The sequence below is a fragment of the Deltaproteobacteria bacterium genome, from assembly GCA_020848745.1.
Taxonomy (GTDB): domain Bacteria; phylum Desulfobacterota; class Binatia; order UTPRO1; family UTPRO1; genus UTPRO1.
Window position 1 is genome coordinate 1 of record JADLHM010000102.1, and the last position, 57,671, is coordinate 57,671.

General features: G+C 70.7%; 49 protein-coding genes. 31 read left to right on the plus strand and 18 right to left on the minus strand.

Going from position 1 to position 57,671, the window contains the following annotated elements:
* Nucleotides 1-204: 204 nt before the first annotated feature.
* A complete protein-coding gene (locus tag IT293_15365) occupies nucleotides 205-342 on the minus strand; it encodes a hypothetical protein (GenBank protein MCC6766035.1) in 138 nt (45 codons plus the stop codon).
* A gap of 62 nt (nucleotides 343-404) precedes the next feature.
* Nucleotides 405-845 carry a cupin gene (locus IT293_15370; GenBank protein ID MCC6766036.1) on the minus strand — a complete coding sequence of 147 codons (441 nt, stop codon included), beginning with the start codon at nucleotides 843-845 and terminating at the stop codon, nucleotides 405-407.
* 93 nt (nucleotides 846-938) lie between these two features.
* On the opposite strand from IT293_15370, the gene valS reads away from it, so the two are divergent.
* The 7 genes from valS to IT293_15405 are packed head-to-tail and all read left to right on the plus strand — an operon-like array spanning nucleotide 939 to nucleotide 10,534.
* Complete coding sequence (gene valS / locus IT293_15375; protein MCC6766037.1) at nucleotides 939-3,575, plus strand: valine--tRNA ligase; 2,637 nt, start codon at nucleotides 939-941, stop codon at nucleotides 3,573-3,575.
* Between the two features lie 14 nt (nucleotides 3,576-3,589).
* The gene (gene nadC, locus IT293_15380; GenBank protein MCC6766038.1) at nucleotides 3,590-4,456 is read left to right on the plus strand and encodes a carboxylating nicotinate-nucleotide diphosphorylase; all 867 of its coding nucleotides are present in this window, start codon (nucleotides 3,590-3,592) and stop codon (nucleotides 4,454-4,456) included.
* Nucleotides 4,457-4,464: 8 nt separating this feature from the next.
* Nucleotides 4,465-5,484 carry a biotin--[acetyl-CoA-carboxylase] ligase gene (locus IT293_15385; GenBank protein MCC6766039.1) on the plus strand — a complete coding sequence of 340 codons (1,020 nt, stop codon included), beginning with the start codon at nucleotides 4,465-4,467 and terminating at the stop codon, nucleotides 5,482-5,484.
* 5 nt (nucleotides 5,485-5,489) lie between these two features.
* On the plus strand, nucleotides 5,490-6,254 hold the full coding sequence (locus IT293_15390) for a type III pantothenate kinase (GenBank protein ID MCC6766040.1): 765 nt from the start codon (nucleotides 5,490-5,492) through the stop codon (nucleotides 6,252-6,254).
* A gap of 27 nt (nucleotides 6,255-6,281) precedes the next feature.
* Complete coding sequence (gene fusA / locus IT293_15395; GenBank protein ID MCC6766041.1) at nucleotides 6,282-8,378, plus strand: elongation factor G; 2,097 nt, start codon at nucleotides 6,282-6,284, stop codon at nucleotides 8,376-8,378.
* Nucleotides 8,379-8,387: 9 nt separating this feature from the next.
* Nucleotides 8,388-8,909 carry a hypothetical protein gene (locus IT293_15400; protein ID MCC6766042.1) on the plus strand — a complete coding sequence of 174 codons (522 nt, stop codon included), beginning with the start codon at nucleotides 8,388-8,390 and terminating at the stop codon, nucleotides 8,907-8,909.
* Nucleotides 8,910-8,929: 20 nt separating this feature from the next.
* Nucleotides 8,930-10,534 carry a glycosyltransferase gene (locus tag IT293_15405; protein MCC6766043.1) on the plus strand — a complete coding sequence of 535 codons (1,605 nt, stop codon included), beginning with the start codon at nucleotides 8,930-8,932 and terminating at the stop codon, nucleotides 10,532-10,534.
* Nucleotides 10,535-10,564: 30 nt separating this feature from the next.
* Here the strand turns inward: IT293_15405 and IT293_15410 are convergent, their stop codons facing one another.
* Nucleotides 10,565-10,771 (minus strand): hypothetical protein, encoded by a 207-nt coding sequence (locus tag IT293_15410; GenBank protein MCC6766044.1) that lies wholly within the window; start codon nucleotides 10,769-10,771, stop codon nucleotides 10,565-10,567.
* A gap of 223 nt (nucleotides 10,772-10,994) precedes the next feature.
* Here IT293_15410 and icd point away from each other — a divergent pair, with 223 nt between their 5' ends.
* The 8 genes from icd (at nucleotide 10,995) to IT293_15450 (ending at nucleotide 20,291) form a co-directional block, all read left to right on the plus strand.
* Entirely contained in the window at nucleotides 10,995-12,245 is a 1,251-nt protein-coding gene (gene icd / locus IT293_15415) for an isocitrate dehydrogenase (NADP(+)) (GenBank protein MCC6766045.1), read from the plus strand.
* Nucleotides 12,246-12,247: 2 nt separating this feature from the next.
* A complete protein-coding gene (gene mdh, locus IT293_15420; protein MCC6766046.1) occupies nucleotides 12,248-13,189 on the plus strand; it encodes a malate dehydrogenase in 942 nt (313 codons plus the stop codon).
* A 6-nt stretch (nucleotides 13,190-13,195) separates the two neighbouring features.
* On the plus strand, nucleotides 13,196-14,365 hold the full coding sequence (gene sucC / locus IT293_15425; protein MCC6766047.1) for an ADP-forming succinate--CoA ligase subunit beta: 1,170 nt from the start codon (nucleotides 13,196-13,198) through the stop codon (nucleotides 14,363-14,365).
* Nucleotides 14,362-15,234, plus strand: a complete 873-nt coding sequence (sucD, locus tag IT293_15430) for a succinate--CoA ligase subunit alpha (GenBank protein MCC6766048.1) — start codon at nucleotides 14,362-14,364, stop codon at nucleotides 15,232-15,234. The genes sucC and sucD overlap by 4 nt, the downstream gene beginning before the upstream one ends.
* Nucleotides 15,235-15,268: 34 nt before the next feature.
* Nucleotides 15,269-15,697 carry a nucleoside-diphosphate kinase gene (ndk, locus tag IT293_15435; GenBank protein MCC6766049.1) on the plus strand — a complete coding sequence of 143 codons (429 nt, stop codon included), beginning with the start codon at nucleotides 15,269-15,271 and terminating at the stop codon, nucleotides 15,695-15,697.
* Entirely contained in the window at nucleotides 15,694-17,181 is a 1,488-nt protein-coding gene (locus tag IT293_15440; protein ID MCC6766050.1) for a hypothetical protein, read from the plus strand. The genes ndk and IT293_15440 overlap by 4 nt, the downstream gene beginning before the upstream one ends.
* A 16-nt stretch (nucleotides 17,182-17,197) precedes the next feature.
* The gene (locus IT293_15445) at nucleotides 17,198-18,085 is read left to right on the plus strand and encodes a class I SAM-dependent methyltransferase (GenBank protein MCC6766051.1); all 888 of its coding nucleotides are present in this window, start codon (nucleotides 17,198-17,200) and stop codon (nucleotides 18,083-18,085) included.
* 61 nt (nucleotides 18,086-18,146) lie between these two features.
* The gene (locus IT293_15450) at nucleotides 18,147-20,291 is read left to right on the plus strand and encodes a hypothetical protein (protein ID MCC6766052.1); all 2,145 of its coding nucleotides are present in this window, start codon (nucleotides 18,147-18,149) and stop codon (nucleotides 20,289-20,291) included.
* A 9-nt stretch (nucleotides 20,292-20,300) separates the two neighbouring features.
* Here IT293_15450 and IT293_15455 read toward each other — a convergent pair whose 3' ends face one another.
* Complete coding sequence (locus tag IT293_15455; GenBank protein MCC6766053.1) at nucleotides 20,301-22,382, minus strand: hypothetical protein; 2,082 nt, start codon at nucleotides 22,380-22,382, stop codon at nucleotides 20,301-20,303.
* A 130-nt stretch (nucleotides 22,383-22,512) separates the two neighbouring features.
* Between IT293_15455 and IT293_15460 the strand changes: the two genes are divergently transcribed.
* The 9 genes from IT293_15460 to IT293_15500 all read left to right on the plus strand — a co-directional run bounded on the left by IT293_15460 (nucleotide 22,513) and on the right by IT293_15500 (nucleotide 31,952).
* Nucleotides 22,513-23,766, plus strand: coding sequence for a glycosyltransferase family 9 protein (locus IT293_15460; protein MCC6766054.1), 1,254 nt, complete (start codon nucleotides 22,513-22,515; stop codon nucleotides 23,764-23,766).
* A complete protein-coding gene (gene rlmN / locus IT293_15465; protein ID MCC6766055.1) occupies nucleotides 23,763-24,926 on the plus strand; it encodes a 23S rRNA (adenine(2503)-C(2))-methyltransferase RlmN in 1,164 nt (387 codons plus the stop codon). The genes IT293_15460 and rlmN overlap by 4 nt, the downstream gene beginning before the upstream one ends.
* On the plus strand, nucleotides 24,827-25,858 hold the full coding sequence (locus IT293_15470) for a hypothetical protein (protein MCC6766056.1): 1,032 nt from the start codon (nucleotides 24,827-24,829) through the stop codon (nucleotides 25,856-25,858). Before rlmN ends, IT293_15470 begins: the two co-directional genes overlap by 100 nt.
* Before the next feature lie 16 nt (nucleotides 25,859-25,874).
* Nucleotides 25,875-26,750, plus strand: a complete 876-nt coding sequence (gene mtnP, locus IT293_15475; GenBank protein MCC6766057.1) for an S-methyl-5'-thioadenosine phosphorylase — start codon at nucleotides 25,875-25,877, stop codon at nucleotides 26,748-26,750.
* Between the two features lie 38 nt (nucleotides 26,751-26,788).
* Nucleotides 26,789-27,691, plus strand: a complete 903-nt coding sequence (locus IT293_15480) for a sugar kinase (protein MCC6766058.1) — start codon at nucleotides 26,789-26,791, stop codon at nucleotides 27,689-27,691.
* A 14-nt stretch (nucleotides 27,692-27,705) separates the two neighbouring features.
* Nucleotides 27,706-28,656 (plus strand): glycosyltransferase family 2 protein, encoded by a 951-nt coding sequence (locus IT293_15485; GenBank protein ID MCC6766059.1) that lies wholly within the window; start codon nucleotides 27,706-27,708, stop codon nucleotides 28,654-28,656.
* A gap of 102 nt (nucleotides 28,657-28,758) precedes the next feature.
* Nucleotides 28,759-30,078, plus strand: a complete 1,320-nt coding sequence (locus IT293_15490) for a UDP-glucose/GDP-mannose dehydrogenase family protein (GenBank protein MCC6766060.1) — start codon at nucleotides 28,759-28,761, stop codon at nucleotides 30,076-30,078.
* Nucleotides 30,079-31,026: an SDR family oxidoreductase gene (locus IT293_15495; GenBank protein MCC6766061.1), complete on the plus strand. Its 948-nt coding sequence runs from the start codon at nucleotides 30,079-30,081 to the stop codon at nucleotides 31,024-31,026.
* Nucleotides 31,023-31,952 (plus strand): NAD-dependent epimerase/dehydratase family protein, encoded by a 930-nt coding sequence (locus IT293_15500; GenBank protein ID MCC6766062.1) that lies wholly within the window; start codon nucleotides 31,023-31,025, stop codon nucleotides 31,950-31,952. The genes IT293_15495 and IT293_15500 overlap by 4 nt, the downstream gene beginning before the upstream one ends.
* Before the next feature lie 551 nt (nucleotides 31,953-32,503).
* Here the strand turns inward: IT293_15500 and IT293_15505 are convergent.
* Nucleotides 32,504-34,819 (minus strand): GAF domain-containing protein, encoded by a 2,316-nt coding sequence (locus tag IT293_15505; GenBank protein MCC6766063.1) that lies wholly within the window; start codon nucleotides 34,817-34,819, stop codon nucleotides 32,504-32,506.
* A 120-nt stretch (nucleotides 34,820-34,939) separates the two neighbouring features.
* On the opposite strand from IT293_15505, the gene lepA reads away from it, so the two are divergent.
* The 4 genes from lepA to IT293_15525 all read left to right on the plus strand — a co-directional run bounded on the left by lepA (nucleotide 34,940) and on the right by IT293_15525 (nucleotide 40,383).
* Complete coding sequence (gene lepA, locus IT293_15510) at nucleotides 34,940-36,742, plus strand: elongation factor 4 (GenBank protein ID MCC6766064.1); 1,803 nt, start codon at nucleotides 34,940-34,942, stop codon at nucleotides 36,740-36,742.
* 41 nt (nucleotides 36,743-36,783) lie between these two features.
* Nucleotides 36,784-37,473 carry a signal peptidase I gene (gene lepB / locus IT293_15515; protein ID MCC6766065.1) on the plus strand — a complete coding sequence of 230 codons (690 nt, stop codon included), beginning with the start codon at nucleotides 36,784-36,786 and terminating at the stop codon, nucleotides 37,471-37,473.
* A gap of 22 nt (nucleotides 37,474-37,495) precedes the next feature.
* Complete coding sequence (locus IT293_15520) at nucleotides 37,496-38,992, plus strand: hypothetical protein (GenBank protein MCC6766066.1); 1,497 nt, start codon at nucleotides 37,496-37,498, stop codon at nucleotides 38,990-38,992.
* 125 nt (nucleotides 38,993-39,117) lie between these two features.
* Entirely contained in the window at nucleotides 39,118-40,383 is a 1,266-nt protein-coding gene (locus IT293_15525) for a DUF1329 domain-containing protein (GenBank protein MCC6766067.1), read from the plus strand.
* A 61-nt stretch (nucleotides 40,384-40,444) separates the two neighbouring features.
* Here the strand turns inward: IT293_15525 and gspN are convergent, their stop codons facing one another.
* The 13 genes from gspN to gspC form a co-directional block, all read right to left on the minus strand.
* Complete coding sequence (gspN, locus tag IT293_15530) at nucleotides 40,445-41,398, minus strand: type II secretion system protein GspN (GenBank protein ID MCC6766068.1); 954 nt, start codon at nucleotides 41,396-41,398, stop codon at nucleotides 40,445-40,447.
* Nucleotides 41,395-41,976: a hypothetical protein gene (locus IT293_15535; protein MCC6766069.1), complete on the minus strand. Its 582-nt coding sequence runs from the start codon at nucleotides 41,974-41,976 to the stop codon at nucleotides 41,395-41,397. The genes gspN and IT293_15535 overlap by 4 nt, the downstream gene beginning before the upstream one ends.
* Entirely contained in the window at nucleotides 41,973-43,415 is a 1,443-nt protein-coding gene (pilM, locus tag IT293_15540; protein ID MCC6766070.1) for a pilus assembly protein PilM, read from the minus strand. Before pilM ends, IT293_15535 begins: the two co-directional genes overlap by 4 nt.
* Before the next feature lie 3 nt (nucleotides 43,416-43,418).
* On the minus strand, nucleotides 43,419-44,447 hold the full coding sequence (gspK, locus tag IT293_15545; protein ID MCC6766071.1) for a type II secretion system minor pseudopilin GspK: 1,029 nt from the start codon (nucleotides 44,445-44,447) through the stop codon (nucleotides 43,419-43,421).
* On the minus strand, nucleotides 44,444-45,328 hold the full coding sequence (locus IT293_15550) for a prepilin-type N-terminal cleavage/methylation domain-containing protein (GenBank protein MCC6766072.1): 885 nt from the start codon (nucleotides 45,326-45,328) through the stop codon (nucleotides 44,444-44,446). The genes gspK and IT293_15550 overlap by 4 nt, the downstream gene beginning before the upstream one ends.
* Nucleotides 45,325-45,771 (minus strand): prepilin-type N-terminal cleavage/methylation domain-containing protein, encoded by a 447-nt coding sequence (locus IT293_15555; GenBank protein ID MCC6766073.1) that lies wholly within the window; start codon nucleotides 45,769-45,771, stop codon nucleotides 45,325-45,327. Before IT293_15555 ends, IT293_15550 begins: the two co-directional genes overlap by 4 nt.
* Nucleotides 45,716-46,381: a prepilin-type N-terminal cleavage/methylation domain-containing protein gene (locus IT293_15560; protein MCC6766074.1), complete on the minus strand. Its 666-nt coding sequence runs from the start codon at nucleotides 46,379-46,381 to the stop codon at nucleotides 45,716-45,718. Before IT293_15560 ends, IT293_15555 begins: the two co-directional genes overlap by 56 nt.
* Nucleotides 46,350-46,784, minus strand: a complete 435-nt coding sequence (gspG, locus tag IT293_15565; protein MCC6766075.1) for a type II secretion system major pseudopilin GspG — start codon at nucleotides 46,782-46,784, stop codon at nucleotides 46,350-46,352. The genes IT293_15560 and gspG overlap by 32 nt, the downstream gene beginning before the upstream one ends.
* A 606-nt stretch (nucleotides 46,785-47,390) precedes the next feature.
* On the minus strand, nucleotides 47,391-47,603 hold the full coding sequence (locus IT293_15570; GenBank protein ID MCC6766076.1) for a hypothetical protein: 213 nt from the start codon (nucleotides 47,601-47,603) through the stop codon (nucleotides 47,391-47,393).
* 73 nt (nucleotides 47,604-47,676) lie between these two features.
* Entirely contained in the window at nucleotides 47,677-48,891 is a 1,215-nt protein-coding gene (gene gspF, locus IT293_15575) for a type II secretion system inner membrane protein GspF (GenBank protein ID MCC6766077.1), read from the minus strand.
* Between the two features lie 22 nt (nucleotides 48,892-48,913).
* Nucleotides 48,914-50,548, minus strand: a complete 1,635-nt coding sequence (gene gspE, locus IT293_15580; protein MCC6766078.1) for a type II secretion system ATPase GspE — start codon at nucleotides 50,546-50,548, stop codon at nucleotides 48,914-48,916.
* A gap of 5 nt (nucleotides 50,549-50,553) precedes the next feature.
* Nucleotides 50,554-53,130 carry a type II secretion system secretin GspD gene (gspD, locus tag IT293_15585; protein ID MCC6766079.1) on the minus strand — a complete coding sequence of 859 codons (2,577 nt, stop codon included), beginning with the start codon at nucleotides 53,128-53,130 and terminating at the stop codon, nucleotides 50,554-50,556.
* Between the two features lie 57 nt (nucleotides 53,131-53,187).
* Entirely contained in the window at nucleotides 53,188-54,072 is an 885-nt protein-coding gene (gene gspC / locus IT293_15590; protein ID MCC6766080.1) for a type II secretion system protein GspC, read from the minus strand.
* A 118-nt stretch (nucleotides 54,073-54,190) separates the two neighbouring features.
* On the opposite strand from gspC, the gene lysS reads away from it, so the two are divergent.
* From lysS to IT293_15605, 3 genes are read left to right on the plus strand one after another with little or no spacing between them, the layout of a single operon-like run.
* Complete coding sequence (lysS, locus tag IT293_15595; protein ID MCC6766081.1) at nucleotides 54,191-55,675, plus strand: lysine--tRNA ligase; 1,485 nt, start codon at nucleotides 54,191-54,193, stop codon at nucleotides 55,673-55,675.
* A 19-nt stretch (nucleotides 55,676-55,694) separates the two neighbouring features.
* Nucleotides 55,695-56,975 (plus strand): lipoprotein-releasing ABC transporter permease subunit, encoded by a 1,281-nt coding sequence (locus IT293_15600; protein ID MCC6766082.1) that lies wholly within the window; start codon nucleotides 55,695-55,697, stop codon nucleotides 56,973-56,975.
* Between the two features lie 6 nt (nucleotides 56,976-56,981).
* Complete coding sequence (locus tag IT293_15605) at nucleotides 56,982-57,671, plus strand: ABC transporter ATP-binding protein (protein MCC6766083.1); 690 nt, start codon at nucleotides 56,982-56,984, stop codon at nucleotides 57,669-57,671.

Below are 57,671 nucleotides of genomic sequence, written 5' to 3' on the forward strand. Positions count from 1 at the left end.
TCCGGAGGTGGTGATCCGGCGCCAAGACCACGGCGCCGGACGGAACTGGTTCTCGGGATCGGCGCGCTCCGCGTAACATTTGTCAGCGCGTTCCGTCAATCATTTTTTGGATCGGTAGTCCCCGGAGGGGGCCGCGGCCACCGCCCGCCGGTCCCGGGCGCGCCAGCACTGGCGAGACACGGGCACTCCGCGGCGGCGCCGCCGCTACTCGGCGGTGCCGAAGAGCGTGTCGGGGATCGGCGTCAGGAAGGCGAAGTTGCCCGAGCGCATCGAGCGGTGGTGCTTGTCGTGCTGGACCGCGAGTCGCCCGAAGGTGCGGAGCGGGAAGCGCTGGAAGTTCATGCCACCGGCTCCTCGAGACCGGCACCCGGCTCATCTCGCCCCGGTCCCCCCGGCGGCCGGGGTCACCGTCCGCCGCGCTCGCGGCGGCGCTGCTCCTCGGTCTCGTGCGGGCGGGTGTAGTCGTCCTCGAGCCGCCACGTCGTACCGATCTCCGGGGTCGACGCCTCGATGACGTCGCAGTCGGTGATGCCGATGAGACGGTGCACCTGACCGAGGCCGCACGTATAGCCCATGCCGGGGGCGAGCTCCGTCTCGACGAGCTCGCCGCTCGGGTCCTGCCAGACGACCTTGGCGCGACCGCGCAAGAGGAGCCAGCTTTCGCGCTTCCGATCGTGCAACTGGAGCGAGAGCCGCGCGCCGGCGTCGATGTGCAGGAGCTTCCCGGCGTAAGGCAGGTCGTCGGGCGTCCAGTGCAGCTCGTAGCCCCACGGCTTCTCGACACGCCGCACGAAGGGCGCGTTCGTGAAACCCGACGGATCGAAGCGCGGCGGGGCCTCGCTCATGGCGCGCCACTCTAACCGAACTCGCGCGGCGGCGCGCCCCCCGAATCGTGGCCCGGGTCGCGATTTCCGGGGTCCTCTGCTATCTGCTGCCGAATGTCCGCGTCGGTTCCGGTCATCGATCCCGAGCAGCTCCCCAAGCATTTCGAGGCGACGGAGGTGGAAACGCGGCTGCACGAGCGCTGGGACCGGCTCGGCGTCTACGCGCACGATCCGGCGCGACCCCGCGAGGAGACCTTCGTCGTCGACACCCCGCCGCCGACCGTCTCCGGCTCGCTGCACGTCGGGCACGTGTTCAGCTACACCCACACGGACGTCATCGCGCGCCACCAGCGGATGCGGGGACGGAACGTCTTCTATCCCATGGGGTGGGACGACAACGGCCTCCCGACCGAGCGGCGCGTCCAGAACCACTTCCACGTGCGGTGCGATCCGCGCGCCGCGCACGTCCCGAACCTGCGTCTCGCGCCGGCGACCGCGGCCGAGCTGAAGCAGCCGCCGCGCCTCGTGTCGCGGCCGAACTTCATCGACCTCTGCCTCGAGCTGACGCGCCAGGACGAGGAGGCCTTCAAGGCGCTCTGGCGGCGGATCGGGCTCTCGGTCGACTGGAGCCTCGAGTACTCGACGATCGACGCCCGGTGTCGCCATCTCGCGCAGCTGAGCTTCCGCGACCTCTTCGAGAAGGGGCACGTCTATAGCGTCGAGGCGCCGACGATGTGGGACGTCGACTTCCAGACCGCGGTCGCGCAGGCCGAGGTCGAGGATCGGCCGACGCGCGGCGCCTTCCACGACGTCGCGTTCGGGGTCGAGGGCGGCGGCGAGTTCACGATCGCGACCACGCGTCCGGAGCTCCTGCCGGCATGCGTCGCGGTGACCGCGCATCCGGGCGACGCGCGCTGGCGCCATCTCTTCGGCAAACGCGCCTTCACCCCGATCTTCCAGGTGCCGGTGCCGATCTTCCCGAGCGAGCTCGTGGATCCCGCAAAGGGCACGGGCATCCTCATGGTCTGCACCTTCGGCGACGCGACCGACGTCGTCTGGTGGCGTGAGCAGAGGCTGCCGCTCCGCCAGATCATCGGCCGCGACGGCCGCCTGGTCCCGGTGACCTTCGGCTCGGACGCCTTCCCGAGCCGTGACCCCGGCGCCGCCAACGCCCGCTACGCCGCGATCGCCCGCAAGGGCACGGGCGGCGCCCGCCAGGCGATCGTCGAGATGCTGCGCGACGCGACCAACGATGCCACGAACACCGGACGCCCCCCGCTGCGCGCCGAGCCGAAGCCGATCGAGCATTCCGTCAAGTTCTTCGAGAAGGGCGACCGGCCGCTCGAGTTCATCTCGACGCGCCAGTGGTTCGTGCGCCTGCTCGACAAGAAGGAGGATCTGCTCGCGATCGGCGACCGCATCCGCTGGCATCCCGACTTCATGCGGCTGCGCTACCGCAACTGGACCGAGAACCTGAACGTCGACTGGTGCGTGAGCCGCCAGCGCTACTTCGGCGTGCCGTTCCCCGTCTGGTACCCGCTCGATGCCGGCGGCCGGCCCGCGTACGACCGCCCGATCGTGGCGCCCGCGGCGAGCCTGCCGGTCGATCCGACCGTCGACGTGGCGCCCGGCTACACGAGCGAGCAGCGCGACCAGCCCGGCGGCTTCACCGCCGAGGCCGACGTCTACGACACCTGGTTCACGAGCTCGCTCACGCCGCAGATCGGCTCCGGCTGGCTCCTCGACCCGGCCCGGCACGCGGCGCGCTTCCCCGCCGACATCCGTCCGCAGAGCCACGAGATCATCCGCACCTGGGCGTTCTACACGATCGCCAAGGCGATGCTGCACGAGGCGAGCGTGCCGTGGCACCACGTCGTGATCTCCGGCTGGATCCTCGACCCCGACCGCAAGAAGATGTCGAAGAGCAAGGGCAACGTCGTGACGCCCATGCACCTGCTCGACCAGTACACCGCCGACGGCGTGCGCTACTGGGCCGCGAGCGCGCGGCTCGGCACCGACACGGCCTTCGACGAAAAGGTCCTGAAGATCGGGAAGCGCCTCGTCACCAAGCTCTACAACGCCGGCAAGTTCGTCCTCGCGCAGTCGGGGCCACGGGCGCCGATCGACGTCGAGCTCGACCGCGCCTTCGTCGCGCGCCTGCGTGATCTCGTCGCGCGCGTCTCGGCCTCCTTCGATGCGTTCGACTACGCGCACGCGCTCCAGGACACCGAGTCGTTCTTCTGGCGCGATTTCACCGATACCTACCTCGAGCTCGTGAAGCACCGCGCCCGCGACGACGCGGGCGGCTCCGCCATCGCGGGGCTCCGCCTCGGGCTTGGCGTGCTCCTGCGGCTCTTCGCACCGGTCCTGCCATACGTCACCGACGAGGTCTGGTCCTGGGTCTTCGCGGACGAGACCGGCCACCCGAGCATCCACCGCGCCCCGTGGCCGACGGTCGCCGAGCTCGACGCGATCGTGCCGCCCCGCGACGCGGGATGCTTCGACGTCGCGGTCGCCTGCCTCGCGGCGATCAACAAGTCGAAATCCGAGGCGGGGGTCTCGCCGGGGCGCGGCGTCGCGCGCGTGGACCTCGCGGCCCACCCCGACACGCTCGCCATGCTCGCGACGGTGCAGGACGACGTGCTGCGCTCGGCGCGGGTGGAGCGTCACGCGCTCGTGCCGAACGACACCCTCCCGACCGCCGCCTTCGAAGTCCGCGATCCCGAGTGGGCCGCCCCGGTGGAGGCGTGACGAGGGACCCCGAGATCGCCGCCCGCGTCGCGGCGCTCGCGCGCCATCCGTCGACGCACCGCCTCGTCGCGGCGGCGCTCGCGGAGGACATCGGCCGCGGCGACGTGACGACCGCGGCCGCGCTGCCGCCCGGGCTCCGCGCGACCGCCACCATCACGACCGAAGAGCCGTGCGTCGTGGCCGGACTCTTCCTGGCGCCGATCGCCTACGCGCGCGTCGATCCGACGTTGCAGGTCGAGGTGCTGGTCGACGACGGCGCCGCCGCCGGCGACGTCGAGACGCCGGTCGTGCGCATCGCGGGCGCCGCGGCCGGCATCCTCGCCGGCGAGCGCGTAGTGCTGAACCTGCTGCAGCACCTCTCGGGCGTCGCATCGCTCACGCGGCGCTTCGTGGACGCGGTCCACGGGACGAACGCGGCGATCGTCGACACGCGCAAGACGCTCCCGGGCCTTCGCCTCCTCGAGAAGCACGCCGTCCACATGGGCGGCGGCGTGAACCATCGCTTCGGCCTCGACGACGGCCTCCTCATCAAGAACACGCACATCGCCCTCGGCGGCGGCACGGGCGCGGTCGTGGCGCGCGTGCGCGGGCGTGCGCCCGCCGCGCTGCGCGTCCAGGTCGAGTGCCGGAGCGCCCCCGAGCTCGACGCGGCCCTCGCTGCCGGCGCCGACTCGGTCCTTCTCGACAACCAGACGCCCGAGCAGGCGGCGCAACTCATCCGGCTCGTGAAGGGGCGCGTGCCCGTCGAGGTCTCGGGCGGCATCACGCTCGCGAACGTCGCCGCGTACGCCGCCGCCGGCGCCGACCGGATCTCGGTCGGCGCGCTCACCCACTCGGCGCCGGCCGTTCCCCTGCACCTGCGGATCACCGCGGCCGCCTGATCCCCGCCATGGACACGGCCGAGCGCATCCTTCACCTGTTGCGGCGCGCGCCGATGGTGTCGGGCGAGGCGCTCTCCGACACCCTCGGCATCTCGCGCGCCGCGGTCTGGAAGCACGTCGAGGCGCTGCGCGCGGCGGGGTACCGCATCGACTCGCGACGGGCGCGCGGCTACACGCTCACGGCCGCGCCGGATCGCCTGCTGCCCGCCGAGATCGAGCGGCACCTCGCCACCGAGCGCTTCGGCAGACGCCTCGAGTGCTTCGAGACCATCGATTCGACGAACCTGCGCGCGGCGGCGCTCGCGCGTGAGGACGCCCCCGAAGGAACGCTGGTGCTCGCCGAACGTCAGACGGCCGGCCGCGGCCGCCTCGGCCGCGGCTGGGTCTCGCCGGCGCACGTGAACCTCTACGCGAGCTTCGTGTTGCGGCCGCGGCTCGCGCCCGCCGACGCCCCGCAACTGGCGCTCGCCGCGGCCGTCGCGGTCACGCGCGCGCTCCGCGCGTTGCCGGGCCTTGCGCCCGAGCGGGTCGCGATCAAGTGGCCGAACGACTGCCTCCTCGACGGCAAGAAGATCGCGGGCATCCTCACCGAGATGGACGCGGAGGTCGATCGCATCCGCAGCGTCGTCCTCGGCATCGGCGTCAACTTGAACGCCTCGGCGCGGGCGTTTCCCCCCGAGCTCCGCGGCACCGCGACGTCGGCGCTGCTCGCGACCGGCGTCCGCGTCGACCGTCCGCGGTTCGCCGCCGACCTGTGCGCGACGCTCGAGGCCGTCTACGATCGCGTCGTTGGCGAGGGCTTCGCCGCGCTCGCGCCGGAGTGGGAGTCGTACTCCTGCCTCACCGGGCGCACGGTGACGGTCGCGTGCGCGGGCCGGCGCAGCACCGGCACGGTCCGCGGCATCGACGCCGGCGGCCGGCTCGTCCTCGACGGAGCCGAGGGGGAAGAGCGGGTCATGGCGGGCGACGTCTCGATCGTGGACGGGTATCGGATGGTCGCCCGAACCGGCAAGGAGGAGGGGAGATGAGCGGCGTGCTGCTCGCGATCGACGTCGGCAACACCCACACCGTCGTCGGCGTCTACGAAGGCGACCGCCTCGTGCGGCATTGGCGGGTGCTGAGCGATCCCGGACGCACGTCCGATGAGTACGGCGTGCTGCTGTGGAACCTCTACCGCGCCTCCGAGCTGCCCATCCCGAAGAAGAGCGCCATCATCGTCTGCTCGGTCGTGCCCCCGATGACCACCGTCGTCGAGGACCTCTGCCGCGACTACTTCCACGCCGAGCCGCTGGTGGTGGGCCCGGGAGTCAAGACCGGCATGCCGATCCTCTACGACAACCCGAAGGAGGTCGGCGCCGACCGCATCGTCAACGCCGTCGCCGCCTTCGAGCGCTTTCGCAAGGGGTGCATCGTGGTCGACTTCGGCACCGCCACCACGTTCGACTGCGTGTCGGCGAAAGGCGAGTACCTGGGCGGCGTCATCACGCCCGGCCTCGGCATCTCGCTCGACGCGCTCGTCACGCGCACGGCCAAGCTGCCGCGCGTCGAGCTGGTGCGGCCGCCGAAGGTCGTCGGCAAGAACACCGTCCACGCCATCCAGGCCGGCATCGTCTACGGCTACGTGTCGCTCGTGGACGGGCTCGTGGCGCGCATCCGCGACGAGATCGGCGCCGAGGCGCGCGTCATCGCCACCGGCGGCTTCGCCGCCATGCTCGCCCCCGAGTCGACGACCATCGAAGCCTTCGACGAGTTCTTGACCCTGGAAGGGCTCCGGCTCATTCATCGTCGTAACCAGTAGCACCGCCAACGCCGCACGGAGGATCGCATGGCCGCCGAAGAGGTCGCACGGATCCGCAACATCGGCATCGTCGGGCAGGGCGGGGTCGGCAAGACCCTGCTCGCGGACGCGATGGTCTTGGCCGCCGGGGGCACGACCCGCCTCGGCCGTACCGACGACGGCACCTCGCTCTTCGACGTGGAGCCCGAGGAGGTCCGCCGCAAGACCTCGATCACGACCGGAATCCACCACGTCCCCTGGCGCAAGCACGAGATCACGATCGTCGACACGCCCGGCTACGCCGCGTTCCTCGCCGAGACGCGGGCGGCGCTCGCGGCGGTGACGGGCGCGGTGTTCGTGCTGTCCCCGCACGGCGAGGTGAAGGTCGAGCTCGAGCGCGTGTGGCGCTGGTGTCGCGAACTCGGCGTGCCCGGCCTCGGCTACATGAGCCGCCTCGACCGCGAGGAGACCGACCTCGCCGAGGCCCTCGCGCCGGTGGCGCGCGTGATCGACGCGAAGGTGGTGCCGATCGCCATCCCGATCGGCGCGACGACGAGCCTCGCGGGCTACGTGGATCTCGTCACCATGAAGGCCATGACGGCGCCGAGCGAGTTCGCCGCGCCGCAGGCCGGCGCCATCCCGGGCGACCTGCAGGCGGCGGCCGCCGAGCACCGCGACCGCCTCCTCGAAGCCGTCGCCGAGACCGACGATGCGCTGCTCGAGCACTATCTCGAGAGCGGCGAGCTCGGCGAAGAGGAGATCCGCCGCGGCCTCCGCCTCGGCGTCCTCGCCGGGACGCTCCTGCCGGTGCTGGTCGGCACGGCCGCCCACGGTATCGGCGTCCACGCCGTGCTCGATGCCGCCGTCGACCTGCTCGGGTCGCCCGCCGACCTGCCGCCGATCGAGACGATCGACGCCAAGACGGGACACCCGGCCGAGCGGGCGCCCGACCCGAGCGCGCCGTTCGCGGCCTTCGTCTTCAAGACCGTGAACGATCCCTTCGCCGGCAAGCTCTCCGTGTTCCGCGTCGTCTCCGGCCGCGCGACGAGCGACTCGACCGTCCTCAACACCAGCCACGGCTCGAAGGAGCGCTTCGGTCAGCTCCTGTGCCTCGAGGGCAAGAAGCAGGCACCGATCCCGAGCGCCGTCGCGGGCGCCATCTGCGCCGTCGCCAAGCTGAAGGACACCGCGACCGGCGACACGCTCGCCGACGAAAAGGCGCCCGTGCTCCTGCCGAAGCTCCCGACCTTCGAGGCCGTCATGTCCTTCGCCGCCCAACCGAAGAGCAAAGCCGACGAGGAGAAGGCGACCCAGTCCCTCCACAAGATGATGGAGGAGGATCTGGCGCTCCACATCGAGCGCGACGCCGAGAGCCGGGAGATCATCGTCTCGGGCTCGGGGCAGCTCCACATCGAGGTCGTCGTCGAGCGCTTGAAGCGCAAGTACGGCGTCGAGGTCGAGCTGAAGGCGCCGAAGGTGCCCTACCGCGAGACCATCAAGGCGCGCGCCGAGGCGCAGGGCAAGCTCAAGAAGCAGTCGGGCGGCCGCGGCCAGTTCGCCGACACCTGGATCAAGATCGAGCCGCTGGCGCGCGGCGGCGGCTTCGAGTTCGTGGACGAGATCGTCGGCGGAGCGATCCCGCGACAGTACATCCCGGCGGTCGAGAAGGGCATCCGCGAAGCCATGCCGCGCGGCATCCTCACCGCCTCGCCGGTGGTCGACTTCCGGGTGACGCTCTTCGACGGCTCGTACCACGACGTCGACTCGTCGGAGATGGCATTCAAGATCGCGGCGTCGCTCGGCTTCAAGGACGCGCTCGCGAAGGCGCGCCCGGTGCTGCTCGAGCCGATCATGCTGCTCGAGGTGACGGTGCCGGACGAATGCATGGGCGACGTCATCGGCGACTTGAACTCGCGGCGCGGGCGGGTCCTCGGGGTCGATCCGAAGCCGCCGCACCAGGTGATCCGGGCCGAGGTGCCCATGGCCGAGGTGCTGAAGTACGCCCCCGACCTGCGCTCGATGACGAGCGGCCGCGGCGACTTCCACATGGGCTTCGCGCACTACGAGGAGGTGCCGCCGCATCTCTCCGAGAAGGTCATCAAAGAGGTGCGCGAGCAGCGCGGCGTGGCGCACGCGAGCGAGTAGGCGACCCGCATGCAGGACGAAGCCGGCATCGCGGCCGCCGTCGCGGCGGGAACCGACGGGATCGTGGTCCCGGAAGCGCTGGTGGAGGACCCGGCGCCCGGGAAGGCGGTCGAGTCGAGCCTCCTCCTGCAGCTCCAGACCATGACGGTCTCCGAGAAGATCAAGCTCGCGCTGCGCGGCAACCGCGACGCGCGCATGCTCCTGATCCGCGACGCCAACAAGATGATCCGCCGCTTCGTGCTGCAGAACCCCCGCATCGGCGACGAGGAGATCATCGCGATCGCCAAGAACCGGAGCGCGGACGACGAGCTCCTGCGCACGATCGGCGAGAGCCGGGAATGGACCAAGAACTACCAGGTCCGGGTCGGCCTCGTGACCAATCCCAAGACGCCCCTCGTCCTGTCCCTGCGGTTCCTGAGCGGATTGAACGAGCGCGACGTGCGCATGCTCGCCAAGAGCAAGAACGTCTCCGCCACGGTCTCGACCGCCGCCAAGCGCATCGTCAACCAGAAGACGGGCGGGCAGGGCTGATCGGCGCCGGAGGGACATCCATGTCCGCGCCGATCGCCCTCTCGCTGGTCGTGCCGGCGTACGAGGAAGCGGAGCGCCTCCCCGCGACGCTGCACCACGCCGCCGCGGCGCTGCCCCGGCTCGCGGCGACCAGCGAGATCATCGTCGTCGACGACGGCTCGCGCGACGCCACCAGCGCGGTCGCCGAGCGCTTCGCGAGCCCGGTGCCGCTCCGGGTGATCCGCTTCTCCGCCAACCGCGGCAAGGGCGCGGCCGTCGCGGCCGGCGTCGCGGCGGCCCGCCACCTCTACGTCGCGTTCACCGACGCCGATTGCCCGTACGACCTCGAGCAGCTGCGCGCCATGCTCGCCGCGCTCGATGCCGGCGAGGCCGACCTCGCCATCGGCGCGCGCGAGCTCGCGGAGTCCGAGATCAACCGCGGCTACGGCGCGCTGCGGCTGCTCTCGGGGCGGACGCTGTCGTGGCTCACCGGCCTGGCCCTCGGGCTCCCGTTCCGCGACTCGCAGTGCGGGCTCAAGCTCTTCCGCACCGAGATCGCGCGCCGGCTCTTCGCGGTCCGCACGATCGACGGCTTCGGCTTCGACTTCGAGATCCTGACGGCCGCCCTGCAGCAGGGCTACACGGTGCGGCGCTTCCCGGTGCGCCTCACCCACAACGACGACTCGCGCATCCGCCTCGTGCGCGACAGCCTGCGCATGGCGCGCGACCTCTGGCGCGTGCGGCGCAAGATGCGCGCCGGGCTCTACGCGGAGGTGGTCGCCGACGGCGCGCCGCACGCCTGCCCGCTCTGCGGCTCGGATGCGTACACTCCCGAAGTCGCCGCGCACGGCTACCGCATGGTGCGCTGTCGCGCCTGCGGGCTCTGGTACTTGAACCCCGCGCCGAGCCCCGCGACGCTCGCGCGCCTCTACGACGCGAGCTACTTCGCGAGCGCGGCAGCGCACGCGACCGGCTACGGCGACTATGCCGGCGCCGCCGACGACGCGCGCGACACGTTCCGCCGCCGGCTCGCGCTCGTCGATCGCCACGTCGGAAGCGGACGCCTGCTCGACGTCGGGGCCGGCTACGGCTACCTCGCCGAGGTCGCCGCCGCGCGCTTCCCCGAGCGGTGGATCGTGGAGCGCTCCGCCGAGGCGGCGGCGCGCGCCCCGCTCGGCGCGCGCGTGGTCGTCGGGACCTGGGAGCAGGCGGAGGTCCCCGAGCGCTACTTCGACGTCGTCAGCATGCAGGACTGCCTCGAGCACTTCCCCGACCCGGTGGCGGCGCTCGCCAAGACGCGCGCGGCGCTCCGGCCGGGCGGGGCGCTGCTCGCCGTGACGCCGAACGCCGGGAGCTGGCTCGCCTGCCTGCAGGGACGGCGGTGGGTCTCGCTCAAGTTCCCCGAGCACGTCGTGCTCTTCTCGGAAACGACGCTGCGGCGCGCGCTCGAAAGCGCGGGGTTTCGTCTCGAGGCCGTCGTGCCGGCCGGACAGTACGCGCGGCTCGACTTCCTCGCCGCCCGCGCGGCCTCGGGCTTTCCCCGGCTCGGCGCGTCGCTCGCGCGCGTCGTGCGCGCGCTCGGCGGCGGCGCGCGCCGCCTCTACGTGCCGTCGGGATCGATCGCGGTCGTCGCCGTGTCTTCGTGAGAGGGGCGACCGTCGCCCGAGTCGATCGCGTCAGGTCCCGAACGGACCGGTCGGCGTGATCGACGGCGCCGGCGTCGTGGGGGTCGCCTCGCTCTCGGTCTGCGTGGGCGTCGCCGTCAGCGTCGGCGTCGGCGTCGGCGTCCCGCAGCCGTCGCAGAACTCCAGGTTGTCGCCGCCGCATCCGACGAGCGTCGCCGTCGCGACGACGAGCACCACCACCCGCACGTGCATCCGCATGGCGGCGGGTTATAGGAACGCCTCCGCGGAGGGTCAAGGCGACCCCGGCAGCGATGGCGCCCGCACCGCGCCGGCGACGCGACCTCGTCCCGTGTCGCGCGACGCCGGCGCGCGCGGCGCCCGTCATGCCGCTGCGCGTTGACACCATGGGGTCGACTCGTTAGTGTCCGCCCCCGTTTCCCCGCGGTCTTTCCGCACTCTACGTCACACTGCGAGGTCTTTGGTGAGCGTCTACCGGCACGTCCGAGTCCCATCCGAAGGCAAGCGTATCGAGGTCGGAGCGGACGGTGCCTGGCGCATTCCGGACCGTCCCATCATCCCCTTCATCGAGGGCGACGGCACCGGATCCGACATCTGGAAGGCCTCGCAGCGGGTCTTCGACGCGGCCGTCTGCAAGGCCTACGGCGGGAAGCGCGCGATCGCCTGGATGGAGATCTACGCCGGCGAGAAGTCGTGCGCGCTCTACGGCAAGGACGAGTGGCTCCCCACGGAGACCAACGACGTCATCCGCGACTACAAGATCGCCATCAAGGGCCCGCTCACCACACCCGTCGGCGGCGGCATCCGCTCCATCAACGTCACGCTCCGCCAGGTACACGACCTCTACGCCTGCGTGCGTCCGGTGCGCTGGTTCACCGGTGTGCCGAGCCCGGTGAAGGAACCGCAGAAGCTCGACGTCGTGATCTTCCGCGAGAACACCGAGGACGTGTACGCGGGGATCGAGTTCAAGGCGGGCAGCAAGGAAGCCGACGCGCTCATCGAGTTCGTGCGCACGCGGCTCGACAAGGACATCCGTCCCGAATCGGGCGTCGGCATCAAGCCGATCTCGGCCTTCGGCTCGAAGCGGCTCGTGCGCCGCGCCATCGCCTACGCTATCGCGCACGGGAAGCCGAGCGTCACCCTCGTCCACAAAGGCAACATCATGAAGTTCACCGAGGGCGCGTTCCGCGACTGGGGCTACGAGCTCGCCAAGGCCGAGTTCGCGGACACGATCGTGCTCGAGGACGACGCGGGCGGCAAGTCGGCGATCCCCGGCAAGGTGATCGTGAAGGACCGCATCGCCGACTCGATGTTCCAGCAAGTGCTGCTCCGTCCCGACGAGTACAGCGTACTCGCGACGCCGAACCTGAACGGTGACTACATCTCCGACGCCTGCGCGGCGCAGGTCGGTGGCCTCGGGCTCGCGCCCGGCGCCAACATCGGCGACCGCGCCGCGGTCTTCGAGGCGACGCACGGCACCGCGCCGAAGTACGCCAACCAGGACAAGATCAATCCGGGCTCGGTGATCCTCTCCGGCGTCATGATGTTCGAGCACCTCGGCTGGAACGAGGTCGCCACACTGATCGTGAAGGGCCTCGAGCGCACGATCGCCGCCAAGACCGTCACCTACGATCTCGAACGCCAGATGCCGGGAGCGACGCTGCTCAAGTGCTCCGAGTTCGGCACGGCGATCATCACCAACATGGAAGGATAGCGATGGCACGGAAGAAGATCGCCCTCATCGGGGCCGGGAACATCGGCGGCACGCTCGCGCACCTCTGCGTGCTCAAGCACCTCGGCGACGTCGTTCTCTTCGACGTGGTCGAAGGCATGCCGCAGGGGAAGGCGCTCGATCTCCTCGAGTCGGGTCCGATCGAGGGCTTCGACGCCAGCATCACCGGCACCAACAGCTACGCCGACATCGCCGGCGCCGACGTCTGCATCGTGACGGCCGGTCTCGCGCGCAAGCCCGGCATGAGCCGCGACGATCTCCTCGCGACCAACGCCAAGATCATCACGAGCGTCGCCGAGGGCATCAAGCAGCACGCCCCGAACGCCTTCGTGATCGTCGTCTCGAACCCGCTCGACGCGATGGTCACGCAGATGAAGCGGGTGACCGGCTTTCCCAAGAACAAGGTCGTCGGCATGGCCGGCGTCCTCGACTCCTCGCGCTACCGGACGTTCGTCGCCGAGGAGCTCCGGGTCTCGGTCGAAAGCGTCGCGGCGATCGTGCTCGGCGGCCACGGCGACGACATGGTGCCCGTCCGGAGCGCCTGCACCGTCGGCGGCATCCCGGTCGCGAAGCTCATCAAGGAAGACCGCCTGAAGGCGATCGAGGAGCGCACCCGCAAGGCGGGCGGCGAGATCGTCGCGCTCCTGAAGACGGGGTCCGCGTTCTACTCGCCGGCCTCGGCCGCCGTGCAGATGGCGGAGGCCTACCTGAAGGACCGCAAGCGCATCCTGCCGTGCGCGGCGCTCCTCGAGGGCGAGTACGGCGTGAAGGGCTTCTACGTCGGCGTGCCGGTGCTGATCGGCGGCGGCGGCGTCGAGCGCGTCATCGAGCTCGAGCTCACCGACGGCGAGAAGAAGGAGTTCGCGGTCTCCGTGAGCCACGTCGAGGAGCTCGTCTCCGCGATGGACAAGATTCTGAAGGCCTGAACCCCCGTGAACATCCACGAGTTCCAGGCGAAGGAGATCCTCGAGCGCTACGGCGTGCCCGTGCTGAAGCGCGGCGTCGCCCGCACGCCCGAGGAGGCGGCCGAGGTCGCGAAGAAGCTCGGCGGTACGGTCGTCGTGAAGGCGCAGATCCACGCCGGCGGCCGCGGCAAGGCGGGCGGGGTGAAGGTCGTGCCGAACCCGGAGAAAGCGGCCGAGTTCGCGAAGGGCCTCCTCGGGAAGCCGCTGGTCACGCACCAGACCGGGCCCGACGGCCGGATCGTCCGCCAGGTCCTCCTCGAGAGCGGCTGTGAGATCGCGCGCGAGCTCTACCTCGGCGTCGTGGTCGATCGGGCGACCGGCAAGGTCGGAATCATCGCGTCGCCCGAGGGCGGCGTCGAGATCGAGGAAGTCGCGGCACGGACGCCCGAAAAAATCTTCCACGAGACGATCGACCCGACCGTCGGCTTCGCACCGTACCAGGGCCGCCGCCTGGCGTTCCGCCTCGGGCTGCCGAAGGAGCTCGTGAACAAGGCGGTCGCCTTCTTCACGGCCGTGACGCGCGCCTTCCACGAGTGCGACGCCTCGATGGTCGAGATCAACCCGCTCGTCGTCACCAAGGGCGGAGAGCTCGTCGCGCTCGACGCCAAGGTGAGCCTCGACGACAACGCGCTCTTCCGCCACGCCGACCTCCGCGAGTACCGGGACGTCCACGAGGAGGACCCGCGCGAGACCGAGGCCGCGAAGTACGACCTCAGCTACATCGCGCTCTCCGGCAACATCGGCTGCATGGTGAACGGCGCCGGGCTCGCGATGGCCACCATGGACATCGTGAAGCACGCGGGCGGCGAGCCGGCGAACTTCCTCGACGTCGGCGGCGGCGCCGACCAGAAGAAGGTTGCGGAGGCCTTCCGCATCCTGCTCTCCGACGCCAGCGTGAAGGCCATCTTCATCAACGTCTTCGGCGGCATCCTGCGCTGCGACGTGTTCGCCGAGGGCGTCGTCGCCGCGGCGAAGGAGGTCGGCCTCTCGGTGCCGCTCGTCGTCCGGATGGAGGGCACCAACGTCGACCGCGGCAAGGAAATCCTCCAATCGTCGGGCCTCGCGATCGAAGCGGCGGCCGACATGGCCGAGGGCGCCAAGCTCGCCGTCGCCGCCGCCAAGCGAGGCGCTCAATGAGCATTCTCGTCGATCGCAACACGCGCGTCGTCGTCCAGGGACTCACCGGCGCGACGGGACAGTTCCACGCCAAGGCGTGCCGCGAGTACGGCACCCAGGTCGTCGGCGGCGTCACGCCGGGGAAGGGCGGCACCAACTTCGAAGGCTTCCCCATCTTCGACACCGTCGAGCAGGCCGTGAAGGAGACCGGGGCGGATTGCTCGCTGATCTTCGTACCGCCGCCGTTCGCCGCCGACGCCATCATGGAGGCCGCCGACGCCGGCATGCCGCTCGCGATCTGCATCACCGAGGGCGTCCCGACGCTCGACATGGTGCGCTGCATGCAGTTCCTGCGGGACCGGAAGACCCGCCTCGTCGGCCCCAACTGCCCCGGCCTCATCACGCCCGGTCAGGCGAAGATCGGCATCATGCCGGGGTACATCCACAAGCCCGGCACCGTCGGCGTCGTGTCGCGCAGCGGCACGCTCACCTACGAGGCCGTCCACCAGCTCACCCAGCTCGGCATCGGCCAGTCCACGTGCGTCGGCATCGGCGGCGACCCGATCATCGGCACCGGCTTCATCGACGTGCTCCGGCTCTACCAGGACGATCCCGGCACCGAGGGCATCATCCTGATCGGCGAGATCGGCGGCAGCGCCGAGGAGGAGGCCGCGGCCTTCATCGAGCGGCACGTGACCAAGCCCGTCACCGTCTTCATCGCCGGCCAGACCGCGCCCAAGGGCAAGCGCATGGGCCACGCCGGCGCCATCATCGCCGGCGGTGCCGGCACGGCCGCCGACAAGATGAAGGCGTTCGAGGCCGCGGGCGCACGCGTCGTGAAGAGCGCCGCCGAGCTCGGCAAGACCATGGCGGCGGCGCTCGGCCGCTGACCCGGCATCCATTTCGTTTCGAGGAGACGTCGCAATGGCGAGACAGAGAACGTTGGCGATCGTGAAGCCCGATGCCGTCGAGCGGAACCTGATCGGTGAGGTGATCCGCCGCATCGAGCAGAGCGGTCTGCAGGTGGCGGCGGCGCGCTTCCTCCAGCTCAGCAAGGCGGACGCCGAGGGCTTCTACGCCGTCCACAAGGAGCGGCCGTTCTTCGGCAGCCTCGTCGCATACATGTGCTCGGGCCCCGTCATGGTGATGGCGCTCGAGGGCGACGAGGCGATCAAGCGCTGGCGCGACCTCATGGGCGCCACCGATCCCGCCAAGGCGGCGCCGGGCACCATCCGCAAGGACCTCGGGCAGAGCGTCGAGGCGAACGCCACGCACGGCTCGGACGCCCCGGAGACGGCCGCGGTCGAGATCGCGTACTTCTTCCGCACGCTCGAGGTCGTCGCGCGCGGGTGACCTTCCCGGCGCCGACGCCCGCGGCGCCGGCCGCGGCGTTTCCGATGACGGCGTTCGGCGGCGTCGCGCGCCCGACGACGCCTGAAGCCCACGGAGCGCGCGACGCGCTCTGGCTCTTCCTCGCGGTGGTCCTCGTCTACTGGCTCACCTGTCCGGGCCCGACCGCCTACGACCAGTACAGCCGCTTCGCCGATGCGCTGCTGCACGGGAGCCTATCGCTCCCGGAACGGCCGCCGCACCTCGAGATGGCCGAGTACAACGGCCGCGCCTACTTCACGAACCCGCCGACGCCGGCGATCCTGATCGCGCCCTTTCTCTGGATCGCCGAGCGCGAGCCCCTGCGAAGTTGGCTCGTCGCCCGCAACGGCGGCTGGGAGCTGCCGTTCGGCTGGTTCCAGACCGGCCTCTCGATCGCCTGCGGCGCGCTCGCGACGGTCTTCGCGCGCCTCGCGCTCGGGCGCGTCCCGGTCTCGCGCGCGGCCGCCAATCTCGGCGCGATCCTCTTCGCCTTCGGCAGCATCCACTGGTACCACGCGACGATCGGCTCGGTCTGGTACCTCGCCCAGATCGTGCACGGGATGTTCCTGTGGATCATCGTCTGGGAGTGGTTCGGCAAGGCCCGCCCGCTGCTGATCGGCACCTGCCTCGCGTTCGCCTTCTGGTGCCGCATGGAGACGCTGGTCGCCATGCCGTTCGCGCTCGTGCCGCTCGCGAGCCGCTGGCTCCACCCGCGCGCCGACGAAATCGTGCCGCGGCCGCGTCTCGGCTGGCTCGTGGCGTTCGCCCTGCCGATCGTCGCGGTACTGGCGCTCAACTCCGCGTACAACTACGCGCGCTTCGGCGTCTTCGGGAACGCCGCCTACGAGGTCCTGATCCACAAGGGCAAGGGCGATCCGCTGTTCCCGAAGGGGCTCATGCACTGGTCGTACTGGCCGGGCCACATCTACGTGCTGTTCAACGCCAAGCCGCTCTTCTACGACGAATATCCGTGGATCCTCTCGGGCGTCGGCGGCCTCTCGTGGTGGTACACGACCCCGGCCTTCCTCTACGCGCTCAAGGCGCCCTGGGATCGCTGGACCCTCGGATGCTGGGTCGGCATCCTGCTCTTCCTCGGCATCCTCTTCCAGTTCGGCGGCACCGGCATGACCCAGCTCGGCTACCGCTTCGCGCTCGATTTCTACGCGCCGCTCACCGTCCTCACGATCCGCGGCATGGATCAGCGCTTGCGCGACGCGGCGCACCCGATCCGCGGCCGGCTCGCGTGGATCCTGTCGTCGCTGGTCGCGGGCGTCGCCGTGTGGTTCGCGCCCTGGGCGCAGGCGCGCCCGTGGTCGTGGCTGGCGCTGCTTCTCGTCGTCGCGTTCGTTTTCGACACCGCACGGCCGATCCGCCCCTGGCACGTCGCCCTCATCCTGGCCTGTGTCGTCATCAACGCGTGGTGGACGGTCTCGCTGAACCTCCTGAACCTCGGACGTCTCTTCTGAGGCGGGCGGGCACGTCGTGAGCGCACCGGCCGAGCTCGAGCGCGTCGCCTGTCCGCTCTGCGGCAGCCGCGACGACGCGCCGTTCGTCAGCAAGGACGGCTTCGCGATCGTCCGGTGCGGCGGCTGCGGTCTCGTCTACGTGAACCCGCGCCTGCCGGTCGGTGACCTCGAACGGCTCTACGGCGATCAGGTCATCTCGCCGGCCGCGTACTACGTGCGCACCGAGGCGCAGGACGAGCGCTCCTTCGGCGCGCGGATCGCTCTGATCGAGCGCTGGCGGAAGCCGGGCAGGCTGCTCGATCTCGGCTGCGGTCCGGGGACCTTCTCGGTGGCCGCTCGGGCGCGCGGGTGGATGACGGTCGGCCTCGAGATCAACGCGACATCGGTCGCCCATTGCCGCGCCCGCGGCCTCGAAGTCATCGACGGCGCGTTCCCACACCCGGCGCTACGGGGCCAGACCTTCGACGTCGTCGCCATGAACGACTTCCTCGAGCACCTCATCGATCCGGTCGGCGCCCTGCGCATCGTGCGCTCGCTACTCGCCCCCGGCGGCGTCCTCTTCATCTCGACGCCGGACATCGGCTCCGCCATGGCGCGGCTCACGCGGGCGTCGTGGCTGCACCTCAAGCCGAACGAGCACGTCGTCTACTTCGATCGCCGGACGATGCGCCGCGCCCTCGAGGCCGCGGGGCTCCGCGTCGAGCACGTCCAGTCGATCGGTCGCTTCCGCAATCTGGGAGTGGCGATCGAGAAGGCCGCCGCCTACGGCGAGCTTCCGAGCCGCATCGCTCGCATGCTCGTGCCGCGCGCGCTCGCCGACCGCGTGAACTTTCCCCTCAATCCCGGCGACGAGATGGCGGTGATCGCGGTCGCGGCCGGTGAGCGCGGGAACGACCGTCGGTGATTCTCGTCGACATCGCGAGCGAAATGTGTGACGCCACGGGGCCGTGAGGATCCCTGGCGGCATGCGATCCCTCCCGGACGCGTTCGTTGTCCTCCTCCTGATCGGCACCGGGCTGGCGCTGCTCGACGGCGGGCCGGCCGAGCACATCTTCCGGCAGCACTTCTGGCCCGAGTTCTGGGAGGTCCTGCCGCGCACCCTCCTCGCCACCCTCAAGGTGTGGTCCTTCTGGCTCCTCGCCGGCGGGCTCCTCGCGGCGTTGCTCCTGCGGCTCGAGCCTCGCCTCGGACGCCTCGATGCGGCCGTGGGGGGCGCCTTCGGGATCTGGATGCTCGCGTACTTCGTCGCGAACCTCCTCGGACCGGTCGGCCTCTTCCGCGGCTGGACCGTCTGGCTCGGCCTCGCCGCCGTCGCCGCCGCGCTCTGGCGCCTCGGCCCGCCCGCGGTAGCGCGGCGCGCACCGGCGCCCGGTACGCGGCTCGCACTGCTCGCCTTCCTCTTGATCCTCCCGACGATGCTGCTCCTCCAGCTCGGCGCGCCCGTGCCGCCGTTCATGGACGTGCTCGCGACGCCGTCGTCGGCGCAGCGCATCGTCACCTTCGGACGCTACCTCCCGTTCGACAACGATCCCTACGGATACTGGGACGCGGCCTCGCAGTGCCCGGGAACCGAGCTCCTCTACGCCCTCGTCGCGCTCGCCACCTTCACCGATCCGGCCGTGCTCGCACAGTCGGCGTCGATGGTGCCGATGGTCGGGCTGCTCGTGCTCGGAACCTACCGCCTCGGGAAGTCGATCGGCGGCGACGTCGCCGGCGGTATGGCGGCGCTCTTCCTCTTCGCGACCGTGCTCCCGCGCGTGGTCGCGTACATGCACGGACGTTCGGTCACGTTCGCGCTCGTCGGCGCCGGCCTCGGCCTGCTGCTCGATCGGCGCCGCGTCCCGGCGCGTCAGGCGCTCGCCGCGCTGCTCCTCGGGACCGCGGTCGCGTCGCACGCGATCATCGGCTTCTTCGGGATGTTCGTCGCCGCCGGCTCGGTCGTGTTCTGGCTGCTCGCGGGCCAGGCGGGAGCGTTCGCGGCGGGCGTCGGGCTGCTCGCCGCCGCCTCCCTGTTCGCGCTGCCCGAGATCGCGATCGGGCTCCGCGCCGCGTTGCCCTATCCCGCGCTGCCCCTGGCGCAGATCGCCGCGATCGGACTGGCCGTGGCCTCGGCGCGCGCGCTCGCGCAGCGGCCCGACCGCGACTTCTGGCTCGGGCGCTGGCTGCGCTGGGGTCTCGCGCTCGCCGGCGTCGCGCTCCTCGTGCGGCACGCGCCGCCGTTCGAGGTGCTCGTCGTCCAGTGGGAGCGTCTGCCGACCCTCTACTTCGGCGCCTGCGCCGGCCTGCTCGCGATGCTCTGGCTCGACCGGACCCGGGGCCGCGTGCAGCTCGCGCCGGTCGTCGTCGCCCTCCTGTTCGGCATCGGCCTCGACTACGTCTCGCGCCAGTGGTGGACGTATTTCAGCGACGGCAAGGTGCAAACGGCGGTCGAGGACTTCTACCACAAGATCGACTACTGGCTGCCGTACGTCCTGATCTTCCCGACCGCCTGCCTCGCGGCGTGGAGCGCCGAGCGCGTCTCACTGCGCCTCGCGACCTACGCGGTGCTCGCCATCCTCCTGATCCCCTGGAAGGACAGCCACGAGCACCCCGACCCGAACTATCACCAGCACGCGATCGTGGAGGCGTGGGGATATCAGCTCGAGCTGGCGAAGTGCGGCTACTGGGGCGCGACCGGGCATCGCCGCTGGGCGCAGAGTCCGGCCGAGCTCGCCCTCGCCGACGTGCTGCGCGCCGAGGTCGCGGCGGGCCGCATCACGCTCGACACGCACGTCGTGCAGCTCGGCCCGTACATCCTCCTCTATCAGGACAACGTCGTCTTCGCGCTCTACACCGGCATCAACTCCGACGGCTACGTCGCCGGATACCTCTTCGACCGCAGCATCGCGGGCGGCCGCCTGCGCCCGGCCGAGCAGTTCCTCGCGCGCCTCGCCGAGCGTCCTCCGTACGTGGTCGTGCACGAGCACACCAAGAACGCGACACGGCTCTTCGACCGCATGGCGCCCCTCCCGAGCGACGCCTTCCGTGAGTACGACGAGATCTACGCCGCCGACGGCGTCCGGCTCTACCGCTCGAAGAGCCTCGCGCCCGCGCCGGCGGCGGCCTCCTGACAGCGGTGCTCAGTCGCCGCGGAGGCGCAGCAGCGTGAGGCGCGGCGCGCTCGCGAGCACGTCGTAGGCGAGCAATCCGCCGAAGCGTTCGCGCGGATAGTCTTCGAGCAGCACGTACTTCGGGCGCGCGGCGAGAAGCCCGGCGACCGCATCGAGCCCGCGGCTGCGGCCGCCGACGGTCCAGATGCTGTTCGGATCCCAGCGCGGCGTCACCAGGTCGACGGACACGCCGGTCGCGAGTGCGGCCTCGATGCCCGTCGACTGCGTCACGTGCAGTACATGGCCGTAGTAATCGAGGCGTCCCGCCGCGATCTCCCCGAAGAGCGCCCCGTTCACCACGTCCCAGTGCCGGTCGGCGACCCAGCGCCGATCCGGGTAGCCCGAGAAGTAGCCGCGGGCCGCGTTCCCCAGGTTGAACCCGATGCTCTCGGCGATCGAGAGGCCGGACGCGTCGTAGTCGAGGTGCTCCTTCACCTGGCGCAGCGGGTACACCGTGAGCACGAGCACCATCGCGAGCGCCGCCGTCCGGCCGAGGCGACGCGCCAGGACCGCGAAGAGAATGCCGGCCGCGAGCGCCAGCCAGTACGGCGCCCAGTAATAGACCATCTTGGTCGTCACCTCGGAGGCGATCGATCGCATCTCGAGCGTACCCTGGAAGCGCGCCGGATCGGCGAGCGCGTGCGCCGCGACGCCGACCCAGAGCGCGAGCGCCGGGACCGTCGCCGGCGCGCGGCGACGGTCGCGCCAGGCGAGCGCGGCCCCCGCCAGGAGCCCGAGGCCGCCGAGCATCGTGAGGAGCGCGTACTCGTGCCAGTCGTCGGTGAAGAAGTCCGATTGCCGCCGGGCGTGCAGCCAGAGCGCGACCGCCGGCAGCGGTACCACCGCGAGGAGGCTCGCCCAAGCGCTCGCGCGCGGCCACGGCCGGTCGCCGATCGGGCGCCGCGCCACCGCCGCGAGCACGGCGGCGCCGACCGTCGCGATCACCGCACGGGCCCAGAGCGGCGTCGCGTACGCGAGCCCGATCGCCACCTGCGGGAGCGCGAGCGCGACCGCACCCGCGAACACCGCCGTAAAGAGCACGAAGCCGTGGCGGCGATCGATCATCTCGACCACCGCCGCGCAGCCGGCAACGAGAAGCCCGAGCGCGCCGATCAGCGGATTCACCGTCACGGCGATCCCGAGGCCCGCCCCGCCGACGGCGGCCTTGCCGGGTCGCCGCTCGCGGTGTCCTTGCAGCAAGAGCGCCAAGCCGGCGGCGACGAGCGGAAAGGCAAGGGCGGTGCCGCGCGCGTCCGCCGTCCGACGCCAGACGAACGTCTGCAGGAGGAAGAGGGCCGCGAAGCCCCCCGTCAGGCTGCCGCCGACCGTGCGGCCGAGGAGGTAGATCGCGAGGATCTGGAAGCCTCCGAGCGCGACCATCGTCGACGTGATGCCGAGCGAGGCGGGAACGCCGCCGACCAGGCTCACCCAGGAGAAAAACGCGTCGCTGCCACCCACCTGACGCGTCGGCGCCCACAGCCCGGCGGCGTCGTTCGCGAAGGCGTCGTAGAAACGAAAGGTCACGACCTTTTGGACCGACGCCACGTAGGGGAGCACGTCCATGAAGGGCGAGACCGGGGAGGCGAGTTGCAGGAGGAGGAGGCTCGGGGCCACGAGCGCGAAGGCGAGGAGCGCGACCGGCCGTCCCGGCCGCGCGCCCCACGGCGGCGCCGTGCCTGAGCCCGTCGCGACCGCCGCGACGACGATCGCGGCGAGCCCGAGGCGTGCGACGAGAGGACGGTACAGCCCGAGCGGTCCGAGGCTCAGCATGGCCAGGTAGCTGCCGGTCCAGAGCAGGATCAGCGCGCCCGCAAGCGACTCCGACGGCCCCCAGCCGCCGCCGCGACGGCGAAGCCGGCGCGCGAGCGCGAGCACCGCCGCGCCGAGCGCGAGCCACGTGACGAGCGCGGCGGGGCCGGTACGGGCAAAGACCGTTGTGACGCCGGCGCGCGCGGCCGCCCAATCCAAAGCGAACGGCGACGTCCGCAGCCGCTGACCGGCGGCGACCACCAGGCCGACCGCCATCAGAATCGCCGTCAGCGCTCCGGCCACCGACGTGTTCCTGGATCCCGTGCGCACCATCGCCGTCGCAATCGGGCGGCAGCGATATCCAATAAATGCCGCCGCTTCCACCACCGGCGGACTGTCCGGCCCCGGACCGTTTCGCTATGCTGCCCCGGCCATGAAACTCGCGACCATGCGGCGGGTCGACTACTGGGTCGGCGTTCCGCTCTGTTTCCTCCTGACGGTCGCCGTGCGTCTCCTCGAGCGCCTGCGTGGGGAGCGCGCCGCGGGCGCGCCGAAGAAGATCCTCTTCATCGAGCTCTCCGAGATGGGCAGCACCATCATCGCCTCGGCGATGATCCGCCGGGTCCAGGACCGCTACCGGGACGCCGAGCACTGCTTCTGCATCTTCAAGAAGAACGCCGCCAGCCTGCGCCTGCTCGGCCTCTTCCGCGAGGAGAACATCTTCACGATCCGCGACGACTCGCTGGCCCACATGGCGACCGACGTCTGGCGCTTCATGAGGTTCTGCGGCCGCGAGCGCATCGACACGGTGATCGACCTCGAGCTGTTCTCGCGAATCTCCTCGCTGCTGAGCCTGCTCTCCGGGGCCACCACCAGGGTCGGCTTCCACAACTATCGGGGTGAGGGGCTCTACCGGGGCGAGCACCTGACCTACCGCGTGAACTACAACTCGTACCACCACATGTCGCAGAACTTCCTGGCGCTCGTGGAGGCGCTCGACGCCCCCGACGAGATTCCGGCGCCGAAGCGGGTGATCCCGCCGCAACCGCCGCCGGTCCGCGTGCCGCTGGATCCGGAAGCGTTCGCCTACGTGCAGGCGGAGCTGCAACGTTGCTACCCGCTCACGGCGCAGCACAGCGTCATCGTCGTGAACCACGACGCCGGGAGCCTGCTCGCGATCCGGTCGTGGCCGGTCGAGCGCTACATCGCCTTGATCCAGCGCCTGCTCGCGAACGACCCGCGGCGGGTCGTGGTGCTCATGGGCATCGCGGAGGCCGCCGAGTCGGCACGCGCGATCACCCGCCGGGTCGCCGACCCGCGCTGCGTCGACTTCGTCGGCCGGACCCGCACGCTCACCGACGTGCTCCAGCTCTTCCACCAGAGCGATCTCCTGATCACGAACGACAGCGGCCCGGCGCACTTCGCGACGCTCACTCCCATCAAGAGCATCACGCTCTACGGCCCCGAAACGCCCGTGCTGTACGGCACGCTCGGCGAGCACAACGTCGATCTCTTCGCGAAACTCGCATGCAGCCCGTGCTTGAGCGCGCTCAATCACCGGCACAGCCCGTGCACCGACAACAAATGCCTGCAAGCGATCGGCGTGGAGCACGTGCTGCAGGAGGCGGAGCGCCTGCTCGCGATCCCGTCGACGCGGGTGACCTTGCCGGCGGCGGTCGAGGCGTGACCCGCTCCCCCGGGCCACCGAGCATTCTCGACTGCTCGCGCGCCGAGCTCGAGGCATGGTGCGACGCCGCCGGCGTCCCGCGCTATCGCGCCGCCCAGATCGCGACCTGGCTCTATCGCCACGGGGCGCGCGACTTCGCGGCGATGACGAACCTCCCGGCCACCCTCCGCGACGCCCTCGCCGCCGCGTTCCGCGTCGGCCTTCCCGAGCTGCTCCACGTCTCGCGCTCATTCGACGGCACCCGGAAGCTGCTGCTCCGTCTCGCCGACGGCGCGACCGTCGAGAGCGTGCTCATTCCCGACCAGGAGCGGCTCACCCTGTGCGTCTCGACCCAGGTGGGCTGCGCCATGGGCTGCGGCTTCTGCGCCACCGCGACCCTCGGGCTCGGCCGCCATCTCGGCCGCGGCGAGATCGCCGGGCAGTTTCTCGTCGCGCGCGCCCTCGTCGTCGCCGACCTCGCCGCGTCCTCGGAGAGGGCCGCGTCGGCGGAGGGCGCACCCATCGGCCCCGAGCGCATCACCAACATGGTCTTCATGGGCATGGGCGAGCCGCTCCACAACTACGCCGGCACCGTCGGCGCGATCGACACGCTCACGTCGGACTGGGGCGTCGACTTCTCGCACCGCCGCATCACCGTCTCCACGGTCGGCTTGCTGCCGGAGATGCAGCGCCTCCTCGCCGACACGCAGGTGAACCTCGCGGTCTCGCTCACCGCGATCGATCAAGAGGTGCGGCGGAAGATCATGCCGGTCTCCAAGAAGTACCCGGTGGAGAACCTGCTGGCGACGTGCCGCACGCTGCCGTTGCCGCGGCGCAAGCGCATCACGTTCGAGTACGTGATGCTGGCGGGCGTGAACGACGCGCCGACGCAGGCGAAGGCGCTCGCCCGCGCGCTCGCCGGCATCCGCTGCAAGGTGAACCTGATCCCGTTCAATCCGTTCCCGGGGGCCGCCTTCGGCCGCAGTGACGACGTGGCCGTCGCACGCTTCCAGGACGCGCTCCGCAACGCCGGCGTGCACGCGACGATCCGCGAAAGCCGGGGTCCCGACATCGCAGCGGCCTGCGGACAGCTGGTGGCCGAAGGCACGGCGCGGCGGCCGACGGCCGCGACGGCCGCCGCCGCGGACGGCACGGGCCTCCACGAGGGAGACGCACGCTGAGCGGGATCGGCGTCGTCATCAATCCGAACGCGGGAAGCAACCGGCGGAAGTCCGACCGCGCGCGCCGCTTCGAGGACATCGTCGGCGACACGGGCGTGGTGCGCGTCACGCCGGACCTCGCGGCGATGGACGAGGTGGCCGCCGAGCTCACGGCACGCCGCGTCGACATCGTCGCTTGCTGCGGCGGCGACGGAAGCCAGTTCCGGACCCTGTCGGCGCTCCGCAAGGCGTGGCCGGACGACGCCTTGCCGCTCTTCCTCCCGCTGCGCGCCGGCACCATGAACTACATCGCGCGCTCGATCGGCTGCATGCGCGGCGGACCGGAGCACGTGCTCGCGCACGTCGTCCGTGACTACCGCCACGGCCGGACGCACGACATCGTCCATCGCCACCTGCTGCTCGTGAACGACGCGCACGCGGGCTTCGTGGTCGGCTGCGGCGTCGTGGTGAACTACCTCCGCCTCTACTACAGCGAGCCGCGCCCGGGCCCGGTGACGGCGACGCGCTTGCTCGCGCGCCTCGTCGCCTCGGCGATCGCGGGCACGTCGCTCGTGCGCGGCGTCTTCCGTCGCGTCGAGGCCGACGTCGACTGCGACGACGAGCGCGTCCCGTTCCGCACCTTCACCGTCGTGCTCGCGGGAACCATCACCCACGTTGCGCTGGGGTTCAAACCGATGTATCTGGCGGCCCGCAAACGCCGCCATTTCCACCTGTTGGCGGGCCCGATCGGACCGCTCCGCCTGGCGCGCAAGATCGTGCGCTTCCACCGCGGCTTTCCGCTCGAGGAGCCGGACTTCTACGACAACCTGGCACGCACGGTGACGATACGCTTCGCGACCCCGACGGGCTTCATGATGGACGGCGACGTCCTCGATCCCGTCGACACCCTGACCATCACGACCGGACCCCTGCTCGCGATGATCCGCGGGTGAGGGGCGGGAGGACCGCGTGGGACTGAAGATCGGCATCATCGGGGGCAGCGGGCTCTACGAGATGGACGGGTTGACCGACGTTCGCGAGGCGGTCGTCGCGACGCCCTTCGGACCGCCCTCCGACGCGATCGTCCACGGCCGGCTCGGCGCGACCGAGCTCTTCTTCCTCCCGCGCCACGGACGCGGCCACCGCCTGCTGCCGTCGGAGCTGCCGTTCCGCGCCAACCTCTGGGCGCTCAAGCACCTCGGCGTCGAGCGCGTGATCGCGGTCGGCGCGGTGGGAAGCCTGCGCGAGGAGATCGCGCCCGGGCACCTGGTGATCCCCGACCAGTTCATCGACCGCACCTTCGGCCGCGCCGGCACGTTCTTCGGGAACGGCATCGTGGCGCACGTCGGCTTCGGCGACCCGGTGTGTCCGCTGCTGTCGCAGAGCCTCGTCGAAAGCGCGCGCCGCCTCGGCGCGACCGTGCACGCGGGCGGCACCTACGTCTGTATGGAGGGTCCGCAGTTCTCGACCCGCGCGGAGTCCGAACTGTACCGCAGCTGGGGCGCCGCGGTCATCGGGATGACGAACCTGCAGGAGGCGAAGCTCGCGCGCGAGGCGGAGCTTTGCTTCGCGACGCTGGCGCTCGCGACCGACTACGACTGCTGGCGGCAGGGCCACGACGAGGTCCGGATCGAGGACGTGCTCGCCGTCATCCACGCGAACGTCGCCATGGCGAAGCAGGTGGTGCACGACGTCGTGCCGACGCTGCCGGCGTCGCCGGAGTGCGCCTGCGGCCGCGCCCTCGCGCACGCGATCATCACCGACCGCACCAGGATCCCGGCGCGGGTGAAGCGCGACCTGGCGCCGATCATCGGTCGCTACGTCCCGGAGGAGGGAGAAGCGTGACCGAGACCGTCCACGAGCACGGGGCAGGGGCGGGGCCGCTGGTCGTCGTCGGCTCGATCGCCATCGACACCATCGAGACGCGAGCCGACCGCGCCCCCGAGGTGCTCGGCGGCGCCGCCACGTACTTCGCGGTCGCGGCGAGCTTCTTCACGCCGGTGCGGATGGTGGGGGTCGTCGGCGACGACTTCCCGCGAGCCGATCTCGACTGGTTCCGGCGCCGCGGCATCGACCTCGCGGGCGTCGAGGTTCGTCCGGGACGGACGATGCGCTGGACCGGGCGCTACCACGAGGACATGAACGTCCGCGACACGCTGCGCTTCGAGGCGAACGTCTTCGACGGCTACCTGCCGACGCTGCCGCCCGCGTACTGCGACGCGCCGTTCGTCTTCCTCGCGAACATCGCGCCGTCACTGCAGACGCGCGTGCTCGACCAGATGCGGGCGCCGCGCCTCGTCGGCGCGGACACGATGAACCTCTGGATCGAGACCACCCGCGAGGAGCTCGGCACGCTGCTCCGCCGCGTCCCGCTCCTCGTGATCAACGACGAGGAGGCGCGCCTCCTCTCGGGCGAGCGCAACGTGGTGCGCGCCGCCCGGAGGATCCTCGGCCTCGGCCCGACGAGCCTGATGATCAAGCGCGGCGAGTACGGCGTCCTCTTCTTCTCGGGCGACAGCGTCTTCTCGGCGCCGGCGTATCCCCTGGAGGAGGTCTTCGACCCGACCGGGGCCGGCGACACCTTCGCCGGGGGCGTCATGGGCTACCTCGCGGCGACCGGCGACACCTCGCCCGCCGGGATCCGCAAGGCCATCGTCTACGGCAGCGTCGTCGCGTCGTTCACGGTCGAGGCGTTCAGCCTGGAGCGCCTCCGCACGCTCAGCCGCGACGACATCGAGCGTCGCTACCGGCAGTTCGTGAGCCTCACGAGCTTCGACGTCGCGTGAGCGGTCCGCGATCGATGCCGCAACTCTCGATCGTCGTCCCGGTCTACAACGAAGCGCCGAACGCCGAGGCCCTGGTGCGCGAGCTCCAGGAGACCGCCGACCGTCTGCCACAGACGACCGAGATCGTGCTCGTCGACGACGGCAGCACCGATGACACCTACGCCCGGCTGATCGACGCCGCGGGCGACGACGATCGGGTGCACCTCGTCCGCCTCATGCGGAACTTCGGCCAGACCGCGGCGCTCGCCGCCGGCATCGACCACGCAAGCGGGGCGGTCATCGTCACCATGGACGGCGACCTGCAGAACGACCCCGCGGACATCCCGCGCCTGCTGGCGACCCTCGACGCCGGCTACGACGTGGTGACCGGCTGGCGGCGCGACCGCAAGGACCCGTTCGTATCCCGGAAGCTGCCCTCGATGATCGCCAACGCCATCATCGGAGCCACCACCAACGTGTCGATCCACGACCACGGCTGCGGCCTAAAGGCGTTCCGTGCCGACGTCGCGAAGCAGCTCCGCCTCTACGGCGAGATGCACCGCTTCATCACGGCCATCGCCGGGGACCTCGGCGCCGCCGTCACGGAGATCCCGGTGAACCACCGGCCGCGCCTCCGCGGACAGTCGAAGTACGGCATCTCGCGCACCGTGCGGGTCGTCCTCGACCTCCTCACCATCAAGTTCTTGTCCGGCTTCTCGACCCGACCGATCCACGTCTTCGGCACCTTCGGGCTGCTCACCATGCTGACGGGCCTGGTGATCGTCGGCGTTCTCGGCGTCGAGAAGATCGTCTTCGGGATGGAGCTCGCCGGCCGGCCGATCCTCTTGCTCGGCGTCCTGCTCGTGCTCGGCGGCGTGCAGCTCGTGACGCTGGGCCTGCTCGGCGAGATGCTGGCGCGCACGTACCACGAGTCGCAGGGCAAGCCGATCTATAGACTCCGGGAAGTCCGCAGGCCCTCGGCGTGAAGAATCCCATTTGACGGTGTGGGGGTCGGTCGGTACCTTCGAGGCACCCCCAGGCGGTGGGCGTTTCAGGCGCCCGGCCCGCACGGTCCCAACGGAGGCATCGTGAAAGTCTGTGTCATCGGAACAGGCTACGTCGGCCTGGTCGCCGGAACGTGCTTTGCGGACAGCGGCAACGACGTCATCTGCGTCGACATCGACGAAGGGAAGATCGAGGCCCTGAAGAAGGGCGAGGTGCCGATCTACGAGCCCGGCCTCGAGGAGCTGATTCGCCGCAATCTCGCCGAGCGCCGGTTGTGGTTCACCAGCGACCTGGTCGCCGCCGTGCGCGCGTCGGACATCTGCTTCATCGCGGTCGGGACGCCGGAAGCCGCCGACGGCTCCGCGGACCTGCGCGCCGTGCTCGCGGTCGCGAGCGCGATCGGCGAGGCGATGAACGGGTATCGCGTCATCGTGTGCAAGAGCACGGTGCCGGTCGGCACCGCCGACAAGGTGCACGCCGCCGTCAAGACGAAGACCGCGCACGACTTCGACGTGATCTCCAACCCCGAATTTCTGAAGGAAGGCGCGGCCATCGACGACTTCATGAAGCCCGATCGAGTCGTGATCGGCGGCGCGCGGCAGCGCGCGATCGACGTCATGAAGGAGCTCTACGCGCCGTTCGTCCGCACCGAGAACCCGATCCTGGTGATGGACAACCGCAGCGCCGAGATGACGAAGTACGCCGCCAACGCGTTTTTGGCGACGAAGATCTCCTTCGTGAACGAGATCGCCAATCTCTGCGAACGGGTCGGCGCCGACGTGCACGACGTCCGCCGCGGCATGGGATCCGATCGACGCATCGGCCATCACTTCCTCTTCCCGGGCACCGGCTACGGCGGCTCGTGTTTCCCGAAGGACGTCCAGGCGATCATCCGGACCGCGAAGGACTCCGGCATGGAGTTCCCGCTGCTGAACGCGGTCGAGATCGTCAACGAGCGCCAGAAGCGGCTGCTCGTCGAGAAGGTGGTGAAGACGTTCGGATCCTCGCTCACCGAGCGGCGCTTCGGTGTCTGGGGGCTGGCGTTCAAGCCGCGCACCGACGACATGCGCGAGGCTCCGTCGATCGTCATCATCGAGGAGCTCCTGAAGCGCGGCGCCCGCATCGAGGCGCACGATCCCGAGGCCCTCGACGAGGCGCGCAAGGTCTTCGGCGACCGCATCAACTACCATCGTCTCAACTACGACGCGCTCAGCGGCACCGACGCGCTGCTCGTCGTAACCGACTGGGGCGAGTTCCGCCGCCCCGATTTTCCCCGCATGAAGTCGCTGATGAAGACGCCGGTCATCTTCGACGGGCGCAACCTCTACGAGCCCGAGGTGATGCGCGCACAGGGCTTCACCTACTACCCGATCGGCCGCACGGCCGTGGAAGGGACGCGATAGATGGCACGGATTCTCGTCACCGGCGGCGCCGGTTTCATCGGCTCGCATCTCTGCGAGCGGCTGCTCACCGAAGGCAACGACGTCATCTGCATCGACAACTTCGTGACGGGCTCGCCGGACAACATCGCCCCGTTCCTCGGGAACCAGCGCTTCCTGTTCATCCAGCAGGACGTGACGAACTTCGTCTACGTCCCGGGGAAGCTCGACGCGATCCTGCACTTCGCGTCCCCCGCGAGCCCGATCGACTACCTCGAGCTGCCGATCCAGACCCTCAAGGTGGGCTCGCTCGGCACACACAAGGTGCTCGGCCTCGCCAAGGAGAAGAAGGCCCGCATCCTGCTCGCGTCGACCTCGGAGGTATACGGGGATCCGCTCGTGCACCCGCAGACGGAGGACTACTGGGGCAACGTCAACCCGATCGGACCGCGCGGCGTGTACGACGAGGCGAAGCGCTTCGCCGAGGCCATCACGATGGCGTACCAGCGCGCGCACGGCGTCGCGACCCGCATCGTGCGCATCTTCAACACCTTCGGCCCGCGCATGCGGATGCGCGACGGCCGCGTCGTGCCGAACTTCATCGCGCAGGCGCTGCGCGGCGAGGATGTCACCGTCTACGGTGACGGCGGCCAGACGCGCAGCTTCTGCTACGTGAGCGACCTCGTCGAAGGCATCCTGCGGCTCCTGCGGAGCGACCACCCGACGCCCGTGAACATCGGGAATCCGCGCGAGATGACGGTGCTCGAGTTCGCGAAGATGATCATCGCGCTCACCGGGTCGAAGAGCCGGATCGTCCACAAGCCCCTGCCGGTCGACGATCCGAAGGTCCGCCAGCCCGACATCACGCTGGCGCGCCGCGTCCTGAACGACTGGCACCCGGTGGTCCCGGTGGAGGAGGGCCTCGAGCGCACGATCGAGTACTTCCAGACCAAGATCCGGGAGGGCGCGTGAAGATCCTGGTGACCGGCGGCGCGGGGTTCATCGCCTCGCACATCTCGGATGCGTACATCGCGGCCGGTCACGAGGTCGTCATCGTCGACGACCTCTCGTCCGGCACGCGCGCCAACCTCCCGGCGGCGGCCAAGTTCTACCACGCCGACATCCGGAGCCCGGAAGCCCGCGAGATCATCCGCAACGAGCGACCGCAGGTCCTGTCGCTGCACGCGGCGCAGATGGACGTCCGGAAGTCGGTCGCGGATCCCGCCTTCGACGCCGCCGTGAACGTGCTCGGCATGATCAACATGCTCGAGGGCGGCCGCGAGGTCGGCGTCCGCAAGGTGCTCTTCGCGTCGTCGGGCGGCGCCACCTACGGCGAGCAGGAGACGTTCCCGGCTGCCGAGAGCCACCCGCACAACCCGCTCTCGCCCTACGGCATCACCAAGGCGACCGGCGAGCACTATCTTTTCTTCTACCACGCGGTCTACGGAGTGCCGTACGTCGCGCTCCGCTACGCCAACGTCTACGGGCCGCGCCAGGACCCGCACGGCGAGGCGGGGGTCGTCGCCATCTTCACCGAGAAGCTGCTCGCGAACCAGGCGCCGACGATCAACGGCGACGGCAAACAGACCCGCGACTACGTCTTCGTCGGCGACGTCGTGCGCGCCAATCTCGCCGCGCTCGATCGCCCCTTCGTCGGCCCGGTCAACGTCGGCACCGGCATCGAGACCGACGTCACGACCCTCTACGCGCACCTCCGCGTGCTGACCGGTAGTCCGCATCCGGCGCGGCACGGCCCGGCGAAGGCCGGCGAGCAGCGGCGGAGCGTGATCGCGATCGGGCGCGCGGCCGACGTCCTCGCCTGGAAGCCGGAGATCCCGCTCGAGGAGGGGCTGCGGCGTACCGTCGAGTTCTTCCGCGCCCGCCTCGCGGAGCGGTGAGCAGTGCCTGGGATGCGCGGGCGATAGGCGCAACGGACTGCCGCGCGGGGCGAGGCGGGGTCGTCTCGGCGCCCGCGGTTCCCGCTGGGCGTCCACGTGGTGGCCTGCGTTTCAGCCAAGCGTTTCGGGCCGGCCGACGAGGCGTGAACCGGACGGGCGCTGCCGGCGACCCCGCATCGCCCCGCCCGAACCGTCGGTCCATCGGCCCGCTCGCGCTCCGCGCGTCGCTCGCAAGCTCGGCCCGCCCCTTCGTCCTGGGTTCGATCGCTACGTTCGAGCCTCAGCTCAGCGACCGATGCGCTGGCATGCGCGGACCGCTCTCGATACTGCGATGAGGTTCGCCGAGTGACGCGCAGGCGTTTCCCCGATCTGTCGAACGGCGTGACGGCCGGGGGAGTGCGGGGCGCCGGCAGGGCCCGTCCGTGTTCGAGCTGCTTCGGCTCGCTCGCGGCGTATGCCTGAAACGCAGGACATCACGCGGACGCCCCGCGAGAACCGCGGGCCCAGAGGCGTTCCGCGCTCCCCCGGCGGCAGCGGCGGTGGTGTAATCGTCAGGCTCGGAGCGCTTCAGGAACGGCGGATGTCGCCGGCTGCCAGGTCACGGTGAACGTCGATCCCTCGTCGACCGTGCTCTCGACCGTGATGTCGCCGGCGAGGAGGTCGACCAGGCGGCGGACGATGTGGAGACCGAGGCCGACGCCCCCGAAGGTGCGGGTCGAGGAGCCGTCGACCTGGCGGAACATCTCGAAGATCACCGGCAGGCTCGCGGGCGGAATGCCGACGCCGGTGTCGCGAACGGCGAAACGTACCCGCTCGCCGTCCCATGCGGCGCGCACGTCCACGCTGCCCTGGTGCGTGAACTTCAGGGCGTTCCCGACCAGGTTCTTCAGGATCGTCTTGATCTTCTGCTTGTCGCCCACCAGCGGGACGGCGCCGAGGTCGTTGCGCCACACGAGCGCGACGCCGGGGCCGACGAGCGGGCCAAGCTCGATGTCGAGCTGGTGCATGACGGCGTCGACGTCGACGGGATCCGCGGCCACGGCGTCGCGTCCAGCCTCGAGCCGCCCCATGTCGAGGGTGGCGTTGACGAGGTCGAGGAGCTCGATGCCCGCCCGCTGCACGCGCGCGACCGTATCCCGCTGCTCCTCGCTGAGGAGGCCGACGACGCCCTCGGCCAGCATATCGCTGTAGCCGACGATGATGTTGAGCGGCGTACGGAGCTCGTGGGACATCGTCGCCACGAACTCGGACTTGAGCCGGCTCGAGGCCTGGAGGTCGTCGATGAGGCGGGCGTTGGCGACGGCGATCGCAGTCGCGTCCGCCACCCCGGCCGCGAGCCGGCGCTGCCGGGTCGAGAACGGCCCCGTGCGCGCGCGGTAGCCATGAACCTGGACACCCATCACGGAGCCCCCGAGGCGCATCGGGACGTAGAGCGCCGCGGTCGCATCGAGCCGCCGGAGCAGGCCCGGCACGCGCGGCGCGGCGGCGACATCGGGGATCTCGACGAGGGTGCGCGCACTCGCGTCGCCGTCGAGGTCGAAGCCCTCCGCGGAGAGCGGCCCGGCGGCGAGCCCGGCTCGGACGTCGGGCCGCGTGCCCGCGGCCGCCACCAGCGTCAGCAAGTGCGTGGCGTCGTCCCACGCGAACGTCGCGCTCCAATCGCACCCGAGCGCGCCCGCCGCCACGGCCGTCACCCGCTCGAACATGTCCGGCTGACCGAGATGGGTGCTGAGCGTCCGCCCGACCTCCACCAGCGCCTCGGCGGTCTGAGCCGCCTCCTCGGCGAGACGCTCGGCGCGTTTGCGCTGGACGACGGCGCCGAGCTGGACGGCCGCTCCGGCGAGGGTGTGCATGAGCCGCGTGTCCTCCGTATGGCTCTCGCGCACGAAGAACTCGAGCACCGCGATCACCTCGCCGCCCGCGATCACCGGAATGCCAACGCCGACGGAGAGTCGGCAGCGTCGCACCGAGTCGGCGCGCGGAAAATCCTGCGGGTCGCGGAGCTCGCGCACCCACGCGGGCGCGCCGCTCGCCCACACCCGACCGGGGAGGCCCTCGCCGCGCGCGAAGCGACGGCACCGGCTGTCGGTGTGGAATGCGGCGCCGTCGGGATCGTCGGACCACCAGGCCGAGCACTCGAGCGCCGCGCCGTCCGCGCGCGGGGTCCACGCCTGCCCGATGACCCACCCCGACGCCTCGCACGTCCGCCGCAGCACCACCACGAGGGCGGAATCCGGATCCGGCGCCGCTCCGACCTCCAGGCTCACGCTCTGCAGCAGCCGGAGCTCGTGCTCGATGCGAGCGCGCTCGCGACGCGCGCGCTCGAAGGCGGCGGCCACGCTGACGGACGCGACCATCAGGATCGAACAGGGGCCGGCCGCGTAGCCGAGCGTCTCGAGCGATCCCGTACAGAGCCAGACGGAGAGCGCGCTCGGCACGGCGGTGACGAGGACGGTCGCGAGCTGGAACCACATACCCCAGGGCATGAAGGTCGCCGAGACGAGGCACGTGACGAGCGCCGAGAGGCCGGTCCCGAACGGGTTCTGCGTGGCGACGTCCGAGAGCACCCCGGATCCGAAGATGCCGGCCAGGACCAGGATCGGAGTCGTCGCCGCCGCCCGCCGGCTCCGCGCGCGTCCGAGCGCCAGCATGCCCGCCGCGACGCACGCGGCTTGGAAGAAGGTGACCTGGACGAGCGTCCCGAGTACCGCGCGATCGAGCGAGACGTCGGTCGCCAGCAGCACGCCGAGCGCCGCCCACATCATCCAGAACGACACGCGCGCCCGCTCGGCGAGCAGCCGGGTGACGGCGGCATCCTCCGCGTGGGGCGCCGTCGGGGAAGCGCTATTTTGCTGACGCCCTGCCATCCGCTTGGCGCTGCGGGTGCCGGGAATCCTTCGACTCCCGCACGCGAACCCGGGTCGCGAACGAATGAGCAACCGGCATGCCGCTCGCGCAGCGCGTCGATCCGTGCAAAATTCCGCCCGGTGCAGGATCCCCGTCTCATCCGCAACTTCTCGATCATCGCCCACATCGACCACGGCAAGTCGACGCTGGCCGACCGGCTCCTGGAGCACACCCACACCGTCTCCAAGCGCGAGATGGAGGCCCAGCTGCTCGACGACATGGACCTGGAGCGCGAGCGCGGCATCACGATCAAGGCCCGCGCCGTCCGGCTCATGTACGAGGCGAAGGACGGGCTCACCTACCAGCTGAACCTGATCGACACCCCCGGACACGTCGATTTCTCCTACGAGGTGTCGCGGAGTCTCGCGGCGTGCGAAGGCGCGATCCTGGTGGTCGACGCCGCCCAGGGCGTCGAGGCGCAGACCGTGGCCAACGTGTACCTGGCTCTCGACAACGATCTCGCGATCGTGCCGGTCCTCAACAAGATCGACCTGCCGGCCGCCGAGCCGGATCGCGTGCGGCGCGAGATCGAGGACGTGATCGGACTCGACGCCTCGGACGCGGTGCTGGCGAGCGCGAAATCGGGGCAGGGAACCCAGGAGGTGCTCGAAGCGGTCGTGCGCGTCATCCCGCCGCCCAAGGGCGACCCGGCGGCGCCGCTCGAGGCGCTCCTGTTCGACAGCTGGTTCGATCCGTACCACGGGGCGGTGATGCTGGTGCGCGTGTTCGCGGGCACGGTCCGCCCGGGAACGCGCATCCGCCTCATGGCAACCGGCAAGGAAGCCGAGGTGAACCGCGTCGGCATCCTGAAGCCCGCCCTCGCAGACGTCGACGCGCTCGGGCCGGGCGAGGTCGGCGTCGTGATGGCGGGGATCAAGGAGGTCGCCGACACGCAGGTGGGCGACACGCTGACCGAGGCCGATCGCCCGGCCGCGGCGCCCCGACCGGGCTTCAAGGCGGTCCAGCCGATGGTCTTCGCCGGGCTCTATCCGGCCGAGTCGCACCAGTACGGCGCGCTCCGCGACGCGATCGAGAAGCTCAAGCTCAACGACTCCTCGCTCAGCTACGAGGCCGAGAACTCGATCGCGCTCGGCTTCGGCTTCCGCTGCGGCTTCCTCGGGCTCCTCCACATGGAGATCGTCCAGGAGCGCCTGGAGCGCGAGTTCGGCCTGACGCTCATCACGACCGCGCCGACCGTGGCCTACCACGTCCACACGACCGACGGCCGGACCCTGATCGTCGACAGCCCCGCGAAGCTGCCGCCCGAGGGCGAGATCGCGAGCATGGACGAGCCGTTCATCCTCGCCCACATCCACGTCCCGACCGAGCACCTCGGGAACGTGATCGCGCTCTGCGAGGAGAAGCGCGGCCGTCAGCGCGAGCTCCGCTTCGCCGGCGAGAAGCGCGCGCTCCTGGTCTACGAGCTGCCGCTGAACGAGATCGTCCTCGACTTCTACGACCGCTTGAAGTCGGCGAGTCGGGGCTACGCCTCGCTCGACTACGAGCCCCTCGATTTCCGCGCGTCGAGCCTCGTGAAGCTCGACGTCCGCATCAACGGCGAGCTCGTGGACGCCCTGTCCGTGATCCTGCACAGCGAGCGCGCCTACTACCGCGGGCGCGAGCTCACCCAGAAGATGCGCGAGCTCGTGCCGCGGCAGATGTTCGAGGTGATCATCCAGGCCGCCATCGGCAGCAAGGTGATCGCCCGCGAGACCGTGAAGGCGCTCCGCAAGAACGTGACCGCCAAGTGCTACGGCGGCGACATCACCCGCAAACGGAAGCTCCTCGAGCGCCAGAAGGAGGGCAAGCGCCGCATGAAGCAGGTCGGCCGGGTCGAAATCCCGCAGGAAGCCTTCCTCGCCGTCTTGAAGGTCGGAGAGTAGGTGCCGCTCCCGGCTGGCGGCCTCCGCGTCGTTCCCCTATCATGCCGCGCGTGACGAAGAGCCGTACCGGTGTCACCGGCGAGGCCGAGGGCGAGAACGCGCGGCCGGTGCCCCGAGCGGCGGCGAAGCCGAAGTCGACGGTCCGCGAGTACGCCGAAGCGCTCGCGGTCGCGTTCCTGCTGGCGCTCTTCATCCGTACGTTCCTGGTCCAGGCGTTCAAGATTCCCTCGGGATCGATGCTCGAAACGCTGCAGATCGGCGATCACATCCTCGTCAACAAGCTGCGCTACGGAATCCGCCTGCCGATCCTCGGGAAGCGGGTCGTGAAGTTCCAGGATCCGCGCCGCGGCGACGTGATCGTGTTCGTCTACCCGGTCGATCCGAGCAAGGACTTCATCAAACGGGTGATCGGCCAGCCGGGCGACACGGTCGAGGTGCGCCACAAGCAGGTCTACATCAACGGCGAGAAGATCCCGGATCCCTGGGGCCAGTTCGTCGAGGGTCCGGGAGAGGGCAGCCGCCTCACGCCGCGCGACAACTTCGGCCCCGTCACGGTGCCGGACGATCAGGTCTTCGTGATGGGCGACAACCGCGACCGCAGCTACGACAGCCGCTTCTGGGGCTTCGTCCCGCTCGACGACGTCCGCGGCAAGGCGTTCGTCATCTACTGGTCGTGGGACGGCCAGGACCGGTGGGTCCGCTGGGAACGCCTGGGCGACATCATCCACTGATTCGCCGATCCGCGGCCCGCGCATGTCGACGACCGAGCGAAGCGCCATGCCATGGAGGGCGTTGGCGGGGGCGCTCGTGGTGCTGGTCGGCCTGCAGCTTGCGACCCCGAACCTCGTCGGCAACGACTCGTACTTCCACGTCAAGTACGCCGAGGTGATGCGTCACGCGGGCGTCCGCGGCTTCCCGCCGGACTTCCCGTGGCTGCCCCTCACGATCCTGGCGCCCGATCGCTACGCCGACCACCACCTCCTGTACCACGTGCTGCTCACGCCCTTCACGCTCGGCGACCTCCGCATCGGCGGCAAGATCGCCGCGGTCGCGGGCGCGTTCGCGATGGTCGTCGCGTTCGCGTGGGCGCTGCGCCGCGCCGGCGCGCGAGCGCTCGGGCTCGCGGTGCTGGCACTCGGCGCCTCGTCGGCCGATCTCCTGTTCCGCCTCAGCATGACGCGCGTGCAGGCTCTCTCGCTCGTCTGCCTCTTCCTCGGGTTCCATTGCGCGACCACCCACCGCCACGCGGCGCTCGCCGCGCTCGCCTGCGTCTACGCGTGGCTCTACGACGGCTTCCCGCTTCTCATGGTCCCGGTCGCGGCCGTGGTCGTCGCCGAGCTCGCGACCGAGCGCCGCCTCCGGCCGGGCATCGTGGCGGCGGCCGCCGTCGGCTTCGCCGTCGGGCTCGTCGTGAACCCGTACTTCCCCGAGTATCTGACCTTCATGTGGCATCACATGGGGGACAAGCTGGTGGCGAAGGATGCGCTGCGGGTGGGCAAGGAGTGGGCCCCCTACGACCCCGCCGGCCTCTTCGCCAACGCCGGCGCCGCGATCACCTTCACGGCGTTCGGCGTCGCGGCCCTCGGCGAAGGCCGCTGGCGCGGCGAGCCCCGCGCCGTCGCCGCGGGCCTCGTCGCCGTGGCCTTCTTCGCGCTCACGATGCGGTCGCAGCGCTTCGTCGAATACTTCGCGCCGACCGCGACCTTCTTCGCGGCGCTCGCCGGCAGCGGCGTGGTGGCCGCGTGGACACCGCCGCGTCGCCGCCTGCTGACGGCGCTGCTCGTCGCCGTCATGGCCGCGAACGTCGTCGGCATCGGCTCCATGCTCGCGCGGCGTGCGCGCAAGACGCCCTACGACCGCTTCGCGCCCGCGGCCGAGCACGTCGCCCGCGCGGCACCGCCGGGCGCCATGCTGTGTACGACCGACTGGGACGACTTCCCGTGGCTCTATTTCTACAACGTCGAGAGCACCTACCTGATCGGCCTCGACCCGACCTACCTGCACGGCCGCTTCCGCGATGCGTACTGGGCATGGGTCGATGCCTCGCTCGGGCGGGTCGCGCGGCCGTCGGAGGTCTTCGCCGACCAGCTGCCCTGCGCCTACGTGCTGAGCGACCGGGATCACGGAGCGTTCCTCGATCTCGCGGCCACGGATCCGAAGCTCGAAGAGATCCTCGCGGACTCCGCGATGGTGCTCTATCGCGTCCGGCGCGACGGTCCGCCGCCGACGTACCCGACGACGCCGAACTGAACCGTCCCTACGACGAGCTGCGTCACGCATGCCAAATACTACGCGCGGCGCCCACGGTCGATTGCGTCCGGATCGGCCGTGGGCTATCGACGGTCGGTCAACGAACCACCCAAGGGGAGGATTCCATGCAGCGAAACGCGACACGCATCGTCGGAGCGGCATTCTGCGCCCTGCTCGCGACGAGCGGGATTGCCGACGCCCAGGTCCAGGTCGGCGACAAGATCACCATCGCCAACGCCGACAAGGCCAAGGACATGGTCTCGCCGGCGATGTACTGGCTGTTGAAGCACGGCTGGCCCATGACGATCGCGGAGACCCAGAAGATCACGCTCCGCAAGGCCTTCGTCGAAGCCACCGAGAAGTACTCGCCCCAGGTGAAGCTCAGCGCCGACGGGCTCAAGCTCGAGGGCTGGGTCGCGGGCCGGCCGTTCCCGCGCATCGACACCAAGGATCCCCAGGTGGCGATGAAGATCATGCAGAACTTCCGCTACGCGATCGCCTTCGACGACCTCGATCTGCGGAACTTCGACGCCGACACCGGTCCGATCTCGCTCGAGCGTCCCTTGCAGGTCGAGCGCCACTTCCTGGTCGACCATTTCCGCCGCCTCTTCTATGTCGGCCGCTTGTACGTCGACCCGAAGCCCGAGATCCCGAACACCGAGGGCTACGAGTACAAGGAGACCCTCCACCCGTTGATCGAGCCGTTCGATCTGAAGGGCGTCGGGTTCACCTATTACCGCTACACCGCCCCGGAAAAGCAGGACGACAGCTGGCTCTATCTGCCGTCGCTCCGCCGCGTGCGCCGTCTTTCCACCGCGCAGCGCTCCGACGCGCTCTTCGGGCAGGACACCGACCAGGACAGCTACGGCGGCTACGCCGGCGCGCTCGCCTGGATGGACTGGAAGTTCCTCGGCGAGAAGGAGGTGCTCGCGGCCTTCCACAGCGAGCACTTCCCCGTGAAGTGGGCCGACGGCGCCGCGGACTTCGCGTTCGACGACAAATGGGAGAAGCGCAACGTCTACATCGTCGAGGGCGTCTCCAAGCTGCCCCAGTACGCCTTCTCGAAGCGCGTCCTCTACATCGACCAGGACGTCTACGCGGTGCCGTACAGCGACATGTACGACCGCGCCGGCGAGCTCTGGAAGATCTGGGTCAACAACTTCTCGTGGCGGAAAGAAGCCTTCCCGGGCTGCCCCGTGAAGTACGACGAGGACACGCCGTTCCCCTCGGCGGCCGTCATGGTCGACATCCAGCTCGAGCACGCCACCAAGGCCGCGCTCCCGAGCCATCGCTTCCCGGGTGAGCCTGGTTGGTACTGGCACCACGGCGACAAGGCGGGCACCACCGAGGACCAGTTCACCATCGCCGAGCTCATCGGCAGCGGCCACTGATCGCGCGCGTTCCGGCCGATCGACGAGGGGCCCGACGCGCGCCGTCGGGCCCCCCGCTTCACTAGCGCGGCGAGGGCCGGCCGACCGTCCCGACCAGCGTGATGCGGCGGGCGCCGCCCTCGGCTTTCGCGCCCGGCAGCATGTTGATCGCGAGCTTCAGTCCGTCCGGCGCGGCGGCCGTCGGCGTGATGGTGAGGTCGAGGCTCATCGGGCTCGTCCCGAGGGGCTCGCGGAGAAGCACGCCGCCCTCGCCCTGGAGCGTGATCTCCTGCCCGTCGGCCGCGATGTCCCCGAGCTCCAGGCGTCCGTTCTTGACGGTCCCCTTCACGTGCACGTCGCTGAAGTGCAGATCCGGGACGGTGATGCCGCGCACCTTCGCGCCTTCGAGCGTGAGCCCGGCGATCCGGAGCTCCACGCTCCCCGCGGCGGCGGCGAGCCCGCGACCGCCGCCGTCGAGCGCGACCGCGCCCTCGAGGCGGCCGCGCACTCCGCCCTCGAGCCAGGGCCCGAGCCCCGCGTAGCGCCCGAGGTCGACGCCGGAGAGATTCGCGTCCACGCGTAGACGCTCGGGGCGCGGATCGATCGTCCCCTGCAGCCGCCCGCCGTAGAGGGTCGCGTCGATGCCGATCGGGTAGGGCGTGCCGCGCAGGAGACCGAGACGCGAGGGCGAGACGCGGAGCGCCTCGGCGGCCAGAAAGGGCTCGCCCTCGGCCTCGCCCCTGGCCCGAATCCGGAGCCCGTCGATCGCGTAGGTGAGATTCCACCCGAGGCTCCCGCGCCCCGCCTCGACGCGCACGGGCGTCCCGGCCGTCGCCTCCGAGAGGACGCGCCGCAGGAGCAGGTCGTGCGGAAAGGTCGCGAGGAAGCAGACGAGGAAGAGCGCCAGCGTGTAGAGGCCGTAGCCGAGCCACGCCCGCCGCCGCGACGGCGTGCTCCCGCCCACGGCGGCGAGCAGGGCCCGGAGGCGGTCCCTCGGATCCGCGGAGCGGCCCGTCGCGGTCGCGCCGGTCGTCACGGGGCTGCCGTCCTCGTGATCGGCCGCAGGCGTCCGACCACGAGGACGGCGTCGTAGACGAACGGTTGGTCGAAGCGCTTCTTCATCTGGAGCCGGCTCACGAGCAGCGGCAGGTCGCTCTTCTCCACGTCGTAGAGCAGGTCGACGAGCTCCCGTAGCGACACGCCGGAGAGCCGCATCTCGACGTCCTCTTCCTGGAGATCCTCGGCCAGGGTCCGCGTCGACGGATTCATGGCGGCGACGCGGTCCCGGCTCAGGGTGTCGCGCGTCACCGCTTCGAGGTGCGAGAAGAGCGAGAAGTCGGCGCCGCCGTGCTCCAGCTTTCGCCGCACGACGTCGCGCTCGGTGCGCAGATGGAGGTAGCGGTCGCGGAGTCGCGCCATCTCGACCACGTCGCGCTCGCTCGCGGCGATCTGCGCCTGGAGCGTGGCGCGGCGCTCCGCGAGGAAGCCGGCGAGCGCCCACACCCCGACCACGAGCCCGGCCGCGACGCCCACCCCGAGCAGCACGCGCTCGCGCGGGGAGAGCCGCTCGATCAGCGCGGCGAGGCGCTGCAGGAAATCTCCGAGCACGTTCACGTCGCCGGCTCCCCCCCGACGTCGAGGCTCAGGCGGAAGTCCACTTGCTGACCGTCGACCGACGCGCGGACGTCCTTGGCTTCCACGTTGCGAAACTCCGGACGGGACGCGAGACCGCGCTTCACGGCCTCGACGCCCTCGTAGGTCCTCGTCGAGCCGCGCAGCCGGAGCGTCCCGCCGTCGAGCGAGAGCTCCTCGATGTCGAGCGGCACGTCGTCGGGTACGGCCTCGGTGAGCGCCCGCAGGCAATCGATCGCTCGCGGCGCGGACGGCGCGAGGCCCCCGAAGAGCCGGCGCTCCTTCTCGAGCGCCGCGATCTCGGTCTGGAGCTGCGCCTTCTCGTTGACGATCGTGCGGGCGCCGGGAATGGCCGCCGTGAAGATGGCGCGGATCTCGCCCCGGACGGCGTCGCGCCGCGCCGCCAGCTGCCGGGCGTCGAGCGCGAAGCTCGCGATCATCAACGCGACCGCCACGACCGCCAGCACCCCCGCGCGCGCAAGCCCGCGCCAGAGCGCCTCGCGTTCCCGATGGTAGGCGAACTCGCCGCGCCGGAGGTCGATGCCGAAGAGCGACGCGTCGCCGGTCTGACGCAGGGCCAGTCCGAGCGGCGTAGCGAAGGCGGCCTGCTTGCCCCGCAGGCCGGCCGGAACCGCGGCAAGCGCGACGGCGTCGAGCGCCTGGGGCGTCGTCCCGAGCGCGCGCCCGAGGGCGGCGACGGCCCCCGGGGTCTCGACCGCATCGCCGCCGACCCAGAGCGCCGCCAGCGGCTCGTCGTCGGCGAGCGCCAGGAGCGTCCAGCGCACCTCCCGCAGGCAGGCGTCGAGTCCGGCGGGGTCGGCCACTGCGCGGCTCACGACCCGAAACCCGAGCAGCCGACCGTCGGCGAGGAGCGCGACCGTCGTCCGCCCGGCGTCCATCCCGACGTACGCGAGGCGGCCGCCGCGCGCCGCGGCCGCCGCGCGCACCACGTTCAACGCGGCGAGGCTCGCGAGATCCACGAGTCGCGGATCGACGCCGGCACCCGCCAGCATCGCGAGGTGCTCCCGGACCGCGGCCTTCGGCGCCGAGACGGCGAGCACGCGGCTCGTCCCATCGGTCTCCGTCCCGAGGACCTGGAAATCGACGACGGTCTCTTCGAGCTCGAAGGGCAGGTGCGATTCGAGCTCGAAGGGCACGGTCTGTTCGAGGCGCTTGCGGTCGTGGAACGGCAGCTCCAGGATGCGATGGGTGACGAGCTCGCCCGGCAACGCCGACACCACCTCGTCCCACGCGATGCCGTGCTGCGCCGCGAGCGCCCGCAGGTCGGCCGCGAGATCTCCGCCGGCGGCGCGCGGCTGCGCGTAGAGGCCGAGCACCCGCTGCGACCGCAGCGTCCGCTCCACCAGGGCCGCGCGCAACGTGTGCGAGCCGACGTCGAGAGCGAGCGTGTGATTGGGCATCGATCAGCGGTCGCCGAAGACCGGCAACGTCGCGAGGAAATCGGATGGGGGTAGGGATGTCAAGGCGAGGTTGGCGTTGCTCGGTGTCCAGGTGACGCGCGTCACGCGCTTCCCCTCGCGCTTCACGACCTCGGTGATCCCACGGCGGACCTGACCGACCTCGCCGACGCCCACGATGCGGAAATAGGAGCCGTTGGTGGTGATCAGGTCGCCCTGCTTGCAGCGCGGGATCGCCAGCTCGAGCCCGGTCACGTTGGCGCACGCCTCCGACACGGTGGAGAACGGCTCGATCCCGCGGCTCGCGATCAACCGCTCGACGACGCCCCGGTCGGCGAGGAGATCCTGCGAGAGCGTGTAGAGCACCTCGGGCGGCGCGGTATTGAGGTTCACCTTCGTGCTGCCGGCCGGGAGCGCGGTCACGAAACCCTCGAGGCGGGCGAACACCGTCGGCGTGACGTCCTTGACCATGAGGAGCTCGCGCAGGGTGGCGACCGGACCGTTCCGCACGATCACGGGCGGCCGGAGGCCAAGGTAGTACGGTTGCTCGGCCCCCGGGGGCGACGGATACGGCTCATGGTCGCCGTCCAGCCAATCACGGATCGCCGCCAGCACCCGGAGGTCGATGCCGAGGACGGTGAACAGACGCCGGAAGCGGCCGAAGCGTTCCTCGGGATTCGCCCCGACGAGGTCGTTGATGTTGAGGAAGCGCGTCTCGTCGTACACGCGGAAGGTCGCGGTGCCATCGCCGATCGGCAGGGGCGGATAGGGCCGCGCCCAGAAGTCGTCGAGGGCATCGCGGCCCGGCGTGATCATGGCGTCGACGCTCACCAGCGCCTCGCCGACGTTCACGCCGGAGCGGGCGAGATACGTCGCCTGGAGCGCGTTCCGCGCGCCGAGCGCCAGGTGGGTTTCGACCTGCGCCTTGTCGGTCAGCTCGATCACCACGATCGTGAGCAGCGTGATCGTGAGCAGCACCACGAGCAGCGCGATCCCGGAGTCGCCGCCGCCGCTGCGTCGCCCCGGCCGCTTCATCGACCGCCCTCCACCCGCGCTCCCGGCTTCCCGGTTCCACCGCTCGGCGGCTTCCCGGACCGGCCTGCCGCCGCGGCCCCACCCGACACGATGCGATCGGCGAGCGGCAGATCGACGGCGGTCGTGAAGTGGTGGATCGCGCCGGCCGCGTCGTAGAGGGCGAGGTCCACGCGCACCGCCCGCGGCAGGCGCGCGTTCGCCTCCTCGGAGTCCCAGACGTCGAACCAGTCGTGGCCGTCGTAGAACTGGAAGGCGAGGCTCGCGACGTTCTCCACGAACACGGTCGCGCGCGCCGCGTCGAGCGCGCGGCGATCGAGCATGGTCGCCTCGCGCCGGAGCAGGCGACGCGGCATGGCGCCGAGCGGCGGCACGGGCGTCGGGCCGAACGCCGCGAAGAAGTCGTCGGCATCGTCCGCGAGAAGATCGACGCCGCCGCTCCGCCCGCCGCCGCCGTCGGTCGTCACCTTCTCGCCCGACACCGAGGCTCCCGTCCGCCGCTCGCGGCGGAGCCCGCTCCGATCCCGCGCGAAGAAGTAGGCGAGCATCCGCTGGTCGGTGGCGCGCCCGTCGAGCCCGGCCGGACGCGCCGAGAGCGCCGTGAACACCAGGGAGTCGAGCGGCGCCTCGTCGCTCCCGCCCGGCAGCACCCGGAAGATCGCGGTTCCCGGGAGGTTCCGCGGGTAGTAGGCCGACGCGATCTCGTCCGCCATGCGCCCGACAGCCGCCCGCCCGACCCGCGTCACCCCGGCGCGCTCCTCGGCCAGCGCCTTCGAGCGCAGCGTCCGCGAGAACGTCCCGTAGAGCGTCACGGCCACGAGCCCGAAGATCCCGAGCGCGAGCATGATCTCGATCAGCGTGAAGCCGCCGCGTCCGCGCCTCATCGCCGCCGCACCCAGTAGGTCAGGCTGACGTCGTCCCCGGACTCCTCCTCGCCCCGGAAGACGCGGACGCGCACCTCGCGGACGTCGGGAATCGGCGTCGTCACCACCTCGCGCTCCCACCGTAGATCCGGATAGCGCTCCGGATAGGCGTCCTCGAAGTCGCCCTCGGTGAGGCCGAGGTCGGGGAACGGACCCGCGTCCACCTCCGCCATGAGCCCGCGCGCCAGGAGCGTCGCTTCGGTGACGCGAGCGTCGCGCGCGATGAGATCGATGTTGCGGACGTGGAGGCCGAGGAGGCTCACGAGCGCGAGGCCGAGCACCGCGACCGCGACCAACACCTCGAGCAGCGTGAAGCCTCGCGCCGCCCTCCGCCGGGCGCGCGCGCCTTCAGCGCGCCGCATCACCGTGCCGCCGCGAGGAGGCCATGCCGCCGCCCCGGCCATTCGCGCCGCCGCGGCGGTCGTCGGAGTCGCGGCGATCTCCCGCGCCGCGGGCGGCGTCGAGCACGACGTAGCGGTCGGCCACCCGGGTCCGTCCCGTGAGTGGCTCGATCGCCATGGTCGCCTCTCCTCCCGAGCGGCCGCGCAGGTGCACGACCAGCGGATCGGCCCAGCCTTCGGGCGAGAATTGCGCGAAGACGACGCCCTCGGTCACGAGCCCGACCGCGGGCAGCACCACGTCCCGGAACGCCACGCTGTCGGGAAGCACCACCGGGCGGGCGAGCGGGGAGTCGATGGGCACGAACTCGGGCGCGTCGGGCTCGCCCCCGAGCACCGTCACGAAGTAGCTCTGGTGGTCGAGGTCGAGGTTCAGACGCATCGGCAGCCGCTGATACGCCGCCTCGTCGTACAGGTAGCGGGCGGTCGTGGCGAGGCGCTCGGCGCTCGCCGCGAGGGCGGCGCCCTCGGGGTCGCGCAGGCGCGGCGCCAGGAAGCTCGCGGCGATCCCGAGGATCAGGAGAACGACGGCGAGCTCGAGCAGGGTGAAGCCGGAAGACGCGTGCCGTTCGAAGCGCCGCCGCTCAGAGCTGAGTGCGGCTGTCGATGTCGGCATACTTCCCTTCACCGCCTTCCGAGCCGTCCGCTCCGTAGGACTTGATGGTGTAGGTGTCGCCGTCGCTGAGGAACGCGTAGGGACTGCCCCAGGGATCCACGGGGACCGCTTCCAGGTAGCCGTCCGGGTTCCAGCGGCGCGGAACGTTGCCCGTCTCCGGCCGCGTGACCAGGGCCTGGAGTCCCTGATCCGTCGTCGGGTAGTTGCCGTTGTCGAGCTTGTAGAGGTGGAGCGCTTCCTCGATCTTCTTCACGTCGGCGACGGCCTTCACCCTGCGGGCCTCGTCCGTCCGTCCGACGATGCGCGGCGCCACCAGGGTCACGAGCAGGCCGAGGATGAACACCACGACCATGATCTCGATCAGCGTGAACCCGGCGTGTCCCGCGCGTCGCATCGCCCGCATCGTGCGCGGACGATACCAAGGAGACAACGGCGCCTCAACGTAGGTAGGCGCCGGATAGTCTCTCAGTCCGATCGTGCACCGGAGTCCCGGTCTGTCGCGATCGGTCTTCGTGCGGTGTCGCCGGCGAGCGGGTCCGGGCGTGCTTCTACGGTCGCCGGGATCCTGCCACCGGGCGCGTACGGCCCGCCGGTGCCCCCCTGGCTTGCGCACGACGCGAGGTGCGGCTCCCCGAAGCACGCCCGGACCCACCCGCCGGCGATGCATTGCAGCGCGGACGATCGACGGCGCGCCGGCGACTCGACTCACACGAGGCTCGGCGGACGCGGCGCGCGGACTCGTCGCGCATCGCAGGGCGCACGTCGCGACGGATCGACGGGGTCCTGAGGATTGAAAAGATGCAGCAGGCGGGCGGGTCGGGGACGGGCCCGGGGAGCGGCAGCTCGCTTGACCGCAGAGCGGAGAAGCGCCGGCGGGCCTTACGCGCTGGGTGTCAGCGACTCCGCGACCGTAGGGCCCGTCCCCGACCCGCCCGCAGGCTGCTGCCACCGATCGCTCCGCCGCGCGAGAATCGCCCTGAGAACCTACCCGGCGCCGCGCCGGCGCCCCCTAGATGAACTGCTTCCACCACGGCGCGCCGCTCTGACGATACTTCGCGGCGGCGGTCTTCGCGGACGCGGCCGCTTTCGCCGGCCGCGCTGCGGTCGCCTTCTTGGGCGTCGTCTTCGGGGCCGTCTTCTTGCCGGCGCTCGCGCGGGCGGTCTTGGACGTCGGACGGGCGGGCTTCTTCTTCGCGGAACGCGACGAGGTCTTGGTCTTCATGCGGCGGACTCCTTAAACGAACGTCCGCCGGCCCGCAACTCGCGCCCGCCCGTCGCGGGCCGCGCGCGCTCCGTCACTTCACGATGCGGTTCAGCTCGAAAATGGGCAGCAGGATCGCGAGCACGATGAACAGCACGACGCCGCCCATGAAGACGATGATGATCGGCTCGAGGATCGTCGTGAGCGCTCCGACCGCGTTCTCGACCTCCCCGTCGTAGGTGTCGGCGGCCTTCGCGAGCATTCCCTCGAGCTCGCCGCTCCGCTCGCCGACCGCCGCCATGTGGACGACGAGCGGCGGGAAGAGCCCGCTCTCGCGGAGCGGCGGCGCGATGCTCTGGCCCTCCCGGATGGCGTCGCGCGCGCGCTCGATGGCGCGGGTCAGCACCGTGTTGTCGACGATGCTCTTCACGATCTCGAGGGCGGGAAGGAGCGGGATGCCGCTCGCGAGCAGGGTCGCGAGCGTGCGCGCGAAGCGCGCCACGGCGAGCTTCTGGGTGAGGCGCCCGAAGTACGGGACGGCGAGCATCAGCCGGTCCACACGGTCGCGACCCGCAGGCGTGCGCGCCCAGCGCGACACGCCGAGCACCGCCGCCGCCGCGAGCGCGAGGAGCAGCCACCACCACTGGGCCACGAAGTCCGACACGCCGAGAAGGAAGCGGGTCGGGAGCGGCAGTTGCTGGTGGGTCTCCTGGAAGATGCGCGTCACCTTGGGCACGACGTACGCCAGGAGGAAGAAGAGGATGGTCGCGCTCAACGCCAGCATGATGGCCGGATAGGTGAGGGCGCTCCGCACCTTGCCGAGCAGGCGCGCCTGGTTCTCCGTGTAGTCCGCGAGCCGCTCCAGTACGACGTGGAGAGCGCCGCTCGCCTCGCCGGCCCGCACCATGTTGACGTACAGCGACGCGAAGAGCCGGGGGTGCTGCGCGAGCGCGTCGGCGAGCGAGCGGCCTTCCGTCACCTCCTGCCGGACCTGCGCGAGGGTGCGCGCCAGGACGGGCCGCTCGGCCTGCTCGCCGAGCGCCCCGAGCGCCTCGACGAGGGGCAGACCGGCGGCGACGAGGGTGCTGAACTGGCGCGTGATCGCCGCGAGCTCCGCCGCCGGCACGCGCTCGGGCCGGCGCGTCACGAAGCGCATCGTCGCGCCCGCGCGCCGCTCCTCGCGCAGGTCGGTCGGGAAGACCCCCGTCCGGCGCAGCTTCAGGCGGGCGCCGCGCGGACTGTCCGCGTCGACGACGCCGCCGACGGCGCGGCCGCCGGCGTCGAGCCCGCGATAGGCGTAGAGCGGCATCAGTCGAGCGCCGGACGCGGCCTCACAGCAAGTCGTCTTGCGTGACCCGCAGCACTTCCTCGATCGTGGTCTCGCCGGCGAGGATCTTGGACGCCCCGTCCTCGCGCAGCGTGACCATGCCGGCCGCGACCGCCGTCCGGCGGATCGCGCTCGCGTCGGCGTTCTTCATGATGAGGCCGCGGATCTCGTCGTCGACCACCAGGAGCTCGTGGATGCCGGTCCGGCCGCGATACCCGGTCTGCTTGCACGCCTCGCAGCCGGCGCCGCCGGCGTAGAGGGTTCGGCCGCTCGCCTGCTCGGACGTGATGCCCACCTCGGCGAGGAGCTCGGCGCTCGGCCGCAGCACGCGGCGGCACTGGTCGCACACGCGCCGGAGCAGGCGCTGCGCCATCACCGCCAGCACCGACGACGACACCAGGAACGGCTCCGTCCCCATCTCCACGAGGCGCGTCACCGCGCTCGCCGAGTCGTTGGTGTGGAGCGTCGAGAAGACGAGGTGGCCGGTGAGCGCCGCCTGGATGGCGATCTCGGCGGTCTCGCCGTCCCGGATCTCGCCGACCATGATGACGTCCGGGTCCTGCCGCAGGATCGACCGGAGGCCGTTCGCGAAGGTGAGATCGATCTTCGGGTTCACCTGCATCTGGCCGACGCCCTGGAGCTGGTACTCGATCGGATCCTCGATGGTGATGATGTTGCGCTCGGTCGAGTTGATGGTGGAGAGCGCGGCGTAGAGCGTGGTCGTCTTGCCGCTGCCGGTCGGACCCGTGACGAGCACGATGCCGTGGCTCTGCCGGATCAGCCGCTCCACGAGCGCCAGGTTCCGCCCGGTGAGCCCGAGCTCCTCCAGTCCGAGAAGCGTCGCGGCCCGATCGAGGAGGCGGAGCACCACGCGCTCGCCGTAGGCGGTCGGGATGACCGAGACCCGGACGTCGATGTCCTTGCCCGCGACCTTGGTCCGGATCCGGCCGTCCTGCGGCAGGCGCTTCTCGGCGATGTCGAGTCCCGCCATGACCTTCACACGCGAGATGATGACCGGCTGGAAGCGCTTCGGCGGCGAGATGACGTCGTAGAGGATGCCGTCGATCCGGAAGCGGACCGTGAGCGCGCGCTCGAACGGCTCGATGTGGATGTCGCTGGCGCGGTCCTTGACGGCCTGGAAGAGGAGCGAGTTCACGAGACGGATGATGGGCGCCTCGTCGCTCGCCTCGAGCAGATCGCGCGGCTCCTCGAGTTCGGTCGCGATCAGATCGAGGCGCTCCTCCTCGAGATTGCCCATGAGATCGGCGGCCGAACCCGACGCGAGATCGTAGGCCCGGTTGAGCGCGTCGGTGAGCGCGTCGGCCGGCACCACCACCGGCCGGATCGCCGCCCCGTAGAGGACGCGCAGGTCGTCGAGCGGGCCGAGCGCGCGCGGGTCGCCGACGGCGACGACGACCCCGTCGGACTCGCGCTTGAGCGGCAGGACGAGGTGCTTGCGCGCGAACTGCATCGGCAACGACGTCAGCAGCTCGGGATCGACCTCGCCCGCTGCGACCCGGGCCGCGAACGGCAGGTCGAACGCGGCGGCCCGCGCGCGCGCCCCGGCCTCGGGGCCGTCGGACGCCGCGACACCCTCCGGGGTGCGAGCCGCCGACGACGTGCGTGCGGAAGTGGCCATGCCGATCAGCGCTCCTCGTGGTCGGTCGCCGTCGCCTCCGGGCGGGCGGCGCCGAGCGAGAGCGTCAACGTACCACCCTGATCCGTGAGGTCATAGGCCGGCGGCACGTCGGTCGTGAGATCGATCACGAGCCGCATCCGGCCGTCGTGGTGGGCGACCCGCAGGCGCCGCACCAGCGGATCCATCACCTTCATGAACTCGACCTTGGCGCGCTTGCGGCTGTCGCCGTACACGTCGATCACGATCCGCCCCGGCTCCGAGAGCGTGTAGTGCGTGATCTTCGTCGGCGGCCCGCCGACGTCGATGACGATCGCGGCGCCGTCGGCGCGGCGATCGACCGTGATCGACGACGTCTCGAGCGGCCCCGGAGCCGCCGTGGCGCCGGTCGTCGCCACCGAAGCGCCGGGGTCTCCCGCCGGCACCTCGCGCTCCTCGGGAAGGTTGAACGACGGCATGTCGAGCGGATCGGGACGCCGGCGCGGCGCGCCCGCGGAGTCCATCAGGTTCCGGAAACGGTCGCGCTCGGCGACCGAGACGTCGGCCGCGTCCTGCTCGTTCTTGATGATGTGCGGGGTGAGGAAGATGAGCAGGTTGATCTTGCTCTTGTTCCGCTCCGTGTTCTTGAAGAGGTTGCCGAGGACGGGAATCTCCGCGAGGTAGGGCACCTTGCTCTCACGCTCGTTGATCGCGTCGGAGATGAGGCCGCCGATCACGATCGTCTGGCCGTCGCGCACGTTGATCGTCGTGCTGGCGCTCCGCACCGTCGTCGTCGGGCCGACCTCGTTGGCGTCGAGGATGGGGTTCGGCACGATCGCCGACACCTCCTCGAAGAGCGCGAGCCGCACCATCGCGCCTTCGGAGATCTGCGGCGTGAGCCGGAGCGTGATGCCGACGTCCTCCCGCTCGATCGTGGCGAACGTGTTGTCGAGGTTCGTCTCGCTCGTCGCGCGGCTCGCCACGAAGGGGACGTTCTGGCCGACGACGATCTCGGCCTCCTCGTTGTCCGTGGTGAGGATGTTCGGAGCCGAGAGGATGTTGACGTCGTTCGCGTTGTCGAGCGCGCGCAGGAGTGCCGCCTGCGCCGGCACCTTGGTGCCGTCGGGCAGGGTGACGGTCTGCTCGGAGACCGCCGCGAGGATGAGCCCCGGGAGGCTCCCCGGGTTGCTGAGCACGTTGTTGATGTTGCCGAGGTTGGTGCGCCCGACGCCGATGCCGTTCGGCAGGCCGACGCCGCCCTGGAGCTCGATGCCGAGCTGGCGGATGCGGTCGAGCGTCACCTCGAGGATGATCGCCTCGACGTAGACCTGGCGGCGACGGATGTCGAGCTTTTCGATCACGCCGCGCAGGATTTCGAAATCCTCGGGTACGGCGGCGACGATCAACGAATTGGTCGCCGGATCGGCGGTGATGCGGACGTCGCCGGCGAAGTCGATCGCCGATGGCGGTTGTTGCCCCCCCGGCTGCCCGGCCTGCTGGCGCAGCTGTTGCTGACGGTTCTGCGACGAGCGCCGGAGGCTGCTGCCGTTCGTCCGCCGGTTGCGCGCGCTGCCGGCCTGCCCGGGCTGGTTCGGCTGGCGGGTGCGGGCGGCGGTCGCGCCGCCGGCGGCGCCGGTCACGTCGAGGAGCACCGGCAGGAGGTCCTCGGAGTTGGCGTACTTCAGATAGTACACGTGCACCTTGCCGCTGCCGGGCGGAAGCGGCACGTCGAGACGCTCGACCATCGCCCGGATCGCCTGCATCTGCTCGGGCGGGGCGTTCACGATGAGCGTGTTCGTCCGATCGTCGGGCGTGATCTTGAACGCCCGCAGATGCGCGCCGCCGGCCGGCGCCGGCTTCCCGGGCTGCGCGGGCGCGCCCGGCGTCGAGCGATCCTCGAGCGCCGCCTGGATCGTCTCGGCGAGCTCGGCCGCCGCGGCGTGGCGCAGGTTCAGGATCGCGGTTTGCCGGCGCGAGCTCGCCACGTCGAGCTCCGCCACCAGCTTCGAGAGCCGCTCCACGTTGGCGGCGGAGTCGACGATGATGAGTGCGTTCGTCTGCGGGTAGCCGGTGACGAGCCCGTCGGGCGACACCATCGGCTGGATCACGCCGATCAGGTCGCCGACGTCGACCTGCCTGAGCGGAACGAGGCGCGTCACGTACTCTTCGGCGGGCGAGGGCGCGCCGCCGTCGACGGTGCGAAGGCTCGTCGCCTTGGCTTCCTTGGTCGGGATGATGCGAACGGCGGCGCCGCTCGGCACCGTCGTGAACCCCTTCACCTGCAGGACGGCCTGGAAGACCTGGTACGCCTCCTCGGGCGTGATGCGGGTCGGCGACACCACGGTCACCTTGCCCTGGACGCGCTCGTCCATGACGAAGTTCTTGCCGGTGATCTCGCCGATGAACTTGACGAGGACGGCAATGTCGACGTCCTGGAAGTCCATCGTGATGTAGCGCTCGCCGTCGCTCTCGACGACCGCGGGACCCGCCGCCGGAGACGCCTCCACGGCGCCCGGCGTCCGCCCCGCCGCGGGCGCCTCGCCCTCGGCGCGCGCGCCCCCCGCGCCGAGCGCCACGACGACCACCGCCGTGATGCATCGGCTCACGAATCTCGGTGCTCCCCGTACTGCCACTGTCACCACCTCTCGCCCCGCCGGGACGGGTCAGCGAATTTCGTAGGAGAAGTTCTTCGCCTGCTTGTTGCGTTGCAGGTCGACCGCGATGTGCCCTTCGTTCTGCAGCTCGGTGAAGAGGGTGATCGCCTTGGTCGGATCGGTGAGCTCGACGCCGTTCACGCGGTTGATGATGTCGCCGTTCTGCAGCCCGATCTTCTCGAACACCGACCCGGGCTTGATCGCGAAGACCCGGAAGCCCACGGTCTTGCCGTTCTCGAAGAAGGGAACCGCGCGCGCCTGGGTGAACACCTCGTTGATGTTGGCGACGGTCGATTCGAGCTCGCGGCGGTCGATCAGGAACTTGTTGTCCGCGGTCTTGCGGATCCGCTCGCCGGCCGCGGCGGGGGCCCCGCCGGCGGGGGATGCATCCTTACCGCTCGCGCGCGCCGACGAGATCTCCAGCACCTCCTCCGCGCCGTCGCGGCCGAGGATCACGCGGTCCCACTCGACGCGAACGAGGGTCGCCACCTCGAGGACGGTGTCGCCGACCCGGTAGAGCGCCTGGCGGCGTGCGGCCTGATCCTCGATGATCGCGTAGGAGCGCGCCGGATCGTGGGCGAGCGCGGTGCCCCAGAGCTTCAGGTTCAAGTCCGTGCGCTTGAACGCTTCCGACGCCGCTCCCGGCGCCGCCGGACCGCCGGGGTGCTTCACCGCGTTGAACACGTCGCGCTCGGCGATCACCGCGTAGGCCGACTCCGGCTCGACGGCCGCCGACGGCGCGAGCGGCGGCGGCGCGGCGGCGGCGCGCGGCGGTGGAGCGGCGAGCCGCGCGGCGATCATCGCGCTCACCACGCGCGCCGCGAAGAACGCGATCGTCGCCAGCAGGAGCAGATTGAGCGCGATCAGCGCCGGGCGCCACGACGCGGTCAGCATGCCTCGGACCTCATAGGGTAAAGGGGATGGCCCTTCAAGCGAGGCATCGCCAACTGTATGAGGGCGATCGCGCGCCGCCTCGCTTGTCTTTCCGGGCGATTCCCCGCATACGAGCGTGGTGGAAGCGGAGCACGAGCAAGTCCTCGTCCGACGCAGGAAGCTCGCCGAGCTCGTGCGCCTCGGCTGCGCGCCGTACCCGAACGATTTCGCGCCGCGCGACCAGGCCGGCGACCTCCTGGCGCGCTGGAACGCGACGCCCGCCGCGACGCTCGAAGCGTCGCCGGTGCCGGTCGCGCTCGCCGGCCGCCTCATGGCGATCCGCGACTTCGGAAAGGCCGCCTTCGCGCACCTCCAGGACGCCAGCGGGCGCCTGCAGATCCACGCACAGCGCGCGATCGTCGGCGACGAGCAATGGGCGCGCTTCCAGCAGCTCGACCTCGGCGACATCGTCGGCGTCGAGGGACGCCTCTTCCGCACCAGGACGAACGAGCTGACGGTCGCCGCCGAGCGCGTACGCTACCTCGCGAAGGCGCTGCAGCCGCTGCCAGAGAAGTGGCACGGCCTCCAGGACGTCGAGCGCCGCTACCGCCAACGCTACCTCGACCTCCTCGCCAACCCGGAGAGCCGTGAGGTCTTCCGCAAACGCGCGCACCTGCTCCAGGCGCTGCGCCGCTTCTTCGGCGCACGCGGCTTCCTCGAGGTCGAGACGCCGATGATGCAGGCCATCGCGGGGGGCGCGCTCGCCCGTCCGTTCGTGACCCATCACAACACGCTGGACATCGACCTCTACCTGCGGATCGCGCCCGAGCTGTATCTCAAGCGGCTGGTCGTGGGCGGCATCGACCGCGTCTTCGAGCTGAACCGCAACTTCCGGAACGAAGGGATGTCGACGGAGCACAACCCGGAGTTCACGATGCTCGAGTTCTACCAGGCCTACGCGACGTACACCGACCTCATGGATCTCACCGAGGAGCTCTTCGCCGAGCTCGCGCGCGAGGTCGCCGGTGGGCTCGTCGTCCCCTGGGGCGAGCACATGATCGACCTGACGCCGCCGTGGACGCGCCTCACGGTGAAGGAGGCCGTCGCCCGGCATACCGGCCTCCCAGCCGCCGACGTCGACGATCCGGCGAGGCTCCGCGCCTACGCGGCGCAGCACGGGATCCCGCTTCCCGACGGCGCGCCCTACGGCAAGGTCCTGATCGAGATCTTCGAGAAGACCGCCGAGCACCGCCTGATCCAGCCGACGTTCGTCACGGCGTATCCGGTCGAGGTTTCGCCGCTCGCGCGCTCCAACGACGCCGACCCGACGCTCGTGGACCGCTTCGAGCTCATCGTGGCCGGGCGCGAGCTCGCCAACGGCTTCTCGGAGCTGAACGACCCCGCGGAACAGCGGGCCCGCTTCGAGATGCAGCTCACGGCCAAGAGCGGCGGCGACGACGAGGCGCACGCAATGGACGAGGACTACGTGCGGGCGCTCGAGCACGGCATGCCGCCGACCGCGGGCGAGGGCATCGGCATCGACCGGCTCGCGATGCTGCTCACCAACTCGGCGTCGATCCGCGACGTGATCCTCTTCCCGCAGATGCGCCCGGAGCGGCGCTGAGCCGCCCCCAGGGCCCCCCGTGCGCTACGAGCTGATGGTCGGGCTGCGCTACCTGCGCGCCAAACGCTCCGAGGCGTTCATCTCGCTCATCACGGTGATCTCGATCGTCGGCGTCATGATCGGCGTGATGACGCTCAACATCGTCCTCGCCGTGATGACCGGCTTCGAGGAGGATCTGCGCGACCGCATCCTCGGCTTCAACCCGCACATCGTGCTGGTGTCGTACGCCGGAACCATCGCGCACCCCGACGAGATCGTCCGCAAGGTGAAGGAGACCCCCGGCGTCGCCGCGGCCGCGCCCCTCGTCTACAGCCAGGTGATGCTGAGCAGCGGCCAGAGCGTCTCGGGCGTCGTCGTGCGCGGCGTCCCGCCCGACATGGAGGAGGCGGTCGTCGACCTGAAGGCGCATCTCACCAGCGGCTCGCTCGCCGGGCTCGGCGCCCCCTTCGAAGTGCCGGTCGAGGGCGAGAAAGACGCCGACAAGGACGGCCGCGTCGACACGACGACCCTCACCGGCGTGATCCTCGGCGGCGAGCTCGCGAAGCAGCTCGGGCTCGCGGTCGGCGACCCCGTGAGCGTCGTGTCGCCGCTCGGCACGCCGTCGCCGGTCGGGCCGATCCCGAAGGTGAAGCGCTTCGTCCTCGCGGGCACCTTCGACTCCGGCATGTACGACTACGACTCCGGCCTCCTCTACATGGACATCGCCGACGCCCAGAAGTTCTTCGGCCTCGGCGACGCGATCACCGGTGTCGAGATCCGGGTGACGGACCTCTACGGCGCCGAGCAGGTGGCGCGCCGGCTGGAGCAGACCCTCGGTACGCCGTTCCGCGCCCGCGACTGGATGGAGGTGAACCGCAACCTCTTCCTCGCCTTCCGGCTCGAGAAGGTCGTCTACTTCATCGTGCTGACGCTGATCGTCCTGGTCGCGGCCTTCAACATCGTCGCCACCCTCATCATGGTGGTCATGGAGAAGCGGAAGGACATCGCGATCCTCAAGTCGATGGGCGCCACCGACCGCTCGATCGCCCGCATCTTCATGTTGAAGGGACTCATCATCGGCGTCGTGGGCACGCTTCTCGGCGTGGTCGGCGGATACGCGGGCTGCTGGCTGCTGCGGCACTACCAGTTCGTCGAGCTGCCGAAGGATGTCTTCTACGTTTCGACGCTGCCGGTCCGAGTCTACGGCGAGAACTTCGCGACGGTCGCCCTGGTCTCCGTCGTCATCTGCCTGCTGGCCACGATCTACCCCGCGCGACAGGCGGCGGGACTGGCGCCCGTGGAGGTGATCCGCTACGAGTAGGCGCCATTGATCGCCCTCCGCAATCTTTCGAAGGAGTACGTCGACGGACCGCGGGTGGTGCGGGTGCTTTCCGGTCTCGATCTGGAGATCGGGCAGGGAGAACGAGTCGCGATCGTGGGAGAGTCGGGGGTGGGGAAGAGTACGCTGCTGCACATCGTGGGCACGCTCGATCGACCGACGGGAGGCGAGGTGTGGTTCGACGGTGAAAACCTCACGAGCAAGAGCGATCGCGAACTCGCCCATTTCCGCAACCGCGAGATCGGCTTCATCTTCCAGTTCCATCACCTGCTGCCCGACTTCACGGCCCTCGAGAACGTCATGATGCCCGCGCTGATCGCCGGCACCGCCACGGAGCCCGCCCGCAAGCGCGCGACCGAGCTCCTCGAGCGGGTCGGGCTCGCCGAGCGCCTCGACCACAAGCCGGGCGAGCTCTCCGGGGGCGAGCAACAGCGCGTGGCGGTCGCCCGCGCCCTCGTGCAGGAGCCCCGCGCCGTCCTGGCGGACGAGCCGACGGGCAACCTCGATCCGGTCACCGGCGAAGGCGTGCAGAACCTCCTGCTGGAGCTGAACCGCGAGCACGCCATCACGCTCGTCGTCGTCACCCACAGCGCGAGCCTCGCGGGCGCGATGGACCGGACGCTCAGGCTGCGCGCCGGCCGGATCGCGGGCGACACGCCGCGCGCGGCGGCCGTCTGA

Bases quoted from the DNA above. Each gene is read 5' to 3' on its own strand.
- IT293_15365 (MCC6766035.1), bottom strand. From the start codon at position 342: ATGAACTTCCAGCGCTTCCCGCTCCGCACCTTCGGGCGACTCGCGGTC.
- IT293_15370 (MCC6766036.1), bottom strand. From the start codon at position 845: ATGAGCGAGGCCCCGCCGCGCTTCGATCCGTCGGGTTTCACGAACGCG.
- valS (MCC6766037.1), top strand. From the start codon at position 939: ATGTCCGCGTCGGTTCCGGTCATCGATCCCGAGCAGCTCCCCAAGCAT.
- IT293_15385 (MCC6766039.1), top strand. From the start codon at position 4,465: ATGGACACGGCCGAGCGCATCCTTCACCTGTTGCGGCGCGCGCCGATG.
- fusA (MCC6766041.1), top strand. From the start codon at position 6,282: ATGGCCGCCGAAGAGGTCGCACGGATCCGCAACATCGGCATCGTCGGG.
- IT293_15400 (MCC6766042.1), top strand. From the start codon at position 8,388: ATGCAGGACGAAGCCGGCATCGCGGCCGCCGTCGCGGCGGGAACCGAC.
- IT293_15405 (MCC6766043.1), top strand. From the start codon at position 8,930: ATGTCCGCGCCGATCGCCCTCTCGCTGGTCGTGCCGGCGTACGAGGAA.
- IT293_15410 (MCC6766044.1), bottom strand. From the start codon at position 10,771: ATGCGGATGCACGTGCGGGTGGTGGTGCTCGTCGTCGCGACGGCGACG.
- mdh (MCC6766046.1), top strand. From the start codon at position 12,248: ATGGCACGGAAGAAGATCGCCCTCATCGGGGCCGGGAACATCGGCGGC.
- sucD (MCC6766048.1), top strand. From the start codon at position 14,362: ATGAGCATTCTCGTCGATCGCAACACGCGCGTCGTCGTCCAGGGACTC.
- ndk (MCC6766049.1), top strand. From the start codon at position 15,269: ATGGCGAGACAGAGAACGTTGGCGATCGTGAAGCCCGATGCCGTCGAG.
- IT293_15450 (MCC6766052.1), top strand. From the start codon at position 18,147: ATGCGATCCCTCCCGGACGCGTTCGTTGTCCTCCTCCTGATCGGCACC.
- IT293_15460 (MCC6766054.1), top strand. From the start codon at position 22,513: ATGAAACTCGCGACCATGCGGCGGGTCGACTACTGGGTCGGCGTTCCG.
- IT293_15485 (MCC6766059.1), top strand. From the start codon at position 27,706: ATGCCGCAACTCTCGATCGTCGTCCCGGTCTACAACGAAGCGCCGAAC.
- IT293_15495 (MCC6766061.1), top strand. From the start codon at position 30,079: ATGGCACGGATTCTCGTCACCGGCGGCGCCGGTTTCATCGGCTCGCAT.
- IT293_15505 (MCC6766063.1), bottom strand. From the start codon at position 34,819: ATGGCAGGGCGTCAGCAAAATAGCGCTTCCCCGACGGCGCCCCACGCG.
- lepB (MCC6766065.1), top strand. From the start codon at position 36,784: ATGCCGCGCGTGACGAAGAGCCGTACCGGTGTCACCGGCGAGGCCGAG.
- IT293_15520 (MCC6766066.1), top strand. From the start codon at position 37,496: ATGTCGACGACCGAGCGAAGCGCCATGCCATGGAGGGCGTTGGCGGGG.
- IT293_15525 (MCC6766067.1), top strand. From the start codon at position 39,118: ATGCAGCGAAACGCGACACGCATCGTCGGAGCGGCATTCTGCGCCCTG.
- pilM (MCC6766070.1), bottom strand. From the start codon at position 43,415: ATGCCCAATCACACGCTCGCTCTCGACGTCGGCTCGCACACGTTGCGC.
- gspK (MCC6766071.1), bottom strand. From the start codon at position 44,447: ATGAAGCGGCCGGGGCGACGCAGCGGCGGCGGCGACTCCGGGATCGCG.
- IT293_15550 (MCC6766072.1), bottom strand. From the start codon at position 45,328: ATGAGGCGCGGACGCGGCGGCTTCACGCTGATCGAGATCATGCTCGCG.
- IT293_15555 (MCC6766073.1), bottom strand. From the start codon at position 45,771: ATGGCCGGGGCGGCGGCATGGCCTCCTCGCGGCGGCACGGTGATGCGG.
- IT293_15560 (MCC6766074.1), bottom strand. From the start codon at position 46,381: ATGCCGACATCGACAGCCGCACTCAGCTCTGAGCGGCGGCGCTTCGAA.
- gspG (MCC6766075.1), bottom strand. From the start codon at position 46,784: ATGCGGGCGATGCGACGCGCGGGACACGCCGGGTTCACGCTGATCGAG.
- IT293_15570 (MCC6766076.1), bottom strand. From the start codon at position 47,603: ATGAAGACCAAGACCTCGTCGCGTTCCGCGAAGAAGAAGCCCGCCCGT.
- gspF (MCC6766077.1), bottom strand. From the start codon at position 48,891: ATGCCGCTCTACGCCTATCGCGGGCTCGACGCCGGCGGCCGCGCCGTC.
- gspE (MCC6766078.1), bottom strand. From the start codon at position 50,548: ATGGCCACTTCCGCACGCACGTCGTCGGCGGCTCGCACCCCGGAGGGT.
- gspC (MCC6766080.1), bottom strand. From the start codon at position 54,072: ATGCTGACCGCGTCGTGGCGCCCGGCGCTGATCGCGCTCAATCTGCTC.